Below are 57,671 nucleotides of genomic sequence, written 5' to 3' on the forward strand. Positions count from 1 at the left end.
TCGGGGCCGGCTATCCGTGCCTGCGCCTCCAACGAATCCCGCTCTCCCGCCAACAGGGGTTTGACCAGCGCAGTGAAGTCCTCTGCCGTCAGGTCCTGAAGGATGTCTACAGGATGTGAACCGATCAGGGACGTGCCCTCCCGTCCCAGCAGACCTTTCGCGTCCGGGTTGCAGTAACGGATCCGGCAGGAGTCCCGGTCGAGGATAAGAACGGCATCCGGAGCGGTCCGGATCGGATTGGACAGCAGGCATATTGAGCCCTGGGAGTTCGCGGGCTGACTTGAGGCGGCAACAGTAGACATCAGTGGACAGCCAAACGCACCAAGGGTAACAAGAGGACATAGTGTACCAAGGGTAATAAGAAGACATAGTGTACATTAGTACCATCGGCCAGCCCGAACGCACCCCGCGCCAGGCAAGGTGTCTGGAGGTTGAGGCGGTGCAGGAAACCATCGCCAGCCGGTCGGCATAGCGATGATGCATCAGCTCAGCAAGCTGGTGCCGACCGGAGGGCGAGTCATCTACTCGGGGGACTGAGGGCTTTCATCAACGCCGTACCCACAGGACAGCGTTGATGCCAGTTAGGCGTTGAGACAAAGGCAACCACTTCAGTACAAGCCACGGCTGAAGGGTTTTGTCGGACATGACGGGCAAATGGTTTACATAAACGACACAATGGTTTACATAAGCGACACATTGTACTACAACCTTGAGAGCGACAAAGGCGTAGTTGTGTAGCGATGAGTTGAGATCGCTGTCACGCTCAGCTTTTTGACGGGAGCGGGCCGTCGATGGTTAGGGTTTGTATTGAAAAATCTACCGGGCTCGGCGGGGGAACCAAGTGTTGATTGAAAAAGAAGGCGTGCACGGGGTGATGGAAGCCCTACCGGACGCCGCGCTTGTGGTAGATGCGGAGCAGCGCATCATCCTGGTAAACACGCCCCTGTGTAAGCTGTTTGGCTACGATGCCGATCAACTGCGGGATGCCCATCTGGACCGTTTGATCCCCGAAGCACTGCGTTTCGATCATGCTCAGCATGTGGAAGGCTACTTTGCAGGCCCGAAGGTCAGGCCAATGGGTAGCGGTCTGTATTTTTTCGGGAGACGCGCCGATGGCAGTGTCTTTCCGGTTGACATCATACTCAACGGGATGGAGCTCGACGGCAGATCCATGGTCATGGCAGTTGTGCGGGATAACTCCGACCGCGTTGCGGTAGAGTTCCTCAAGCGCGATTTGTTGCGGGCGAACGCCCGACTCCAACAGGCACTCAATCTGGGCCGCATGGGATGGTGGGAAGCGCGCCTGAACGAGGGTGTCCTGCTCTGGTCAGATGCGATGAGAACACTGTTGCAGTTGCCCGATGACGTCAAACCCAGCTTCGATTTTATACGTGACCGGTGTCATCCCGAAGACCGCGATCGCGTGATCGCAGATTTTGATGTTCTGAGACAGGTGAAGAGGCACCGGGCGGAATTTCGTATCAGAGGTGCTGCCGGCGAATCCATCTGGGTTGAAGAAGTTGTGGAGTTTTCTGATCGCGAGCCGGATCAAAAGATCGCCTTGGGCGTGATTCGCGATATTACTGATCAAAAGCTGCTGGAACAGCGGTTACGGCATGAGTCGGTAACCGATGAATTGACGACATTCTTCAACCGTAAGCGTTTCGACCAGGAGTTAGGACAGAGGTTTGCGGAGTACCAGCGCACGGGTACGCCCTTTTCGCTGATCATCTACGATTTTGATTTCTTCAAATCCCTGAATGACCGATACGGTCATGCCGCTGGAGACCTGATACTCAGAGAGTCCAGCGCGCTGATCAAGGAACAGCTGCGCGTCTCCGACAGTGTTTTTCGTATCGGAGGGGAAGAGTTTGCCATTATCCTGCCGGCTACCGAGAAAGCCGAAGCAACGATGACAGCCGAACGCTTACGCCTGGCTATTGCGGATCACGCTTTCAATCTGGATGGTCAGGTGCTGCAAGTCACCATCACCGCAGGCGTAGGCGAGGTAGAACCCAGTGACCACTCGGGAGAACGTCTTCAAAGAAGGACCGACGCTGCCTTGTACCAGGGCAAGCAGCTGTCCCGTAATCTGGTCTGCTACTGAACTCCGCAGACACTGACAGGCGCTGCCGTCACTGCCGACCGGGCTGGACATGGCTCTCCATCACAGAGGCAAGGAAGACAACAGAGATCGGCTTTACCCTATTCTGGAAAGATACCCCCAGTCACCACAACCGAAATAGCGCTTGCAGTTTTCCATCACTAGACAATGTGCAGCTTAACCTGGTGCTCGCGCAATATGTCCATGATTTCGGGAGGCGGTTCCTGGTCAGTGAAGAGGTGATCCGCCTGGCTGATGTTGCCGAGACGCACCATGGCACTGCGACCGAACTTGGAGTGGTCTGCCGCCAGAATAACCTGCTTGGAATTGGCAATCACCGCCTGGGCAACCCGGACTTCACGGTAGTCGAAATCCAGCAGCGAGCCGTCGGAATGGATGCCGCTGATGCCGATAATGCCGAAATCCATCTGGAACTGGTTGATAAAGTCCCGTGTTGCCTCACCCACGATGCCGCCGTCACGCTGCCGCACCTCTCCCCCTGCAATAATGACCCGAAAGTCTTCCTTGGCATTGAGAATGGAGGCGACATGAATGTTGTTGGTGACGACATTCAGGTTGTGATGCGCCAACAGCGACCGGGCGATCGTTTCCGTCGTGGTACCAATGTTGATGAACATCGAAGCGCCATCCGGAATCATCTTGACCAGTGCAGCGGCGATGCGGTTTTTGGCTTCGAGGTTCCAGATCTTGCGATCCTGATACGCCAGATTGACGGTGCTCGACTCGGTGCTGGCACCGCCATGATGACGTTTGATACGCCCCTCGTCGGCCAGCTGGTTGAGGTCACGACGAATGGTTTGCGGCGTAACACCGAAAAACTCTACCAACTCATCGATAGTAACGAAGCCATTCTGCTGGATTTGCTGCAGAATCAGGCTGTGGCGACGCGGCTGCGACATGTCTTTCCTCTGAGACTACGAAGATGCGAACCTAGTATGCAACAGTTTCGAACAATACCGAACTCTCCTGGTCACACAGGGATGCCGGAAAAGGCGGAAGCGGGCGGGCGAATCCAAAACACCTGCAACGCGTCGGATACGGCAATCGGTCCCAGCACAAGCAGGGCTATGAGCGCACATGCCAGTAACGCAGAAAAGCCGATATCAAACACAGTCCGCCGACCGTTCTCGACAGCGAAACCCGAAACAACGGCGCCTAGCTGCGGGACAAACGAGCCCCGTCACCTGACGGGCAGGTATCAGCGCTGTTTTCCTTGCGTCTCGCTGGAGGCATGGGGTCGGTCAATATCGGTAAAGCTGGCATCGTCCGAGTCCAGACGATTGGGTTGGTAGGCTGCTTCTTTTCCTTCGGTCCCCATGGCTTCCTTGAAGCCCTTTACGGCGCCACCGAGGTCGCTGCCGATGTTGCGCAGTTTACGTGTACCGAAGAGCATGACCACGATGGCCAGGATAATCAGAAGTTGCCAGATGCTGATGCCGCCCATGATGGGACTCCTTGTTATTGTTTGAGTCAGATTCTACGTCCAGTTGCAGAACGTCACCATGTTCCAGATTGAACGTAAGCGCGCAAGTAATTTTCCTTAGTGCACACTCGCAACGGGAAGCCAAGGAGCAGTGATCCACACCTCAACCCTGACGGCAACCTTCCCGACAGGCGGCCCAGGTAAACCACGCTCCCCAGTGATGCCTTTCCGGACACATCGTTCTCAGCGCCAAAACAAGGCAACGCCACAAAATGCGTTGTGGCGCCTCAGGGGCATATTCAAGACGTTATAGCCTCCGGAAAACCTGTCGGGCAATCTATCCCATCGCATAGAATGACTTTCAGCAGCGTCATTCTCTGGAAACGGGTACACATTGAACTTCTTCCGAAAACGCATTGAAAAGCAGATCTTCGGCCTGACCGGTATGTCACTGGGCGGTATCGATTACGACCATCCGGTCGGTGACCCCGGCCTGTTCGGCCCGGACAGCGTGTGTTGGAAGGTGCACGGCGACTTCCCATCCATGCTGTGCGGCGGTATCGGCGCATTGATGCTGCAGATGCTGCATCCGCTCGCGCTGGCAGGAGTTTGGGATCACTCGAATTTCCGTGAGGATATGATCGGACGCCTGCGCCGGACCAGCCGATTCATCGCCGGCACCACCTTCGCGCCCACGGCGGACGCCCGCCGCCTGATCGACAAGGTACGGCACATCCACAGTCAGGTCAGCGGCGTCGCACCGGACGGTCGCCCCTACGCAGCGAGCGACCCGGCCCTGCTGACCTGGGTCCACGTGGCGGAAGTCCGCAGTTTTCTGGCGGCTCACCTGCGCTACTGCAACCCGGACCTGAGCGAGGACGATCAGGACCGCTATTACGATGAAATCGCCATCGTCGCCGAAGCGCTGGGCGCCACGGAGGTGCCCCGCTCCCGTCACGCCGTGGAGGCGTACCTGCAGCGGATGCGGCCACAGCTCACCTATGACCGGCGTACGGCGGAAGTGCTGTCGCTCCTCCTCAATGCCCCTTCACCCAGCCGACTGACGAAGCCGCTCGGCCGGCTGATGACCCGCGCCGGCATCGATCTGCTGCCCGACTGGGCCAGTGAAATTGGCGACCTAAGGCTTACCGCCTCTCAGCGCCAGCTGGCCCGGCTCGGTATGCAGGGCATCGCGCCCACCCTGAGGTGGGCCCTCCGCGAAAGCGCCTCCAATCGCGCCCGTCGGCGCATGGGAGAAAACACGGCACGTCCAAACCAACCGGACATGCCGTCAGGGTAACCTGCTCTGTCAAAACTGTTCGACGCTCAGCGCCATAACGCTCCCGCTACCCGCCTGCATCGTCCGTCGATGTGCAACGACCCTTGGCAACAGGTGTTCGGCATAGAATCGCGCAGTGACACATTTGGACTGGAGGTAGGCCGCATCGCCCTCGCCCGACCGCCGTTGGCGATCGGCGCACAAGGCACTCTTTGCCATTAACCAGCCCCCGCACAGATAACCCATCAGCATCATGAAATTGAAGCTGACGGAACCGGCGAGAGCCGGGTCGACAGCGCTGGCCAAAACCTCGTCGGCGGCCGACTTCGCCTGGGCCAGCGCCTCGCCGAGTCCTTCAGCAATGGCCACAAGGTCTGCATCTTCCTGACCGTCGAACTCTGCCAGGGTCTCCGCCATCTCCTCGAACAGCGCCCCGAGGTGGGCGCCCCCATTCGACAGGGTTTTGCGTCCGATCAGGTCCAGCGCCTGAATGCCGCTGGTGCCTTCGTAGATCGGCAGGATACGGGCGTCGCGGAAATGCTGGGCGGCACCGGTTTCCTCGATAAAGCCCATCCCACCGTGCACCTGGACATTCAGGCTGGTGAGTTCCTGTGCCATCTCGGTCATCCAGCCTTTGACAATGGGGGTGAACAGTTCCAGGCGACCGTGATGGGCGGACTCCTGTCCATCCGGCACCTTGGTCCTGTCGTCTTCGGCCATGGCGACCAGCGCCAATGCCCGCATCGCTTCGGTACCCGCCTTCATGATCATCAGCATGCGCCGCACGTCAGGGTGTTCGATGATCGGTATGCGCGTGCCGTCGGCACGGGTTCCCTGCAGGCGCTCCCGGGCATACTGGCGCGCCTGCTGATAGGCGCGCTCGGCGATGGACAACCCCTGCAGCCCGACGGCCTGCCGGGCGTTGTTCATCATGGTGAACATGTACATCAGGCCCTTGTGGGGCTCGCCGACCAGGTAGCCGGTGGCGCCGCCGTTGTCGCCGAAACTCAGTACGCAGGTAGGACTGCCATGAATGCCGAGTTTATGCTCCAGGGAGACACAGCAGACATCGTTCAGCTCACCCGGCTCGCCATTCGCATCCAGCCGGTATTTGGGCACGATGAACAGAGAGATCCCCTTCACACCCTTGGGAGCATCCGGTAAACGGGCCAGCACCAGATGGATGATGTTGGACGTCATCTGATGGTCGCCCCAGGTAATAAAAATCTTCTGCCCGGTAATCCGGTAGTGATCCTCATGGGGGACGGCGCGGGCGCTGACCGCCGCCAGATCCGAACCGGCATTGGGTTCGGTCAGGTTCATGGTGCCGGTCCATTCACCGCTGACCAGTTTCGGCAGGTACTGCTCTTTCAGCGATTCGCTGCCGTGGACGGTCAGCGCTTCAACCGCCCCCTGGCAGAGCATGGGACAGAGCGCAAAGGCCATGTTGGCGCTGTGCCAGATCTCGTTGACCGCCGTTCCCAGCACCGCCGGCAACCCCTGCCCACCGAGTTCTTCCGCCGCGACCAGCGCTGGCCACCCGTTCTCGGCGTATTGCCGGTAGGCCTCGGCAAATCCCGGCGTTTCCTGCACGCCTTCGGCGGTTAGGGTAGCGCCTTGTCGGTCGCCTACCGGATTGAGCGGCGCCAGCACCTCCGAGCCCAGTTTGCCGGCTTCGGTGAGAATGGCCTCGGCCAGTTCGAGATTGACGCCGTCAAGCCCAAGATCGGCGGCCAGCCGGTCGAAACCAACCAGGGCATCCAGGACGAACAGGGTGTCATTCAAAGGGTGGCGATATCCGCTCATGATAGTGTTTTCTCCTTGGGACACGGGCACAGGGGGCCGGGCGCAGGAAAGCCTGCGCCCGGCTATTCGTGTCGGGTTATGAAATCGAGACCGGAAAAAAAGCCCTGTCGATCAGGGCACGAAAGTCCCGGCTCCATCGCATCCTGGATTCAGTGCCGCCGTTGAATGGCCATGCCCGATGACATGACCATCGCCCCTTCTGACGGCACCGTTGCCAAGGGCTGCCAGGTACGCTGGCCGGAAGTCGATGACACCCCCGCAAACCGTGGCGGGGTGCGTTGATTCAGGTCTCAGGCTTCGCTGTAGTCGAAGAAGCCTTTGCCGGACTTCTTGCCCAGCCAGCCGGCCGCCACATATTTCCGCAGCAGCGGCGCCGGACGGTATTTGTCCTCCCCCAAATCACGGTGCAGTACTTCCATCACCGCGAGGCAGGTGTCCAGACCGATAAAGTCCGCCAGGGTCAGCGGCCCCATTGGATGGGCGCAGCCAAGTGTCATGGCCGTATCGATATCGCTGGCGCTGGCAATGCCTTCTTCGAGAACGAAGCAGGCTTCGTTCAGCATCGGCACCAGGATACGGTTGACGACGAACCCTGCCTTGTCCTGACATTTGACCGGCGTCTTACCCATCTGCCGGGCCAGACCGATCACCTGTTCGAAGGTGGCATCATCCGTAGCCAGGCCGCCGATCACCTCGACCAGCTTCATCGCCGGTACCGGGTTGAAGAAATGCATGCCGATAACTTTCCCGGGACGCCGGGTCGCGGCCGCGATGGTCGTGATACTGATCGAACTGGTGTTGGACGCGAGGATGGTGTCCGCGCCGCAGAGTTCGTCGAGCTTACGGAACAGGTCCAGTTTGAGGTCGAGCCGTTCGCTGGCCGCCTCGATCACCAGTTGGCAATCGGCGAGCGCATCGAGCTGACCGACCGCCTGAATGCGGCCGGCGATGGCGTCAGCCTCTTCCTGTGGCAGCTTGCCCCGTGCCACCTGGGATGCCAGCCGTTTAACGACCGTCGCCACGCCTTTCTCGGCGGCCTCCAGAGAGATATCCGCCAACCGCACGGAAAAGCCGGTGATAGCGGCAACCTGGGCAATGCCGCCGCCCATTTGTCCCGCACCGACGATACCGATCGTCACGTCCGTTCCTGCCTTGCTTTCGTTAATCATCCTGTCCTCGTTGAAATGCCATGAGACTGACCTCGCGACCGCTCCGCAAAACGCGGGCGATTCGCGGCTTCAGGCGTGGAAACGCCACCCCGCGCCGGAGGCCTGCTCTCCTCGCCGGCGCGCAGACCGATTGTAACCGGGATCAGCCGTCGTGTTGGATTTGGGACGGGTCTTTGGCCCAGTCTCTCAGGACATACTTCTGGATCTTGCCGGTGGAGGTTTTCGGCAGCGGCACGAATACCACGCTCTTGGGAATCTTGAAGTGGGCCAGGTGCTCGCGGCAGTAGGCGATGATATCCTTCTCCGTCACGTCTTCGTGACCGGTTTTCAGGGTGATGAAGGCGCAGGGCGTTTCGCCCCACTTCTCGTCGGGTTTGGCGACCACCGCCGCTTCCAGCACGGCCGGGTGGCGATAGAGGATGTCCTCCAGTTCGATGGTGGAGATGTTCTCGCCGCCCGAAATGATGATGTCCTTGAGACGGTCCTTGATCTCCACATAGCCGTCTTCATGCCACACTGCCAGGTCACCGGTATGGAACCAGCCGCCGGCAAAGGCCTCGTCCGTCGCAGTGGGATTCTTCAGATAGCCCTTCATGATGGTGTTGCCGCGCATGAAGATCTCACCCAGGGTTTCACCGTCGCGGGGCACATCCTTTTGGGTTGACGGGTCAGCGACACGCACCCCCTCCAGCGTCGGATAACGCACCCCCTGACGGGACTTGATACGGGCCCGCTGCTCAAGGGGCAGCTCGTCCCATTCGTCGTGCCAGGCACAGACCGTCACCGGCCCGTACACTTCGGTCAGCCCATACACATGGGTAATCTTGATACCCATCTCCTCGATAGCACCGATCACCTTGGCAGGCGGCGCCGCGCCGGCCGTCATGGCATTGACCGGGTGATCGATGGCCGCCTTGGCCGACTCCGGCATATTGATCAGGGCATTCAGCACGATAGGTGCGCCACACATATGCGTCACCTGATGCTCCCGGATCAGCGTGAGGACCCGCTGGGGATCGACCTTGCGCAGGAACACATGGGTTCCCGCACAGGCGGTGATCGTCCAGGGATAGCACCAGCCATTGCAGTGGAACATCGGTAGCGTCCACAGATAGACCGGATGCATGCCCATGGACCAGACCATCTGGTTGCCAAGGGCATTCAGGTAGGCGCCGCGGTGGTGATACACCACGCCCTTGGGATTGCCCGTCGTGCCGGAGGTGTAGTTCAGTGAAATGGCATCCCATTCGTCGGCCGGTCCCTGCCAGACGAAATCAGGATCGCCTTCCGCCAGGAAGGCTTCATAATCGAGCGGGCTGATCGCGTCCGCCGAGCCCAGTTCGGGATCGTTGACGTCTATCACCAGCGGCTTGCGGTCCATGGCCCGCAACGCCTGCCGGATCACCGGCGTAAACTCGCGATCGACGATCACCACCTTGGCCTCGCCATGCTGCAACATGAACGCCAGGGTTTCCGCATCCAGGCGAATATTGAGCGTATTCAGCACAGCGCCAGTCATCGGTACGCCAAAGTGGGCTTCGAGCATCGCCGGAATATTCGGCAGCATCACCGCAACGGTATCCCCCTTGCCGACACCCCGCCCCTGCAACGCCGACGCCAGACGTTTGCAGCGGCGATAGGTTTCGGCCCAGGAATAACGCTGGGATCCATGAATCATCGCCACACGGTTCGGATAGACACTGGCCGTGCGCTCAATGAACCCCAGCGGCGACAGAGGCACATAGTTGGTGGCGTTTTGTCCGAGATGCTGATCGTAGATCGATGACATGGCTGATTCCGCTCGCTGTTATTGTCGTGTCGTTGACGTCAGTGACGCTGTACTTCATACGCATCACGCCTGCGACGGGCTCAACACGAACGTCCCACCATCAGGCGCACATAACACACCGGTGCCTATTTATAGAAAAAAAACACGGAAATTACAACTATAACTATATTAATATAGTATTTTTACTATACTAAAACAGAAAGGATCGCTAAACTGGAACCGCAACGAGAAAGGACGTGACGACAAACGGCATAATGCAGCCGCAGCCTTATGGAAGGCCTGTTTCGTCGCCGGTCAACGCCACCGTTTCTTGCCATCGACAGGGGCTATCGTGCTACTCGAAAACGACCCGCAACCCGCTGCCATACTGGATGCCGAGGCCCGCCTCGTGCGTCATAACGGCGCCTTGCGCGCCCTTCAGGACATCGATGGCACGGCCGTCTGGCACTGGCTTCCCTACAATCTCGCCGCACTGGTATCAGCCAGCCTGCGTCAGCGACGGGCCATCGAAGAGGTCGAACATGAGGTGGGCGGTCGCATCCTCCTCTGGACCTTCGTCCCCGACCTCGAATCGGGCCAGGTGTTGGCCCGTGGCAGGGACGCCACCCAGGAGCGGAAAGCCGTTCGCAAAGCCGCCGAGGCCAGCCGCCTTTACCGGCTGATCACCGAAAACACGACGGACCTGATTTCACATCACGCGCAGGACGGTACCTTCCTGGACGCCTCACCGGCGGCCTGGACCCTCCTGGGCTACTGGCCGGAGGAACTGCGCGGCATCCGGATCAAACAGCTTCTACATGAGGACGACCTGAACCAGTTGTACCGCGCTCGCGAAGAACTGGAACTGGCAGGGCGCTACACCATGACCTATCGCATCCGCCACCGGCACGGTCATTATGTGTGGTTCGAAACCGCCTGCCACGCCATTCGCGATGCCTACTCAGGCGAGGTCGACGAGGTCGTCAGCGTGTCGCGCGATGTCAGCGCACGCATCCGGGCAGAAGAGATTCGCCACCGCCTGGCCGACGTTATCGAAGCCACGACCGACCTGGTCCTGTTCCTGGACGCGGAGGGCCGGCTCACCTATTTCAACCGGGCTGCCCGCGATGCACTGATGGGCACACCGGAACAGCAGGATCAGACTGTAGGTCAGGACGCACCACTCCCGACCCTGGAGAGCCTGTTTACCGAGGCATGTCGGCAAACCTTGCTGGATGGTCTGGACGCCGCCCGGGCAAACGGCGTCTGGAAAGCGGAGATGGTGTGGAACCCGGACCGGCGCCCCCAGCTACCGGTGTCGTTGGTGTTACTGGCCCATACCACTGCTGAAGGAGGGCGCTATTTTTCCGTGGTGGCGCGCGACATGACAGAACGGGAGCTGCGGGAAAGCCAGATGCGCCATCACCAGGAAGAGCTGGCCCACGCCAGCCGCCTGACCACGCTGGGTGAGCTGGCCTCCGGCATCGCCCATGAAATGAATCAGCCGCTGGCCGCTGTGGTTAACTACGCGGGCGCCAGCCTGAGATACCTCAGCCGCCTTCCAGAGAAGGGGCCGGACGTCGACAAGATCGCCGAGGGCTTGAACCGGATCACCCTGCATGCCAATCATGCATCGGAAGTGATCAAGCGCCTGCGGGCCTTCCTGCGCAAAGGGCAACAGCGGCTCCAACGCCTCGACGTCAACCAGGTCATCGAGCATGCCGTCAGGCTCTGCCAGTGGGACGCGGCGGAAAAGCAGGTTCAGATTCGTCCCCGACTCGCCGGGGATTTGCCTGACATCTATGTGGACCCGGTCTTGCTGGAGCAGGTCCTGATCAACCTGCTGCGCAACGCCATCGAAGCCAATCACGAGTGTCACGACAAAACGTCCGATGTCTTTATCGACAGCCTGAGGAATGAGCAGGGGTGGGTGGAAGTCAGGATCACCGATCAGGGCCCTGGCTTCGTCGGCGACAGCCCCGAACAGCTCTTCACGCCCTTTTACACCAGCAAATCTGAAGGCCTGGGGCTCGGCCTGTCCATCAGCCGAACGCTGGCGGAAGGCTTTGGCGGACACCTGGAAGCCATCCCGGCCGAAGGCGGCCTGATGTTCCGGTGCCGCCTGCCGGCACTGGACTATGGGAACGACGAACGCACCGCCGCCGACCGCTCATCGCCTTCACCATTAACCGACAGCCGTATCAGCAGGAATCGCTCATGAATTCGAAAGTGGCCATGCCGACACCTTCCACCACACCGGGCACGTCGGAAACGCCCCGGTCCGATCAGCCGGCCAGCTCGCCGAAGCAGCGGGTCTACGTGGTCGACGACGATCAGGGCATGCTTGAATCCCTCGTTTGGCTGCTGGACTCCGTCGGCCTCACGGCCATTCCGTTCACCAACGGGCAACAGTTTCTCGATGAGTGCGACCCCGGACTGAACGCCTGCGTACTGCTGGATATCCGGATGCCCGGGTTGGGAGGGTTACAGGTCCTGGAGCGGCTTCGGCAACAGCAGGTTGACCTGCCGGTGATCCTGATCAGTGGCCATGCCGACGTCTCACTGGCGGTCCGCGCCTTCAAAGCCGGGGCTGCCGACTTTCTGGAAAAACCCATCAACGAGCAGTTATTGCTTGATAGCGTACAGAGTGCCCTGGCCCGGCATGCGCGGACACAGCGACGCCAACACTACAAGGCGAAGATACTGTCATTGCTGGGACAACTGACACCGCGGGAACGGGATGTCCTGCTACCGCTGGCAAAAGGATTCAGTAACCGAGAAATCGCGGAGCAGTTGGAGGTCAGCGTCAAGACCGTCGACCTTTACCGGTCTCGGGTCATGAAGCGTCTTAATGCGCGGAGCCTGCCCCACCTGGTCGCCATGGTGATTGCCGCCGGCTGGCTGGACCCGCTGGATGACGAGGCTGGCGACACCAGCCCCGCCTGAACGAGATAGAGGGTATGGGGAGGTCAGGATATGCGTAACGGCGCCTGACCAACCACATGCCTCCGCAGTCTGCTTAAACCTTGAATTGCCCCACCAGCTGCTGAAGCTGGGATGCCAGACGCGCCAGCTCTTCACTGGCCGTCGCCGCCTGTTGTGCACCCGTGGCGGTCTGCTGCGTGGAGGTATTGATGCTGGTGACGTTGCGATTGATCTCTTCGGCAACGGCCGTCTGCTCTTCCGCCGCCGTCGCGATCAGGGCATTCATATCGTTGATTTGCGCCACCGAGCGGGTGATCGCCTCCAGCGACTGATCGGCATTCCGTGCATGTTCGACACCGGACTGGGCCAGCTCACGGCTGGATTCCATAACGGATACGGCATCTTTCGCGCCACCGCGCAGGCGGTCGATCATGCTGCGGATTTCCTCCGTCGAATCCTGTGTGCGGCTCGCCAGCGTACGTACTTCGTCCGCCACTACGGCAAAGCCCCGGCCCTGCTCGCCGGCACGGGCAGCCTCAATCGCAGCATTCAGCGCCAGCAGGTTGGTCTGCTCCGAAATACCGCTGATCACCGCGAGCACACTGCCAATCTGCTCGCTATGCCCCTCGACCCCCTTGATGACTTCCGCAGCCTTTTCGACTTCCACCGCCAACGCATCGATGGCCTTCACCGCGGCACCCACGACCTCACGGCCCTGATGGGCTTCTCCATCGGCCAGGCGCGCAGCTTGCGAGGCATCCGAAGCATTCGTCGCCACATCCCGCACCGTAGCCGACATTTCGTTGATGGCCGTCGCGGCATGCTCCGTTTCGTCACGCTGGCGCGAGATATGGCCTCGCGTTTCTTCACTGGTTGCGGACAACTCCTCCGCCGCCGCAGCGACCTGTGAGGTGGACGCTGCCACCTCACCGACCAGCCGCTGGATACGTGCCACGAAGCGGTTGAAGGCGCGTGCGAGGTCGCCGATTTCGTCCTGCCGATTTTCATCGAGTCGCTGGGTCAGGTCGGCATCGCCCTCGGCGATTTCCGACAGCCGGCGCGTCACCGCACCGATAGGCCGCGTTACGGAACGGCCCAGCCAGGCGGCGAGGAAAAGAGAAACAACGAGAATGACCAGTGCAACGGCACCGAAGTATACCAACTGCTCATGGAAAACCGCTTCCACCTGAACCATGTAGAGGCCGGAACCGACAATCCAGCCCCAATCCGGAATACCTTTCACATAACCTATCTTGGTGACCGGTTTTTTCGAACCGGGTAACGGCCAAAGATAGGAGACGAAACCCGCCTCCTGCTGCTGCACGACATGCACCATGTCGACAATGATGCGCTTGCCGGTAGGGTCTTTCAGGTCGCTAAGATCCCGTCCGTCCAGCTTGGGCATCATCGGGTTCATGATCATCCGCGGATGCATGTCCGTGATAAAGAAGTAGCCGTCTTTCCCAAACCGGAGATCAGCAACGGCTCTCTTGGCTTCCGCCTGGGCCTGCTCGACAGACATCTTTCCGGACTGCGCCAGTTTGACGAAGCCGTCGATGAGTGTCGCGGCAGTCTGGACTTCACCCTCGATCTGGTTCTTACGTTCGCCGACCAGACGGTTGTAGGAGTTGTTCAGGCTCAACAGAATGACCACGATCAGTAGGGCAACGAACGCTACGCTGAGCGAATACAGCTTGCCCTGTATCGTGCCCAACTTGCTGATAAGGCCGCCTCCAGAGCTTGTTTGCTGGTGATTGGACGGCGTTTGATAGGTCGGGGTATTCATAGAGTCTGCCTTCGCGCTCATTAAAGCGATACATGTCTTCAGGAAATTTAACGGAATCTTGAATCAAACCGTCTTAGTAAAGACCATGTTCATCGACTCTGCCCGGGTATTTGGCCAATTTTTACAACGCCTAGTCTAGGAATATGCGCGTATTGATCGACGAAGTCCGGCCTTCCAGTGCCGGACTTCGTCGATGGACTTTCAGTTGATATCCACCACCACCTTCCCCCGAGCCGAGACGGTGCGAACCCGTTCATGGGCCGCGTCGATCGTATCCAGGTCAAAAGACCCGGGATCCACCCTTATACGGAGCTCGTCGGCATCGACCAAGCGGGCTGCTTCCCTCAATATTTCGCCGTGATGCTCGCGCCCCCGGCCCGTCAGCAGGGGCAACAAGGTGAACACCCCGGAATAGGTGGCGCCCCTGAAGGACAAAGGCGCCAGGCTGTGAGAACCCCAGCCCAGGCAACTCACGACATGACCGCGATAGATCTTCGCGGCTTGGAACGCCTCATCCAGACTGACGCCACCGGTGGTGTTATAGATGATGTCGAACCCTTCGCCCTCGGTGTGACGCATTACATAGTCGTCGACTGAAACCTCTTCGTAGTCAATATGGGTCGCCCCCAGAGAGCGGATAAAGTCGGCCTGCCTGGCGTTGCCGGTCGCATAAACCTCTGCACCGAAAGCTCGCGCCAGTTGCACTGCCACCTGACCCACCCCACCGGCACCGCCCTGCACCAACACTTTCTGGCCGGCCGATACGTGCGCCCGGTCCACCAGCCCTTCCCAGGCGGTAATGACCACCAGCGGCATCGCTGCCGCTTCCCGCAGACTGATGCGCTCGGGAGCCTTAGCCAGCAAGCGCGCATCCACAGCCACGTATTGGGCCAGGGATCCCTGGACACCGCCCACGCCACCGATCATCCCGTAGACCCTGTCGCCGGGGCGGAAGATGCTGTCACCGGGACCGACCGCCACCACTTCACCCGCCATATCCAGGCCCAGTACGGCGGGGAATGGGTGCTGCGCATGTCCTGCCTGACCGGCTCGAATCTTGGTATCCAAAGGATTGACGCCACTGGCAGCGATCTTGACCAGTACCTGCCCTTGTGCAGGCGAAGGAACCGTTTTTTCAACACGAACAAAGGGGCCATCGGCGGCTTCGATAACCAGGGTTTGCATGGTAGAAGGGTAAACAGACATGGAGAAGTCCTCTCGTTGAGTTGCCAAAGAGTCTCTCCCATACCAAAATGCATTAAAATCCAAAAAAATGAATTGCGGCCATACAAAAATGCATGCCGATACATTGAACTGGAGCGATATCCGCGTGTTTCTGGCCATCGTGCGTGCCGGCACGCTGGGCGGCGGGGCCCGCGAACTGGGCCTGACCCAACCCACCATGGGACGGCGTATCAAAGCGCTGGAAAGCACCATTGGCCAGAAACTGTTCCAGCGCACTGCAGACGGTTTTGTGCTAACCGATGAGGGCGCAGCCATATTGCCTCATGCGCAGCGCATGGAAGAGCAGGCACTGGCACTCTCGCGCCAGATCGATGGCTCGGGAAACCGTCTGGATGGCCTGTTACGGGTATCCTCCTCCGACTGGTTCGGCGTCTACGTCGTCGCTCCCTTGTTTGCGGAATTTTCCCAGCGGCATCCCGATGTATCGCTTGAACTGATCACCGATGCCCGGCGGCTAAATCTCGCCCGCCGGGAAGCCGACCTGGCATTTCGCATAACCCCTTTCGACGAACCCGATATCGCACAGCGCCAGCTCATGATCATGGCGTACTCGGTATACGCTGCCAATGACTGGTGCATCGAACAACTGGATAACCCAAGGCAGGTCCGCCTGATCACCATGGACAGCCATTTCGGGGAGCTGCCGGATGTCGTCTGGCTGAAGAAAATGTTGCCGGGGGCCCGTATCGCTTTTGCGAGCAACAACCGTGAGGCCCAGGCCCGCCTCTGCGCAGCCGGTGTCGGTCTGGCCGTTCTGCCCAAAGCGCTGGGAGACCAGATGCCGGGCCTGAAACCCGTCGATCTGGGCGAGCCGCCGCCCTCTCGTCAGGTATGGCTCGGTTATCACCAGGACCTACGGCACCTTCCCCGCCTGCGGGCTTTTCTGGATCTGACCCTCAAGCGACTGGGACAGGCATCCTGACAAGGCAGGACATGCCCATCAGCACTTGCGTCCTCGCAGAGAGTTCGCCAATCTGGAATGCCAACGCGGACACCGAGACTTAAGCCAACCATGGATCAGCTGCCCTTTTCCCAAGCCAGCGAAAACAACAAGGCTCCCATTCTGGAAATCTTGCAGGCTACGTTCACCACCCCCGGACTGATCCTGGAAATCGGCTCCGGCACCGGTCAGCACGCCGAGCACTTCGCCCGCCATCTCCCGCACCTGACCTGGCAGCCCAGCGACCGGCCCGGTTTTCAGAATGTCTGCCTTCCGCGGATTGAAGCCTCCGGCCTGACCAACATCCGCGCGCCACTTCCCCTGGATGTAACACAACAACCCTGGCCGATCGACGTCGCCGATAGCGCCTTCTCCGCAAACACCGCCCATATCATGAGCTGGTCGATGGTAGAGGCCATGTTCGCGGGCGTGGGCCGCCTCCTGCAGTCCGGTGGCTGTTTCTGCCTTTACGGTCCCTTCAATGAAAACGACGATTTCACCAGTGCCAGCAACGCCCGTTTCGATGCCTACCTGAAATCGCAGGACCCCGCGATGGGCATACGGGACCGGGCTGCCATCGAGCGCCTGGCAACGCAGAACGGCCTGACGCCAAGCGCCAATCACACCATGCCGGCGAATAACCGGTTACTGGTCTTCGGGAAGTGAGTTGCAAGACATCCTGCCCGGAACAAAACAACGCGCCCCCCCGATCCCCGCCTTGAAAACACTGCGCGCACTTGAGCTATCGATTTATCAGATAGCAATGAACGGTTTTTACTATTAGTAATCGAAAACAGTTCTAATCTAGATTCTTCAGGAACGCATCTGTTCAAGATCTGAACACTCAGAATGCGAGCAGCCAAACACCTCTGCGTACCGCGCAGGGTCGAACGGGCATCTTGAAGAGGACGGCAACATGCAGACGCAACTGCTTATTGGCGGATCGTTCGTGGCCGGTGACGGCGCCGACGAAATCATTCTCAACCCGGCCACCGGAGAAGCGCTGGCCACCATACCTTCCGCCTCCGTCGCGCAGGTGGATCAAGCGGTTGCCGCGGCCCGCACGGCGTTTCTCTCCTGGTCGGATACAACGCCGGGCGAACGCTCGCTGATGCTGCTCAAACTGGCCGACCACATCGAACAGCATGCCGAAGACTATGCCGCCCTGGAAAGCCAGAACTGCGGCAAGCCGTTTCATCTGGTATTGGCCGATGAGATTCCCGCCATTGTCGACTGCTACCGCTTCTTCGCCGGCGCTGCGCGCACCCTGACCGGCAGCGCTGCAGGAGAATACCTGCGCGATCACACCAGCATGATTCGCCGCGACCCCGTCGGCGTGGTCTGCTCCATTGCGCCCTGGAACTACCCCCTGATGATGATGGCCTGGAAGATCGCACCGGCCCTCGCCGCCGGCAATACGGTCATCCTCAAGCCTTCCGAACAGACGCCGCTGACAGCGCTCAAGCTGGCCGAAGCGGTCGCCGAGATTTTCCCCAAAGGTGTCTTCAATCTGGTGCTGGGCCGCGGCGAAACCGTCGGTGCGGGCCTGGTCTCCCACCCCCACGTCAACATGGTGTCGGTCACCGGCGACATCGCCACCGGCCGCAAGATTCTCGAGTCGGCATCGGGCACCATCAAGCGAACCCATCTTGAGCTGGGTGGCAAGGCGCCGGTGATCGTCTTCGACGACGCCGATATTGCCGAGGTGGTCGCCGGGGTGCGCACCTTCGGCTACTACAATGCAGGACAGGACTGCACCGCAGCCTGCCGCGTCTACGCCAACGCCAACATCTACGAGAAACTGGTGGCCGAGCTGTCTTCCGCGGTATCCGGCATTCGTTACGGACGCCCGGACGAAGAGGGTGTCGAGATGGGGCCGCTGATCAACGAACGCCAGCGCAACCGGGTTTCCAGTTTCGTCGAGCGGGCGCGGGCCCAGGACCATATCGAGATCGTGACCGGCGGCAAACCGGCTGAGGGTGCCGGATTCTTCTATGAGCCCACGGTGATCGCAGGCGCCCGGCAGTCGGACGAAATCGTACAGCGCGAAGTGTTCGGACCGGTGGTTTCAGTCACACCGTTCAGCAGCGTCGACGAAGCCATCCTGTGGGCCAACGATTCCGAATACGGCCTCGCCGCCTCCGTCTGGACCCGCGACATCTCCAAGGCCATGAAGGTGGCGAAGAAACTGCAATACGGCTGCACCTGGATTAACTCCCACTTCATGCTGGCCAATGAAATGCCGCACGGCGGCATGAAGCAGTCGGGCTACGGCAAGGATATGTCCGCCTATTCGCTGGAAGATTACACCGTTGTCCGACACGTCATGGTGAAATTTTGAACGGAGTAATGCCAATGACCTCGAACCCGAACCTCGAATCTCCGGCTGAGGACACGGTTAAGTCGTTGGATAAGGCTCCCGTACTCGTTCGCCTGTCGCAGATCCACAAACACTACAAAGGCACGACGGCCGTCGAACATGTGGACCTCGATATCCGTCAGGGCGAATTCTTCACCTTTCTGGGTCCGTCCGGTTCCGGCAAAACGACGACACTCCGCATGATTGCCGGCTTCGAAAAGCCGGACCGCGGGCACATTACCATCAATGGCGCGGATATCACCCGGTTGCCGCCATTCGAACGGGACGTCAACACGGTCTTCCAGGATTATGCCCTGTTCCCGCATATGACGGTGGCAGACAACGTGGCCTACGGCCTGCAAGCCAAGCGCGTTGCCAAGCGGGATATCCCGGATCGCGTCGCCGAAGCCCTGCGCATGGTGCGACTCGACAGCTTCGCCGACCGCCTGCCCAGCCAGCTGTCGGGCGGTCAACGCCAGCGGGTGGCTCTGGCACGCGCCATTGTCAACCATCCCCAGGTGCTGTTGCTCGACGAACCGCTGGGCGCCCTCGACCTCAAGCTCCGCCAGCAGATGCAGGTCGAGCTGCAGCGTATCCAGAGAGAGGTCGGCATCACCTTTATCTATGTGACCCACGATCAGGAAGAAGCGCTTGTCATGAGCGACCGGATCGCGGTGTTCGCCAACGGGCGTATCGAACAGATGGGGACTCCCGTCGAACTCTACGAACGCCCGGCAACCGAGTTCGTGGCCAACTTCCTGGGCACCTCGAACGTTTTACAGCGACATGGAAAGAAGTGGCTGGTCCGACCGGAACGAATCCGGATAAATCCAACAAAGCCCGTCCTCGATATGCAGTCGTACCACGTCGAATCGGGCGTCCTGCGGGAAGTCGAATTCATCGGCATGTTCACGCGCTACATCGTGACCCTGTCCGATGGCTCTACGCTGTTGATCCATGAACAGAATCTGGATGGCTTTACTGTGCGCGAGCAGGTGCGCCGGGAAGAGTCCGTCTGGGTATCCTGGAGTCTGGCCAGCGCCTACGAGCTGCCAGCTTAATAATTTGCAGGGGAGGGAGTCATTCATGACACGCACACACCGCAGCCGGCTTTGGTTGAGTTCGGCCAGTCTCGGCTTGTTCATGTTATCGTCCAGCGGCATCGCCGCTCCGGTGGCGCCGCATTACCCGAGCTCCATCGGGAAAGGCGAGGGCCAGTTGAATATCATTGCCTGGGAGGGCTACGCCCAGCCCGAGTGGGTCAAACCCTTTGAGAAGGAAACAGGCTGCCGCGTAAACGCCAAATACGCGGGATCGTCGGATGAGATGGTCGCACTGATGCGGCAGGGCGGCGGCTCCCAGTATGATCTGGTGTCTGCCTCAGGCGATGCCTCGCTGCGACTGATATATGGCGGCATCGTACAGCCGGTCAACGTCAAGTTGATCCCCGACTACGAGAACTTCCTGCCGGAGCTGCAGTCACCTCCCAACAACACCATCAACGGCATTCATTACGGCATTTCCTATGAATGGGGTCCCAACGTCCTGCTTTACAACACGGACAAGGTGAGCCCGGAGCCGACCAGCTGGGCAGCCATCTACAGCGAACAGTATAAAGGTCGCATTACGGTTCCCGACAACCCGATCCAGATCGCCGATGCAGCGCTGTACCTGATGGCACACAAGCCGGAACTGGGCATCAAGGACCCTTACGAACTCACCCGGAAGCAGCTTGACGCGGCTGTGGCCCTGCTGAAAAAACAACGCCCGCTGATCAAGAAATACTGGGCGCTGGCATCGGATGAGATCGAGCTGTTCAAGAACGGGGATGTCGTGATCGGTGCCGCCTGGCCTTACCAGACCAATGCGCTCAAGGCGGCGGGCACCCCGGTGGCCGACACCGTTCCCGAGGAAGGCGCTACCGGTTGGTCCGATACCTGGATGCTGTCGGCGAAAGCCAAACACCCGAACTGTGCCTATAAGTGGATGCGTTACGCATCGACGCCCATGGTCCAGGCCCAGCAGGCGATCTACTTTGGCGAAACCCCAGCCAACAAGAAGGCCTGTAGCGTCATGAACAAACTGGAACCCGGTTCCTGCCAGAAATACCACCTGGACGCCCCGGCCTCCTACTTCGACAAGATCAAGTTCTGGAAAACGCCGCGCAAGCAGTGCAGCGACGGCCGCAACAACTGCACCAGCATCTCGCAGTGGCAACAGGCCTGGCAGTCGGTCATGCAGTAACGACGACGGCCTTCCTTCCACCCGCCCCCCTGCTCCGGCAGGGGGTTGATGGAGACCTGATCTATGGCGTTGGACAAAGCCCTGCCGTTGGGCGAACCACAACAGAGCCCGCTACGGAGTCTGGCTATTGCCGTTTGGCGCCGACCGGCGCTGGGCGCTTCAGCCCTGCTGGCCGGGCCCATGGGTTGGCTGGTGCTGATCTACCTGGCGGCACTGGCCACGCTGTTTATCTCGGCGTTCTGGTCGGTCAACGACTTCACCGGCGAAATCGTCCACTCCTGGACCCTGGATAACTTCCGCCAGCTGGTCGAGAGTTCGGTCTACCCGCACATTGCCCTGCGGACGATCGGTATCGCCTTTGCAGTAACGCTAACCGATATCGTGCTGGCGTTTCCGCTGGCGTACTTCATGGCCCGCATCGCCCGACCGAAACTACGCGCAGCCCTCTTTGCCATGGTGCTGCTGCCGCTTTGGTCGAGTTATCTGGCACGGGTATATGCCTGGCGCCTGATTCTGTCCCATGACGGTGTATTGAACTGGTTCCTGCTCGAACTGGGCCTGCCCAGGGCGCATATCGGCTACACCAACTGGGCCATGTGGATCGTGTTTTCCTATATCTGGCTGCCCTTCATGGTCATGCCGATCTACGCGGCCATCGAACGGATTCCCGGCTCCTTCCTTGAAGCCTCCCAGGACCTTGGCGGTCGCGGCCTGCGCACTCTGCGCAAGGTGATCCTGCCGCTAGCCATGCCAGGCGTCATCGCCGGCTCCATTTTCACCTTTTCCCTGACCCTGGGCGATTACATCACGCCGGTACTGGTCGGGGGGCCGGGATCGAATTTCATTGGTAACGTGGTGTTCTCTAATGTCGGTATCGCCAACAACATTCCGTTCGCCGCCGCCTTCGCCACAGTGCCGCTGGTGGTGATGGCCATCTATCTCTTTATCGCCCGTCGCCTGGGCGCCTTCGAAATGATGTGAGCTGAGGAATCAACGATGGAAAGCAAAGCCGCACGTCTGTTTCTGGGTGCCTGGACACTGATGATCATGCTGTTCCTGTTCATCCCGATTGCCATCATCGTCGTTTACGCCTTCAATGCGTCGAACATCCAGAGCTGGCCCATCGCCGGATTTTCCCTGAGATGGTTTGGCGAGACCTGGGCCAACGAGGCGGTCCGCCATGCCCTCTGGTTATCGGTGCGGGTTGCACTGTTCGCCACCACCATTTCGGTGGTACTGGGTTCGCTAGCCGCTTTTGCCGTGCACTACTATCGTTTTCCGGGCCGGGAATCCATCGCCTTCCTGGTGGTACTGCCCATTGCCCTGCCGGGCATTATCACCGGCATGGCGCTCAGTTCCTTTTTCGTCGTAACGGGCGTCAACCTGTCGATACTGACCATCGTCATCGGTCACGCGACGTTCTGCATCGTCATCGTCTACAACAACGTCATCGCCCGCCTACGACAGCTGCCCCGGTCATTATCCGAAGCGTCCATGGATCTCGGGGGGGATGCCTTTTACACCTTCCGCCGTGTGACCCTGCCGATGATTTCCACGTCGGTGGTCTCCGGCGGCATCCTGGCCTTTGCCCTTTCCTTTGACGAGGTCATCGTCACCACCTTCACTGCCGGCGCGCAGAACACGCTGCCGCTGTGGATCTTCGGGGCCATCCGCCTGGGCCAGAAACTGCCTGAGGTCAACGTGGTCGTACTGATCGTAATGCTGTTCACCCTGATCCCGGTGCTGTTGTCCTATCGCATGATGAACAAGGCACCGGCATCGGCCGGGCGTTGATCATGGCCCGTCGCTAACCCTTCGCGACGCGGCAGTTTGCTTGGGCCTCATGGCATGATAGAAAGGACGACTCGGCAGCCAACTCCATGACTATGCCCTCATCGCCTTTAGATCGCCGCCATGACGCCCTCAGCCTGCGCCAGATCCGCTATTTCATCGCGGTGGCGGAGTCCGAATCCGTCTCACGGGCGGCGCAGGAGCTGTGCATTTCACAGTCGGCCATCACCGCCGCCATCCAGACGCTGGAACACGAACTCGACGCAGCGCTGTTCACCCGCCATGCGCGGGGTGTGCGCCTGACCCGTGAGGGACACCGTTTCCTGCGCCACGCCAACCACATTGTTGCCGCCATCGCCGACGCGCGGCGGGCCATCTCGTCGAATACCCAGGTCGAGGCGGGCGAACTCAACATCGGCGTCACACGCATGGTTTCCGGCTATTACCTCGCCGACTACCTGGCCCGCTTCAACCGTCTCTATCCTCAGATCCGCGTCCGCGTCGTGGAAGACGAGCGTGACTATATCGAACACCTGCTGGTGAATGGCGAACTGGACGTTGGTCTGTTGCTCGTCTCCAACCTGCGCAACACCCAGGCACTGGACCACGAAACCCTGGTCCGCTCGCCCTGGCGCGTCTGGCTGCCGACGGGGCATCCGCTGCTGGAGCTGGATGCGCTGGAGCTGGCTGATATTGCCGACGAACCGCTGATCCTGCTCGGCCTCGACGAACTCTCGGAAAACACCAGCAAAATCTGGGCGGATGTCGGCCTGACACCCCGGGTCATGCTGCGCACCGAAGCTGTGGAGGCGATCCGGAGTCTGGTCGGTATGGGCGTCGGCATCGCCACCCTGCCCGACATGGCCTATCGCCCCTGGTCACTGGAAGGCGACCGCCTGGAGGCCCGCCAGATTGTCGATCCGATCCCGACGGTGGACGTCGGTGTGGTCTGGTGCCGCGGCGCACCGATGCGACCGGCCACCAGCCTGTTCCTCAAGCTGTGCCGTGAGCACACGCCGGACTATGCCTCAGCGTCGTCGCGCCGCTGATTCTGCGGAGCAAAAAAAAAACCGCCGACATCCCCGGGGGGACGACGACGGCATAAGGACAGAGGAACCCGTTATTCGTCAGCGATCACCGAACCGATGCGCTGCCCCATCTGAGGATCTTTTTTGACCACACTGCGCGCGTAGAGGAAAGCCACCACCAGCACAGCAATCGCAATGTAGGGATAGATATTGAAGGGGTAGGGCTGTCCGGGCGAGACCAGTCCCCAGATCGGCATGATCATCGCCAGGGCCCCCAGTACCGGCAGGACGGCATGACGGATTGCCGAGAAATTGGAGCGATGGGTACGCCAGACATAGAACGGCAACGCCAGGTTGGTGATGCAGTAGATGATGGCAACCGGGATGGTGCCGCAGGTCGCTGCCTCACCGAAGTAATCCACCGGGTCTTTCCCTTCGGCAAACATGAACAGCAGCGCCAGCGCGATCAGCAGGAAAGTGGAGATCGCCGCCCAGGGGGTCTTGTGATCGGCATGAACCGCGCCGAAATGTCCCGGCAACAAGCCTTCCCGGCCACTGTTGAAGAGGATGCGCGACTGGGCATTCACCAGACCGATCAGCGAACCGAAGATACTGGTGATACCGGCGATATAGAGCAGCACCACAATACCGCCGAGCACCTTGGCGGTGATGTCGACGAAAGGCACTGACGCGCCGGCCAGCGCCTTCACGTCGTAGCCGAAACCCACCTCAGTCGCATAGGCGAGGAAGGTGTACAGCAAACCGATCACGATAACACTGGAGAACAACGCCCGGGGCACCAGTTTCCGCGGCTCTTTCGACTCCTCAGCCATCATCGAGGCGTTTTCCCAGCCAATGAACAGGAAGATCGCGATGGGGAAGCCCAGGCCCAGGCCCTTGAAGCCACCGGCCAGGAAGTGCGGATCAAACGGGTGCAGGTTCAGTCCGCCATGAACGAACAGGATAGCGAAGCCGACCAGCAGCAGGATGCCCAGCTCAACCCAGAACGCGGCCGCGGCCCAAGCGGTCGACAGTTTCACCCCGCGCACGGTCATCAGGCCCACGCCGACAATGGAGACGAAGGTCAGGATCTCCCAGGGAATGTTGATCCCCAGATACTTGTGCAGGGTTTCTGCAGTCCAGCCGCCCATAATGGCGACTACCGCCGAGCCTGCCAGGATGTACCCGAAAATCAGGAAAATTGCCGAAGCCACCGCAGCCGTGGGCCCGAAAGCTTTCCCGATAAAGGTGACGAAGGACCCTGCAGAAGGTGTCAACTTCGAGAACTCGGCCAGAGTATTGGCGAGAAACAGAACGGCGACCATAGCGGTCAGGATTGTGAGCGGCGCAGCGACGCCCGCCCCATCGGTAATCACGGAAAAGCTGAAGTAAAAACTCATCGCTGGTGCGATGTTGGCTAGCGTAGCGGAAATAATATGGCCGAGACTGAGTTCGCCCTGCCGGAGCCGGGAGGGTATGGCTTGAGGTATAGCAGACATTACGTTCTCCTTCGAAGATATGACGAACAACCACTGTTTTGTTTTTATGCATCCTTCAGCGGCGTTTGATGACTGAACATAAATCCCTGTTCCGTCAGACACACCCGCCGGCTCGCCCTGTTCAGAAAAGGCCCGGCGTAGAACCGCGAACAAGCTAGCAAAGTCGCTTCGCGCCGCGGAATAGACCAATTCACATTTCAACTGAACCAATAAATCGGGCAATCAGGACAAAGCTCACTCCAGCCGCAGGCCCGCGACCAGCCACCATGATAAAGAGCTGCCCCGAACGACGTTAAAGCTTGATGACCTAGATCATCTCGAAAAGCGGTTCAGTGTGGATAAAGGCATGACATGAGCGCCTGCCCGGAGCCCAAACCCAAGGAACGGAGGGGGTGCACCTTGGCCGCAAGGGTGCTCAGGCAGGCAAGGAAGAAAGGGAGATAGATCAGAAGGTGGGCAGCCACTGCTTAAGCAGCGCACGGAGCCGATCAGCCTCACGGATCAGCGCGTAGCCCGACACCATCCCGATACCCAGGATGAGACCCCGTCGATCGTCACCCTCGGCGCAGACCGGACTCAGTGGCTGCACCACCAGTTGCTCGCGCAGCAGACGCTGCGCCAGGGCCCGATCATCGATATGCGGCGCCAGCTCGGCACAGAGGCCGATGGCATTGGACGGGGGCGAAATACGGATGACGCCGGGCAGCCCGGCCAGGCGGTCATGGAGCACCTGCTGACGACCGAGATACTCGCCCCGGATGCGCTTGTACCAGGCGTCCAGGTCACCATCCGCGATGAACTGGGCCAGAACCGCCTGATCCATCATGCGCCCTTCCCGCGACACCTCACTGCGGAAACGGCTCAATGGCGCTGCAAGCGCCTGGGGAACCACCAGGTACCCCAGGCGGAGTCCGGGGAACATAAGCTTGGAAAAGGAACCGACCATCAGGCGATCCGGGCGACCGGCATCGAAAATCAGGTTCTCTCGGTGATCGCTGCCGAACTCGTAATCGTCCTCGATCACAAAGTCCGGTTTGGCTGAGGCACAGAGACTGCGCTTGTCGTCGATGTTGGTCGGCACGTTCAACGGATACTGTCGTGCCCCCGTGAAATAGGCCAGGCGCACCGGAGCATCGGTCTGGCGGAGATCGTAACCCGACGCCGGTCGCCAGGGCAGCATCTCCACGTCGAGGCCAAATGCGGTAAAGATATTCCGCGCCCCCCAGTAGCAGGGCGAATCCAGTAATACGCGATCGCCGACATCCGCCAGGGCCATGGCACAGAGCTGGATTCCCTGATGGGCACCCTCGGTGATAATGATCTGTTCACTGTCACAGCGAATCCCCCGCCAGCGCCAGAGAAAATCGCGAATCGCGCGTTTGAGCGGCCCGTAGCCACCACTCGAATAAGACAGTAACAACGCGTTATGCGGCACCGTGACACTGGTGTACAGCTGACGCCATTTACGCATGGGAAAGTGGGTGATATCGGGAATGCCGGGCATAAAGGCACCGCTCTGGACACGGCTGACACCCCGCTTGCCGAGAACGGCCTGCGCCCGGTCCGATAAACGCACCGGCTCTGCCGACTCCACTGGCGGCGACTCCGGCGGCCGCTGTGCCCAGGTGCCCTGCCCCTGACCAGTCACCAGCCAACCTTCGGCAATCAGGCAGCGGACAGCCTGAGCCAGCGTATTGCGTGCCACCCCCATCCGCTCGCATAGGACACGATGCGACGGCAACCGCTGACCCACCGGCCAGAAGTCACGAATCGCGATACGCAGTGCCTGCTCGATCCTGACCTGCTTTCCCAGGCTTTCCGGTTGCTGCTGATAGCAGGCCACCAACGCAGCCAGCATTTCCTCATCAACACTCATCTCGATGCTCTCTCCGCCATCGGGGCGCACGCCGGGATCTTAACACTTGTCCCTCCAAATTGGTTCACCCAAAGCAAACATTGGTCTATTCAGCAGGCAACAGGAGTCTGTTAGCGTGTTAACCGTTCATTTTATCGCCATGCATCCTTCTTTATCCGGCGATACTCATTGAGGAATCTGTCATGTCCCTGCTCGACTATGTCACCGGTGATTGCGTCACCAGCCTGATCGGCGCCGATTGGCGTCCGGGCCAGAGCCGGTTCGCTGTCACCAACCCCGCCACCGGCGAGACATTGGCCCAGGTAGCCGATCTCGGTGCCGACGATACCCGCGATGCGGTTGCGGCGGCCGAAGCCGCCGGCCCTGCCTGGCGCCGCCTTCCGGCCAAGGCTCGCTCCACGCTGCTTAGACGCTGGTTCGATCTGGTCACCGAGCACAGCGAAACCCTGGCGCGCCTGATGACGCAGGAGCAGGGAAAGCCGCTGGCAGAGGCCCGTGGCGAGGTTGCCTATGGCGCCTCCTTTATCGAATTCTTCGCCGAGGAAGCCAAGCGGATGGCCGGGGAAACCCTGCCTTCCCACGGTGCCGACAAGCGCACCCTGGTACTGCGCGAGCCGGTGGGCGTCGTTGCAGCCATTACGCCCTGGAACTTCCCGCTGGCGATGATTACCCGCAAGTGCGCCCCGGCCCTGGCCGCTGGCTGCACACTGGTGATCAAGCCCGCCGAGGCCACACCGCTGACCGCGCTGGCATTGGTGCGCCTGGCCCGTGAGGCCGGTTTCCCAGACGGGGTGATCAACATTGTGACCGCCGCCAGCCCTGCCGCCGTCGGTGAAGTGCTGACGGGCGATCCCCGGGTACGGAAAGTGTCCTTTACCGGCTCCACCGCCGTCGGCAAACGCCTGCTGGCCCAGTGTGCGACGACCGTAAAGAAAGTCTCCATGGAGCTCGGCGGCAACGCGCCCTTTATTGTCTATGACGATGCCGACCTGGATGCGGCCGTGGACGGCGCCATCGCCTCCAAATTCCGTAATGCCGGGCAGACCTGCGTCTGCACCAACCGCTTCCTCGTGCAGTCCGGTGTCTACGACGCCTTCCTTGAGAAGCTGGTCGCCCGCGTCAGCGCCCTGAATGTCGGTAACGGATTGGACGAGGGTGTACAGATCGGACCGCTGATCAACCAGGCGGCGGTGGATAAGGTCCAGCGCCATATCGACGATGCCGCCGGCAAAGGCGCGCGGATTCTGTGTGGCGGCCAACCCCACGATCGCGGCCTGTCGTTCTTTACGCCGACAGTGGTGGCCGATGTCACATCGGCGATGGCCGTAGCCGGCGAAGAAACCTTCGGCCCCCTGGCACCGGTATTCCGCTTCGAAAACGACGAAGACGCCATTGCGATGGCCAACGCGACGCCTTACGGACTCGCCGCTTACTGCTACGCCACCGACTATCGCCGCATCTGGCGTGCGATGGAAGGTCTTGAGTACGGCATGGTGGGCATCAACGAAGGCCTGATTTCCAGCGAGCTGGCACCGTTCGGCGGCGTCAAGGAATCGGGGCTCGGCCGCGAAGGATCCCATTACGGCCTGGATGAATTCACCGAGCTGAAATACGTCTGCGTGGGCGGCCTCTGAGCCGCCCCGCCAGCCACATTTAGGAGTCCACCATGAACAACGCAGAATTGAACGCCCTCAAGAACCAATACGTCGCCAGTGGCGGAGCCCCCGCCAACGGCGCTTTCGCCGCCCGCGCCGAGAATGCGGAAATCTGGGACGAAGACGGTCAGCGCTGGATCGACTTTGCCGGTGGGATCGGCGTCCTCAACCTGGGCCATCGTCACCCCAAGGTGGTCGAGGCGGTCAAGGCACAACTCGATAAGGTCATGCACACCTGTTCGAGCATCATGCCTTATGCACCCTACGTGCAACTGGCCAAGGCCCTGTGCGAACTGACGCCGACCCGTGGCACCGCACGCAAGGCATTCCTCGCCAACTCCGGCGCCGAAGCCGTCGAGAATGCGGTCAAGATCGCCCGTGCCGCCACCGGTCGCTCCGGCATCATCGTCTTCGATGGCGCCTTCCATGGCCGCACCATGATGACGATGGCGATGACCGGCAAGGTGCTGCCCTACAAGAACGACTTCGGCCCCATGCCGGGCGACGTCTATCGTGCGCCTTATCCGAACCCTGCGCACGGCATCAGTGACGAACAGTCCCTGGCGGCGATCCGCACCCTGTTCAAGACCGATCTTGCCCCCCACCGCACAGCAGCGATCGTGATCGAGCCGGTGCAGGGCGAAGGCGGCTTCTATATCGCGTCGGCCAACTTCCTCAAGGCACTGCGCGCCCTCTGCGACGAACACGGCATCCTGTTGATCGTCGACGAGATCCAATCCGGCTTCGCCCGTACCGGCAAGCTGTTCGCCATCGAGCACAGCGGCGTCGAGCCGGACATCGTCACCATGGCCAAGAGCCTGGCAGACGGCATGCCGCTGTCGGCCGTCGTCGGCAATGCCGAGGTCATGGACACCTCGGGTCCGGGCTCGCTGGGCGGTACCTATGGCGGCAACCCGCTGTCCTGCGCCGCCGCGCTGGCCGTGATCAAGGTCATCGAAGAGGAAGATATCCTCAGCAAGAGCCAACAGCTGGGGCAGGTCCTGGCCGAACGTTTTGCCGTCTGGGCGGACCGTTTCCCGGCCTTTGCCCATCCACGGAACCTGGGTGCTATGGCGGCCTTCGAGTTTATCGATCCCGCCACCGGCAAACCGGACACGACCATGGCACCGGCACTGTGCCAAAAGGCCAAGGAAAAAGGATTGATCCTGTTGTCCTGCGGTTTCTACGGCAACACCATCCGTATCCTGGTGCCACTGACAGCACCAGGCGCGCTGGTTGAGGAAGGGCTTGCCATTATCGAAAGTTCGCTGGAAGAGCTGACCCGCTAACGCGGACGGCGACAACAGGGAGCCGGTAGCGATGCCGCCGGCTCCCTGTGCAATGTTATGTGGGCCGGAAGATCTGAAACCGGTGATCGGCGTCGATGGAAAAGTAATCCGCCGGCCCACCTGCACGCAGGACCGGCTGCGCCGCGGCCGTATCGTAAACACCGTCTTTCAGCAAGTGACGGGCGATGTGGACCCCGACCACCTCGCCAAACACCATCCAGGTATCGACAGGCTCACCATTGGCGCCGGTCAATTGAAGCAACTGGGAAAATTTGCACTCGAAGGTCACTGGGCTTTCCGCAACATGTGGAACCGACACCACCTGTGACGGTGCGGGCGTCAGCCCGGCCAGTGCAAACTCATCAACCTCAGAGCCCACCATCGCCGACGTCTGGTTCATCGCATCCGCCAGCGGGCGGGTCACCAGATTCCAGCAAAACTCCCCCGTCTCGACGATATTCCGCACCGAATCCTTATAGCCGATGCTGGAAAAACCGATAATGGGCGGCGTGTAGTTGAAGGCGTTGAAGAAACTGTAGGGCGCCAGGTTCAGCCCTCCCTGCTTGTCATGGGAGGATATCCAACCGATGGGACGGGGCGCGATTACCGAGTTGAAGGGGTCATGGGCGAGCCCATGCCCTTTGGCCGGCTCATAGAAATGCCGTTCTTCTGTCATACAGTGCCTCTGGGAGTATCTGTCTCAACGGAAAGCAGCCGTCATGGCCTGTCGACCACAACGGCACCGAATGCAGCTCCATCCACTGGAAGAAGAGGCTTGTATGACGCCATCGATGCACGCGCACATCAGCCTCAACGTCATGACGTTCTTAACGTCGACGCGATGATGTCAGTTGCTCGCGCCGCGGTCCACCCTGGCGCTCCAGCATCCAGCCCGGATATTCGTCAGGCAGGGCACTGACCTTGTCCAGGGCTTCCAGGTCATCGTCGCCCAGTGACACCGCGGTCGCGGCAATATTGTCCTGCAACTGTTCCAGGCGCTTGGCCCCCACAATGACACTGGTCACCGCCGGCTGGTGCAGCAGCCAGGCGAGTGCGATCTGGGCGACGGATACCCCGTGTTTCTCCGCGATCGCGCGCATCACGTCGATACAGTCATAGGCGCGCTCGAGATTCACCGGAGGGAAGTCGAAGGTGGTACGGCGGGCGCCCTCCTCAGGTGTGACATTCCGTCCGTACTTGCCGCTCAGCAGGCCGCCCGCCAGCGGGCTCCAGACCATCAGGCCCAGGTTCTCGCTTTGCAGCAGCGGAATCAGCTCCCGTTCGAGATCGCGACCGGCCACCGTGTAATAGGCCTGCAGCGATTCGAAACGAGCCAGGCCGTGCTTATCGGCCAGGCCCAGCGCCTTCATGATCTGCCACGCCGCCCAGTTCGAAACGCCGACATAGCGGACATAGCCCCGCTGCACCAGGTTATCCAGCGCCCGAACAGTTTCCTCAATGGGCGTCGCCGGATCGAAACCGTGGATCTGGTAAAGGTCGATGTGATCGAGCTGCAAACGCTTCAGGCTGGCGGCCACACCATCCATGATGTGATAACGGGATGCCCCTCGCGAGTTGGTGCCGCCGGTGCCGGTCACACCGTAAACCTTGGTGGCGATAACGACATCTTCCCGCGCGACCTTGAGATTCTTCAGGGCCTGCCCGGTCATGATTTCAGACGCCCCTTCGGAATAGACGTCCGCCGTATCGATAAAATTGATCCCCGCCTCAAGGGCGTGGCCTATCAAACGATCGGCATCGTTCTGCTGCAGATCGCCGATGTGACGCCATACCTCACCTGCTCCACCGAAGGTCATGGTGCCGAGACAGAGTTCGGAAACAAATAAGCCTGTATTACCGAATTTCCTGTATCGCATGGTCTGGACTCCTTGTATCAAGCGTTCCGTTGAATGGCCCCGCGAGTCGTCGCTGCGCTATGCCGGACAGAGAACGTATCAGGACAGTTCCGCTCTACCATTGAACAGCGAAGGACGACGGAAGTTCCGCAGGGGATGACGACCGAAGGCGGACGACACGCCACCACGGTCCCACATTGGACCTTATCTTTAAATATGGCCTTTTATTCATAATACTTTTCGCTAGTTGCCGCCGATAAGGCTTTTATCTTGAATGGATTCTGGTCAGAAAGTCACCAATCGACTTTCTACTTATGAAGCTGAATTCATATACAACAACAAAAAAGAGCCAGCTATGAACCGAAACACCACGCCCGACAACAGATCGTCGCTTACCGCACACCCGCACGGTTTGGCGCTGACACCACGGCAGCGCAGTGTCGCATCGCCCAGAGCGTATCGGCAGCCGAACCCACCTCACGTCAACGCACCACAGCGATTCCATAGAACCCACCGCGGCCCCGACCAGGCGACATGGCCACCCGGGTTCGACTAAACCGCTAGATGCCATTCCTGACATCCAGCACTTCGCTTTCGCTCGTATCATCCGATTCACAAAACGCCGATAACAGGCGCCGAAACGGCACCTTTAACAACGGTACCGATCACGACGGCACTTATAACAACAGAGGTATGTGTATGGACGGGGTAACTGAAAAACCGATGATGGGAGCAGGACGCTCTGCCGGGTTCTTTGCCAGGGAAAGCACCATAGCCGGCCCGAACTTCAACCGATGGCTGGTGCCGACCGCCGCCTTGGCCATCCACCTCTGCATCGGCATGGCCTACGGGTTTTCCGTTTTCTGGCTGCCGATGACAACGATGATCCACGGCACCGACCCGGGGATGTGCAACAACATCGGCTTCTTTCAGGCGCTGACAACCACCACCTGTAACTGGACGGTGCCTCAGGTCACACACATCTTCGAAACCTTTATCGCCGTACTCGGCATTTCCGCCGCCCTCTGGGGAGGCTGGCTCGAACATGCCGGCCCCCGCAAGGCCGGGTTCATCGCAGCCTGGTGCTGGGGCGGCGGCCTCATGGTGGGCGGCGTCGGCGTCATGATGCACCAGCTCTGGCTCGTCTACCTCGGCTGCGGCATCCTCGGCGGCGTCGGTCAGGGCCTGGGCTACATCACGCCGGTTTCAACGCTGATCAAATGGTTCCCCGACCGCCGCGGCATGGCGACCGGTTTCGCCATCATGGGGTACGGCGGCGGCGCCATGATCGGCGCGCCCCTGGCTGTTCTGCTGATGCGTCATTTCGGCACGCCGGATGCCCCGAATGTGGCCATGGCACTCATTGTCATCGGTGCCATCTACGTGGTCGTCATGGCGGCCGGCGCCATCGGCTTCCGTGTGCCGCCCAACGGCTGGCACCCCGAAGGCTGGACCCCACCGGAGGACGAACATGCCAGCGGCATGATCACCCGCCGTCACGTGCACCTGGAAAAAGCCTGGAAAACCAAACAGTTCTGGCTGATCTGGAGTGTACTCTTCCTGAACGTCACAGCAGGCATTGCGGTCATCTCGATGGCCAGCCCCATGCTGCAGGACGTTTTCGGCGGCGCACTCGTCGGCCTCAAGGACACGTCTGCCGGACTGACCACCGCCCAGAAAGCCGCCGTCGTGGCCGCCGCTGCCGGCCTGGTGGGCCTGATCAGCCTGTTCAACAGTATCGGCCGCCTGTTCTGGGCATCGATCTCGGACAAGATCGGACGCAAGAACACCTACTACACCTTCTTCATCCTCGGCATCGTCGTCTATTGCCTGCTGCCGACCTGGGGCCACCTGGGCATGCCGGCGATGTTCGTGATTTCCATCTGCATCATCCTCAGTATGTACGGAGGCGGCTTCTCGACGGTACCGGCCTATCTCGCAGATATTTTCGGCACCCAGATGGTCGGCGCCATCCACGGGCGACTGCTGACCGCCTGGTCGGCCGCCGGCATCATCGGCCCACTGATTATCGCCGCCATCCGTCAGGCCCAGCTGAAAGCAGGGGTACCGCACCAACTGGTCTATGACCGAACGCTGTACATCATGGCCGGCCTGCTGCTGGTTGGCTTGATCTGCAACAGCCTGGTCAAGCCGGTCGAGGAAGAGCATCACATGACCGACGAGGAACTGGCAAATGAACGCGCGCTGCAACACGACGACAGCGCAGTTGGGAATGTCACCACGGCAGCCCGCGGCGCTTTTGGCGCCACCGGCGTCATTGCCTGGCTCGCCGTCGGCATCCCGTTCCTGATCGGTCTCTATATCGCACTGGCCAAGGCCGCAGCCCTGTTCTGACGGACGCAGCCCTGAGAAAAGGATGAACGATAGGCCCGGTTAGCGGTCGAAACCCCTAACCGGGCCAGCTTTCAGCCTTGCCGGTCACCGGCAAGCAGTTCGGCGAAGGTACAGATATCGCCGCAGTGATCGGGCGCATAGCCCGGGAGCTTATTGATTTCGTCGATAAAATCGGACGAACGCATCAGCTCCAGCAACTGATGCATGTTGCTTTGGCCCAGGAGATCTTCGCGACAGATCAGCAGGTAGTGTTCGGTGGCGAGAGGGATAAAGTCGAGATTGAACTGCCGCGCCGCCGCTTCAACGCCAAAACCGGTGTCGGCCATACCGGCGGCCACGTAGGCGGCCACCGCCGTATGGGTAAACTCCTCACGGTCCGCACCATTGATCTGTTGTTCGAAAATCCCCTGTTCCTGCAGCAGCAGGTTGAACAGGAAACGGGTACCGGCATGGCGATCGCGATTGATGAAGCGGATATCAGGGTCGACCAGGTCCTTGAGACCGGTCAGGCGGGTTTCGCTGTCATGACGAACCATCAACCCCTGCTCTCGGGTGACGAAGCGAATGACCTTGAGGTCCAACCCCTGCAGCAGGCGCTGATAGTGATCCATCACTTTCACCGCCAGGTGCGGCAGGACCGGAAAGTGGAAACTGGCAATATCGCAGTCGCCGCGACCGAGCGCACTCAACGCATCATCAGGACTGCAGTATTGCAGATTCAGTTCGAGCCGCCCGGAAAACTCCGGCAGCAAGGCCACCGCATATCCGTGACTGGCGTGCAGCCGCAACACCGGGTGCGCGCCCGCCAGCAACTGTTGCAGCTGAATATTGAGCTCGGACGCCATGCTGTCGATCTGCGGCCCAAGACGCGCCTTGACCCGCTGCTCCGACCAGAGCAGCTTCTCGCCGAGCGGCGACAGCCGCGTACCTTGCCCCTTGTGCATCGACACCAGGGGCATACCAAAGAATTCGGCGCCGCGGTTGATCAGGTTCCACGAATGACGGTAAGAGATGCCCGCCGCCTCGGCAGCAACCGTCAACTTACCGGAATCCTGAATGCCTTTGAGAAGCCGGAACATGACCGGCTCGAAGAGTTCACCCTCCTCGGTCCGGAAGACCCAGGCGGGGGAAATGCTAAGCTTCTTATGCATGATCAAACATATTTATTGGTGGCTGGGAGAGTGCTAGTTTCCAATAAATATCGAATCGAAGCCAAACAATAATTAAGAACGGTGATGCATATGTCAGACAAAACGACCCACGCCAATGGCGTAGTCAGCAGGTCCAGTGCGGAGCCGTGGACCCCCGCGCTTATCCAGCAGGAGGTGGACGCCCTCAAGGACAAACCCGGCGCCTTACTACCTATCCTGCACGCCATTCAGGACCGCTTCGGCTACATCCCGGACGCCGCCATCCCCATCATTGCGGAAACGCTGCGGCAAACCCGGGCCGACGTCCACGGCGTGATCAGTTTCTACCACCACTTCCGCACCCATCCCACGGGCAGCCATGTGGTGCAGATCTGCCGGGCAGAAGCCTGCCAGGCCTTGGGCGCTCGTCACTTGGAAGCCCACGTAAAGGAGCGTCTGGCGATCGATTATCACCAGACCAGCCGCGATAACGAGATCACCCTGGAACCGGTCTACTGCCTGGGCAACTGCGCCTGCGGCCCATCCATCCGGGTGGACGATGACATCCATGGCCGTGTCACCGCGGATAAGTTCGATCGTCTGGTCGAGCGACTGACCACTGCGCCCCTGGAGCTGCCGTCATGACGACCCGCATCTACGTACCCTGCGACACCACCGCCCTTTCCATGGGTGCCGACGACGTGGCGGCCCGCCTCACCCAGGAAGCTGCCGCACGGAACATTGATGTACAGATCGTGCGTAACGGCTCCCGCGGCCTCTTCTGGCTGGAGCCCCTGGTGGAGGTTGAAACGTCCACTGGACGGGTCGCCTATGGCCCCGTCGAAGCCGCCGACGTCACAGACCTGGCCGACGCGGGCTTGTTCGAGGGGGAGCAAAGCCACCCGCTGTCACAGGGGCTCACTGACGAGATTCCCTACCTGAAAAAACAGCAGCGCCTGACGTTTTCCCGTATCGGCATCACCGATCCCCTGTCGCTGGACGACTATCGGGCGCACGGTGGCTTTGCAGGGCTGAAGAAAGCCCTGTCGATATCGCCCCAGGCCATCCTCGACGAAGTAAAAGCCTCCGGCCTGCGCGGCCGAGGCGGCGCCGCCTTCCCGACCGCGATCAAATGGCAGACCGTGCTCGACGAACCCGAGGGCCAGAAGTACATCGTCTGCAACGCCGATGAAGGCGACTCGGGCACCTTTGCCGACCGTCTGGTCATGGAGTGCGACCCCTACATGCTGATCGAAGGCATGACCATTGCCGGACTCGCCGTCGGCGCCAGCCAGGGATACGTCTACCTGCGCTCGGAATACCCGGTCGCCTTCCGAATCTTCAAGACCGCCATCGAGCGTGCTTATGACGCGGGCTACCTCGGTGACAACATCACTGGCAGCGGGCGCCACTTCGACCTGGAAGTCAGGCTTGCCGCCGGCGCCTACATCTGTGGCGAGGAAACGGCGCTGCTGGAAAGCCTTGAGGGCAAACGCGGCATGGTCCGCGCGAAGCCGCCGCTGCCCGCCATCAAGGGACTGTTCGGACGGCCGACGGTGGTCAACAACGTGATATCCCTCGCCGCCGTCCCCTTCATCCTCGACAAAGGCGGTGCCGCCTATGCCGACTACGGCATGGGTCGATCCCGTGGCACCCTGCCCCTGCAACTGGCCGGTAACGTCAGGCGCGGCGGCCTGGTGGAACTGGCCTTCGGTATCAGTCTGCGGGAATTGATGGAGGACTTCGGCGGCGGCACCTTCAGTGGCCGCCCGCTGAAAGCCGTACAGGTGGGCGGTCCCCTGGGAGCCTATCTGCCGGAATCCCAATGGGACACGCCCATCGATTATGAAGCCTTCGCCGCCTTCGGCGGTGTGGTCGGCCACGGTGGCGTGGTGATGTTCGACGATACCGTCGACATGGGCGAGCAGGCCCGCTTCGCCATGGAATTCTGTGCCGCGGAATCCTGCGGCAAGTGCACCCCCTGCCGCATCGGTGCCGTGCGGGGTGTGGAAGTGATTGACCGGATTCGCGCCGGCGAGAACAGCGAGGCCAACCTCGAACTGCTGTCCGAGCTGTGCGAAACGATGGTCGACGGCTCTCTGTGCGCGATGGGTGGTATGACGCCCTTCCCCGTCCAGAGCGTCATCCGGCATTTCCCAGAGAGCCTGAAGGGCTGATCGCCCGACAGCGTGGAGATTCGCTATGTTGCACTATTTCGACCCCGGTAAAAGCAGCTTCGATCCGAACAGGGATCTGGGCACACCGGCGAGCCCGTCCGAAACCCTCGTCTCCGTATCGATCGACGGCACGGCAATCAGTGTGCCGGAGGGGACCTCCGTCATGCGCGCTGCCGCACTTGCGGGCATCACCATTCCCAAGCTGTGTGCCTCCGACAACCTGGAAGCCTTTGGCTCCTGCCGCCTCTGTGCGGTGCAGATCGAGGGACGACGCGGTTATCCGGCGTCCTGCACCACACCGGTGGCGGAAGGCATGCAGGTGACCACGCAAAACGGCAAACTGGCCAAACTGCGCCGCAACATCATGGAGCTGTATATCTCCGATCACCCGTTGGACTGTCTGACCTGTCCCGCCAATGGCAACTGCGAACTGCAGGACATGGCCGGTGCCGTAGGTTTGCGGGAGGTGCGGTACGGTTTCTCGGGCGAAAACCACCTGGATGCCGAAACCGATGACTCCAACCCCTATTTCAGTTTCGACCCCAGCAAGTGCATTGTCTGCTCTCGCTGCGTCCGGGCCTGCGCCGAGGTCCAGGGCACCTTCGCACTGACCATCGACGGCCGCGGCTTCGATTCCAAGGTGTCACCGGGTCAGAATCAGTCCTTCATGGATTCCGAGTGCGTCTCCTGCGGCGCCTGCGTGCAGGCCTGCCCGACCTCGACACTGATGGAAAAGAGCGTCATCGAGGCCGGCCAGCCGGAACACAGCGTTATCACCACCTGCGCCTACTGCGGCGTTGGCTGCTCGTTCAAGGCGGAGATGAAGGGCGACCAGCTCGTTCGCATGGTGCCCTACAAGGGCGGGGACGCCAACCACGGTCATTCCTGTATCAAAGGCCGCTTTGCCTTTGGCTATACGACACACCAGGACCGCATCAAGGAACCCATGATCCGTGACAGTATCGATCAGCCGTGGCGCGTGGTGTCCTGGGATGAGGCCATTGGCTTCGCGGCCAGGCGCCTGAAGGAGACCCAGGCGAAATACGGTCGCGAAAGCATTGGCGGCATCACCTCGTCACGCTGCACCAACGAAGAGACCTTCCTGGTACAGAAACTGATCCGCGCCGCCTTCGGTAACAACAACACCGACACCTGTGCCCGCGTCTGCCATTCGCCGACCGGGTATGGTCTCAAGACCACCCTCGGCGAATCCGCCGGCACCCAGACCTTCGACTCGGTCATGAAAGCCGACACCGTGCTCGTCATCGGCGCCAACCCGACCGATGCCCACCCGGTTTTCGGTTCGCAGATACGGCGACGGCTGCGTCAGGGCGCCACCCTGATCGTCGCCGACCCGCGCCGCATCGACCTGTTGAAGACGCCCCATGCCGACCGGACGATGCACCTGGCACTGACCCCGGGCACCAACGTCGCGCTGGTCAATTCGCTCGCCCATGTGGTGGTGACGGAAGGGCTGGAAGACAAGGCCTTTATCGAGGCCCGCTGCGAGCCGGCGGCCTACAACGCCTGGCGCGCCTTTATCGCCGAACAGCGCAATTCACCGGAGGCCATGGAAGCCGTCACCGGCGTTCCCGCCGAGCAGGTTCGCAAGGCCGCCCGGGCCTACGCCACCGCCGGCAACGGCGCCATCTACTACGGCCTGGGCGTGACCGAGCACAGCCAGGGCTCCACCATGGTCATGGGTATCGCCAACCTGGCCATGGCCACCGGCAACATCGGCCGCGAAGGTGTCGGCGTCAACCCGCTGCGTGGGCAGAACAACGTCCAGGGCTCCTGTGACATGGGGTCTTTCCCCCACGAGCTGCCGGGTTATCAACACGTGGCGGATGATACGGTGCGCGGGCACTTCGAGCAGGTCTGGGGCGTCAAGCTCGACAACGAACCGGGCCTGCGCATCCCCAACATGTTCGATGCCGCCATCGCCGGCAGCTTCAAGGCGCTCTATGTGCAGGGCGAGGATATTGCCCAGTCGGACCCCAACATCCAACACGTGGAAGCGGCGCTGCGATCGCTGGACTGCCTGATCGTGCAGGACATCTTCCTCAACGAAACCGCCAAGTATGCCCATGTGCTGCTGCCCGGCTCGACCTTCCTGGAGAAGAACGGCACCTTCACCAACGCCGAGCGCCGCATCAACCGCGTGCGCAAGGTGGTGCCGCCGCTGGCCGGCAAGGAGGACTGGGAAGTCACCGTCGCCCTGTCCAATGCGCTGGGCTATCCCATGAACTACACCCACCCATCTGAAATCATGGACGAAATCGCCCTGCTCACGCCGACCTTCACTGGCGTCAGCTACGAGAAACTGGAACGACTGGGCAGCATCCAATGGCCCTGTAACGACCAGTTCCCGGACGGCACCCCGACCATGCACACGCTGGATTTCCCCATCGGCCGCGGGCACTTCGCCATCACCGAGTACGTCGCCACCAACGAACGTACCAACCGGCGCTTCCCGCTGCTGCTGACCACCGGCAGGGTGCTGACCCAATACAATGTCGGCGCCCAGACACGTCGCACAGACAACAGCCTCTGGCACGAAGAGGACATCCTGGAGATCCATCCCAGTGACGCCGAAGTACGGGGTGTGCAGGAAGGCGACTGGCTGGGCATTTCCAGCCGGGCCGGACATACGGTGCTACGGGCGAAGATCAGCGATCGCATGCTGCCGGGCGTGGTCTTCACCACCTTCCACCACCCGAGCAGCGGCGCCAATGTGGTAACCACCGACAACTCGGACTGGGCGACCAACTGTCCCGAGTACAAGGTCACCGCGGTACAGGTGGAAAAGGTCTCGCAGCCGTCCGAATGGCAGCGCAACTTCCAGACCTTCGACAAACGCCAACAGGCCTATCTGGAGCAGTCGCAGGATGAGTCAGCGTCAGCCCTCAAATGACCTGTTGCCGATGACCTCGAAGGAAGCAACGCCGCTGGTTCAGGTCCGGGTCGATGTCCGCGGCCCGGACCCGTCAGGTAGCGGTGCCGATATGGTGGCCGAGGAAACGCCGGTAGCCATGGTCTACAACGGCATATCCCATGCCGTGATGATGGCAACGCCCGCCGACCTGGCCGATTTTGCGCTGGGCTTCAGCCTGACCGAGGGGATTCTCGCCTCCCCCGCCGAGCTGTTCGATATGGAGATTGAAGAGGGTGCGGACGGCGTGACGATCGACATGCGTATCGCCGGTGAGCCGATGGCACGCCTCAAGGCGCAGCGACGCAATATGGCGGGACGTACCGGTTGCGGCCTCTGCGGCACCGAGTCCCTGGCCCAGGCGATACGCCCGATTCCCGTCGTCGGGCCCTGCCCTGCGGTTACTGACGACGCCATCCAGCACGCTGTTCGGGGACTCAAGGCGCACCAACCGCTACAAGCCGAAACCGGCGCCACCCACGCCGCCGCCTGGTGTGACCGCGACGGCAATATCCTGGCCACACGAGAGGATGTGGGTCGTCACAACGCCCTCGACAAACTGGTTGGCCACTGGCTGCACCAGGGGGGCGATTTCTCAAGGGGATTTGCGGTGATTTCGAGCCGGGCCAGTTTTGAAATGGTACAGAAAAGCGCCGCCGTGGGTATTGCCTGCCTGGTGGCCGTATCGGCGCCAACCGCACTCGCCATCCGGGAAGCCCGCAAAGCGGAAATGACCCTCGTCGGTTTCGCCCGGCCAGGCCGGCACGTCATCTATTGCGGCAGCCCAGTCCCTTCATCCCACCCAACCGTCAAGGAGATCTGATCGTGAGTGACCAGCAGTTGCAGAACCTGATCAAGATGATCAATCAGATCAGCGCCAATAATCTCCACCACGGCGATGAAACAGCGACCGCGGAGATCGTTGCAACGCACCTGAAAAAATTCTGGGCCCGCAGCATGAAAGCGCAGATCATCGATTATGCGGAGCACGGCGGAGCAGAACTGAGCCCCATTTCAAAGCTCGCCGTCGAGCGACTTAAGGCGTAGCGCCCTCCCCGGAGCGCAGCAACGCCCTCCCCAGCCCAAAGAAGTAAGCCGCGAAGGCCGCATTAATTTGGGCGCGTTGCTCGCCCTGCGGATACAGGCCCAACCGGGCGTCTCCCGACGCCTGGGTCCCCTTGACGAGAAAAGCGTTCTTGATACTGGCATCCTGCACGAAGGCTTCGAACGCCCTCGCGCACATTTCTTCCGGTTGGCTGTAATAACAGCGCCCCAATAGCTCGTCCTGCTTCACCGACTGCCGGAACAGCACACTCGGTGCCTGCCCGGCTTCATCCAACAGAACCGCCTTGAAGCAGGCCTGCAGCCGTGTATTCAAGGGATGCGCCACCGGGGGCATCTCGTCCAGCCAGGCGCGAGAGGCAAACAGGCCTGGACGTACGGACTGGAAGGCCTTGCCACAGATGTAATGGTCGAAGGCATGGAACCACTCGTGAGCGATGCTCCCCGGACCGGCGTTCTTCGCCAGCGCAAAGGTCCGCGACGCCGGCACATAGTGCGCCGCCACGCCCGGCCGACCGCCGATGCCGTATTGCAGCCCCAGCGTCCCGCGTAACGAGATCAGGCTTTCCGGCCCCTGCAGGATCTGCATGAGGTCGCACAACGCATCGTGAAACAGTCCGGCCGCACGCTGTTTCTCCGGTTCTGTCACCCAGCGACCGATTTCGATGGAGCGGAAATCGAAGCGCCGGCGGATGTCGAGGAAAGAGACCACGGAACCATCCCGCAGCGCTGGCCCGCGCCGGTAGAATTCGCGGGCGAGGAGTGTCCCGCCGGAGCCTTTCAACTGCCTGTCTTCCCCGATAGTCATGGTCAATAGGGTCCGCAAGAAACAGCACAATGTATACTGTATTTTTATACAGCTTTATGCAATAGCATTGCAGCTGGTTCGCGCGCGAAAATTCACTCTCACTGCCCCCCGCCGTAGAGCACGAGGAATATGCCGGCTGACACCCGAGACGTCATCCGGCCTGCGGTTTGCGCCCGCGTACAGAAATCATGGGCGGCTGGGATAGATCCAGAGTGCCGCTTCGCACACTTTCAAGATGCCCCTCGATGTCATCGGACGTGGCGATACCGCTGTCCAACAGATCCTTTCGGATCATGTTTATCGTCGCGATCTCCAACGAAATACATTCCGGCATGGCAACCGGGAAATAGGCTTCAGCCGACAAGTCTGTCATCCCCGCTTCGCGGAACATTCGCGGCAGTCTTCGTCCAAAGGCAATGTCGGCTCCCCGGCTGGCCAATAAGGCCCTGAATCCCTGCCGAATCCTGTTTGCCCGCTCCTGCTCCGGACCATAGGCATCGATGCAACTCAAGGGCTGCAGCGCCGGATCGGCATCCTCGATCAACAACCAGCCACCCGGCTTCAGGGCGGAAATCATGTTCCGGAACGCACGTTCACGCTCGGGAACATGCACCAGGACCAGACGCGCATGGACCAAATCAAACAACTCACCGGGCGGAGGATCCAGGGCAACATCATGTTTTTGCACCACCACATGCGGGGAAGCGGCCTCTATTGCCCAGGAATCATCGATATCTGTTGCCAGTATGCGCCCGCCCTCGCCGACGCGTTCCGCCATGATGCGGACCAGCTCCGCCCCTCCCGCGCCCACCTCCCAGCAGTGCCAACCCGTCGCCAGACCACAAGCATCGAACTGCCGGAGCGTGCCCGGATTGAACAAGGCAGAGAGGGCCGAGAAACGTTGAGCGGCTTCTACTTTTCTATTTTCCAGAAGATAGTTTGTATCGGACATAACGTTACCTGTACGCATGACACGGAAGGGTCTAAGCCGTGTCTTTCCTGTCGAAAGCCGCCCACCACAAGACAGGCCCAACATACGCATCGCCTCTTGGGTGGGCATTGCCGTTAACTATCTCCCATCTTCGGCAGCGGCCTCTCCACGAAGCCCTTGGGCACCTCGAACACACTGTCGTGCACCGGCTCCACCTTGACGCTTTGCACCTGGAACAGATAGTGGAACACCGGCTTGTCGGCCTTGGGTTCGAAATGGGACTTCACGGCTTTACCGAGCAGCTTACCAGCCATGCTCTCCAAGGCCCCGGTGGGGCCGCTCCGCGTTTTCACCCGGCCGGTCCTGACCACCGTAAACGCATGCTTGGTCATGTGCAGCGGACAGGCCGCGTTGCCGCTGGGATCGCAATGATCCTTCGACAGATCATGACATTCAGGCCGCCGCCAACACGGCATCCCGCTGCTTGACGACGCTGTAGCTGACACCGGTGATCACCGCACCGACCGCAATCGCCGCCACATAGAGCAGCACATGGCTGATGGCATGGGGAATAAACAGCACGAAAATGCCCCCATGCGGCGCCATAAGCTGGTTGTGAAACAACATCGTCAGTGCGCCGGTGACCGCGCCACCGGCCATGCTACTGGGGATGACCCGTAGCGGGTCCTTCGCAGCGAAGGGAATCGCCCCTTCCGTGATAAAGCACAACCCCAGGACAAAGGCGGCCTTACCAGCCTCATGCTCACTGGTGCTGAACTTGCTGCGCCCGAGGTGCGTCGCCAATGCCATCCCCAACGGCGGTACCATGCCGGCAGCCATGATCGCTGCCATCGGCTCATAGGTCTGGCTGGCCAGCAGCCCGACACCGAACGTATAAGCGGCCTTGTTCACCGGACCACCCAGGTCGAAGCACATCATCGCCCCAAGCAGCGAGCCCAGGACAACCGCGTTGGCCGAGCTCATCCCCTTCAGGAAACTGGTCAGCGAGGTCATGACGACAGACACCGGCCCACCGATCACATAGATCATCACCAGCCCGGTAAAGAGGGTCGCAAGCAGCGGCACGATCAGAATCGGTTTCAGGGACTGGATGCTGTCCGGCAACGGCAGGCGGTCGACCACAAACTTGGCACTATAGCCCGCAATAAAACCGGCAACGATGCCGCCGAGGAAGCCGGCGCCCATACTGCTGGCCAACATGCCGCCGACCAGGCCGGGCGCAAGTCCCGGACGATCCGCAATGGAATAGGCAATAAAGCCGGACAGCACCGGAATCATCAAGGCAAAAGCCGTCTTGCCGCCAATCGTCATCAGGTGGGCGGCAAGGGTGCCCTGCTCCTTGAAGGCATTGATGCCGAATACGAACGACAGGGCAATGATCAGGCCCCCGGCAACGACAACCGGCAGCATATACGATACCCCGGTCATCAGATGCTTATAGGGGCCCGTCTTTTCTTTTCTGAAACTGTTTTCGCCAGCCCCCGCAGTTTGGGCCGTCCCTTCCGGCGCAGCCTCGGCAATAGCCGCATTGATCACCGCTTCCGGACTTTTCAATGCAGTACCGGTATGGGTGCGATACAGCGGTTTACCGGCAAAAGGTGCCGAATCCACCTCGATATCAGCAGCCAGGATCACACAGTCAGCCGCCGCGATATCGGCTTCGGTCAACGCGTTCTTGGCGCCGACAGAGCCGCGTGTTTCCACCTTGATCCGGTGACCGAGCCGGGTGGCAGCCTCCTGCAACGCTTCAGCCGCCATAAAGGTATGGGCAACGCCGGTGGGGCAGGCGGTGACAGCCACCAGGTTCAACACCTTATCTGCGGCAACCGCCGGCACTTCCGCAGGTACCGGAGCCGAGGCGCCCACGCTCTCGCGCTCGACGACCTCAGCATCGCGCTCCGCTCGCCTGAGCCAGTCGGCAGGCCTTTCCAGCACGTCGGTGACACTGCCACGGAAAAGGCGTTTCCCCACAAAACGGGCCAGGTCCACCACGCCGTCGGCAGCCACGGCAACCAGGTCCGCGGCGGCGATCTGTCCGGCCGTCAGGGTCTGTACCGGCTGCACGCTGGAATGAATTTCTGCGGTCGCCTCCCAGTTCATTTTCGCGGCCGCCCGCTTGAGCGCGGTGGCAGCCATAAAGCTGGTTGTCAGGCCGCTCGGGCATTGAGTCACTATCAGCAATTTCATCGGTCCTCCTCAGCGGGAAAACGCTTTCGGTGTCAGAGACACTTGTTGTTTGAATTGTTCGAGCTGTCGCCAGTCGGTGATCCCGACGCCGATCTGATTAACCGCCATCGCCGCCACCGCGGTTGCCAGCCGCAGGAGCTCATCCTGCGGCAGCCCCAGCGCCAGCCCATAGGCGATACCCGCCAGCAGACTGTCGCCGGCACCCACCGTGCTGACCACCTCGACGCTGGGCGGCGACACCTGCCAGGCGCCCCGATCGTCGTACCAGCACAGACCTCGGCGCCCCTCTGAGAGCACGACGCAACGGACGCCCCGCGCCATGATCTCGGCGACGGCCTGATCTCGGTCTATCGCCTCCGGCAGGGGACGACCTGCCCACTGGACCAACTCATCAAGGTTCGGCTTGATCAGGTCCGGCCCGGCATCGACGGCCGCTTCCAGCGCGGGGCCACTGGTATCCACCAGCACCCGTTTCCCGCGTTCCTTGAGCAAACGGATCAGTTGCGCATAGCTGTCGGTCGCAAGCCCTCTGGGCAGGCTGCCGCTAAGTACGAAGGTATCGGCATGATCACAGAGGGCCACCAGGGTCGCCCGCAGTTGCTCCCAGGTGGCGCCGCTCACACTCAACCCCGGCAGGTTGATATCGGTGACGCGACCATCCTGCTCGCTCAGTTTGACGTTGATCCGCGTGGCACCGGGCTCTTCCAGAAAGTGGTTCACCATGGACATCTGTTTGAACAGCGCCTGGTATGCCGCGCTGTTGTCGCGCCCGAGGATGCCGGTCACGCTGACCGGCAGGCCGAGATCCCGAAGCACCATGGCAACATTGACGCCCTTCCCCGCAGGCCGCAGGTGACCGTCCCTTGCCAGGTTGACTTCGCCGGGCACCAGGCTGTCGAGACGAACGGTCATATCCAGTGCGGGGTTGAGGGTGACGGTGACGATAGTGGGATCAGTCACGGGGAGCCTCCCCGCCAGCAAGCATCGGCAGGTCGAGCCGCCGCACCGCAGCGCTGTTTTCTGCCGACAGGGCCCGGCTTGCCAGCGCCCGTGCATCGCTCAGCGCCAGCTGCCGCAGATGCAGTTTGATCCGCGGAATGGCCCGCACGGACATGCTCAGTTCGCGCACCCCCAGGCCGGTCAGGATGGTGGCGCCCAGCGTGTCCGCCGCCAGCTCGCCACAGACGCCCACCCAGATCCCGTGACGCTCGGCGGCGCGGACCGTCATGTCGATCAATCTCAGCACCGAAGGACTGATCGGGTCTGCTTCCCGCGACAGCTCCGGGTGTCCGCGGTCGATAGCCAGGGTGTATTGCGTCAGGTCATTGGTGCCCACGGAGAAGAAATCGACCTCTTTGGCGAACACATCCGCCATCAGGGCCGCCGCCGGCACCTCGATCATAATGCCCAGTTCCACGCGGGCACCGGGAAAGTCCGCCGCCACCTCGTTATAGAGCGCACGCAACTGACGCCATTCATCGATATTCGCCACCATCGGAAACATGATCCGGAGTGGCCGCTCGTTCGCCGCCAGCAGCAGTGCCTGCAGTTGGCGCTTCAAGGTCTGGGGATAACGCAGGGACAAGCGGATACCGCGCACACCCAGGAACGGGTTCTCCTCCTGCGCCATGGGCATATAGGGCAGCGGCTTGTCGCCACCGACGTCCAGGGTGCGTACGATCAGGGGGCGCTCCGGACCGAGGCCATCCAGCACCTTGGCGTACTCGGCGCGCTGTTCTGCAACCGTGGGCTCACGCGGGTAGTCCATATAGATGAACTCCGAGCGAAACAGCCCCACCCCCTCACAACCAAATTCGACGGCCTTTTCCACGCTTTTACTGGCCGTCAGGTTAGCCATGACCTCGACCGCATGACCATCGGTCGTGACCGCCGCCGCAAAACGATTGGCATAGGCCTGATCGTTCAGCGCCTTTTCGCGAGCCATGGCGTGGCGGGCACGGTCGAGCGCCGCCGCATCCGGCGCCACCTTGAGGGTTTTGTTCTCGCAGTCAACGATCACCGGCGTGCCCGGCTCAAGCGTCAACACCCGCTCGCCACACCCCACCAGCAAGGGAATACCGAGTGAGCGCGCCAGGATCGCCGCATGGGAGGTAACCCCACCGGCCGCCGTCACCACGCCTTTTACACAGGACAGATCCAGCTCGCTGATTTCCGAAGGGGCAATTTCCCGGCAGACGCGAATATGCGGCGCCTTAATGCTTGCCGTCGCATCCTGCCCGGTGAGGGCGCCCAGCACCCGGTTGCCGACATCACGGATATCGATGGCGCGCTCGGCCAACAGAAGCTCGGTGCTTTGCGCCTGGGCCTCGGCCAACGCGTCGAAAGACTTTTGCCAACCCCACTCGGCGCTGTCACCAGACTCGACATGACGTATGGCTTCTTCCTTCAGCTCCGGATCGATCAGGAGTTCCAGGTGCATGGCAATGATCTGCGCCAGATCCGTGTTGACGGTTTTTTCCAGGCGGGCACGCAGCTCATCCTCCACCGTTGCCAGGGCCAGATCCAAACGCTGCAACTCCTCCGCCGCAGGCCCCATCTGATGCTCAAATTCGAAGTGAGGCTCACCGACACAATAAGCCGGCCCAATCGCCACGCCCGGCGCCCCGGTAAGGCCCGCAATTTCGTCGCCGGCCTTAAGCGGCTTCGGCGCCTCGACCGACATCATCGCGGCAGGCGCCTCCACATTAGCCTGGGCGCCGCGCACGACCGGATCGCCCAGTCCACCGGCAATGGCCTGTCGGATCGTCGTAAGGGCCGCATCGGCATCCTCTCCGTCGGCGGTGATCTGCAGGCGATGTCCCAGCGCAGCACCAAGGCCAATAAGCTTGGTCACACTGCGCGCGGAAACCGCCGGACTGTCGCTATCGAGATTTTCCACCCAGATGTCGGCCCTAAAATCCTTGGCGATACGTGCCAGTGCCGCCGCCGGACGGGCATGCAGACCATGCTGCATGGTCAACGGACAGACGACATGGCGCCCCTTCAAGCGCTGGCTGACCAGGTGACGGACCATATCAACAGCCCGCTTACAGTCGGCGAGACGAGACAGGCGGTCATCCAGTTTGAGTTCGGTCAGATGTTCGAGTAGCGGCACATGCTGGTCGTCGCGGGTGGAGATGACGATCAAGGTGGTGAGGCTGTCGCCGTACAACGAAATGGGCTGGACGGGCTGCACCACGGCAACGCCCCCATTATCCGCCGCGGTGCCGAGGGTCGATAACCAGACACCATCACCGAGCAGGATGGGGGGACGGGCGTTCAGGGCCACCAACTCCTGCTGGAGCAGCGCCTGATGGTTCCACAACATGGCTCCAGCGAGGGCGACCAGCTCGCTATAGCTGGCCGCCACCGATTGCAGCCGCACCAGTTCCGCGCTGACCAGGAAGCCACCGCGCAGTTTTTCGCCACTGAGGATACTGGCGACTTCCTCGGCACTGTCCGTCTCATGCAGACGTCGCGACAGGACATCGTCGCCGATCACATGGGTCAGGCGACGCAGGATATCGAGGTGTTCGTCGGATTTGGCCGCAATCCCTACTGCGGTATAGACGCGCTGGCCGTCTCCCCAGTCCACGCCTTCCGGGAAGCGGAACACCCGCAGGCCGGTACGCTTGACCAGGTCCCGGGTTTCCGTGGTGCCATGGGGAATGGCAATACCATGGCCGAGGTAGGTTGACGTCTGCTGCTCGCGGGCCAGCAATCCTTCCCGGTAGGCGGCGTCCACCAGGCCGTCTTTCACCATGCGTTCGGCGATCTGATCGATCGCCTCGACCTTACCCGCCGCCCGCGCAGTCAGGGTAATGTCAGCAGGAGTGAGTGTTAGCATTGTTTTACTCCCCGATGCCCTCTCAGACGAGGCGCTGGAGGCATCCGCTGCGATATTCAGGGATCGATAGCACCTTGTCCCTAAAAGTTATACACAGGCAATCACAGGCTGCTAAATCGATTATGCTAAAAGGCTGAATGGATTCAGCCAAAAAATCAAGCTAGAATTCGGGAAAATTGTTACAGCCATCATTTCGCGAATGCGGTCAGTTACAGCGTACTCCTGAAGACCGCTGCAGGGGGAGAGCCCGTTGACGCTAGCAGAAATCGCCAAACTGGCCGGTGTTTCCAAAGCCACCGTCAGCAGCGTGCTGAACGGCAAGGCGGAAAAGTACCGGATCAGCGCCGATACCCAGGCACGGGTCATGGCTATCGTGGAGCGGAACGGCTATCAGCCCAACCACTCCGCCGCCGCCCTCCGCCGCGGCTCCAGCCGGTCTATCGGGTTTATCGTGCCGGACTTCGAGAACCGCAGTTACCTGCGCATCGCCAAACGACTGGAAGCGCTGGCACGCGCCGCAGGCTATCAGTTGATCATCAGCAGTTCCGACGATGACAGGGAAACCGAACAGCAGGCCGCCCGGGTACTGGTTGCGAGGGGAGTCGATGCGTTGCTTGTGTCCTCATGCCTGGAGGGGGAGGTTTCCCTCTATAAGGAGATACTGCAGCGGGGTGTGCCTGTCATCGCCCTGGACCGCCCACTGCCGAGCCCCTTTTGCAATGTCATCAGCGACGACCGCCAGGGCGCGTTCGAGCTGACGCGATCGCTTCGATTGGACGGCGTTGGGCGAGCCGTTCTGCTGGGGGCGCTGCCGTCGCTGCAAGTCAGTCAGGCCCGGGAACAGGGATTTCGGGAAGCCCTCGCAGACTACCCGGATATCGTCGCAGAATGCCATTACGGCCCGCACTTCGATGCCGACACCGGCAGCGCGCTGTTAAGGGCGCTGGCCGAAAGCGCCGAGGGCCTGCCTGATGCCATTGTCACAACCTCGTTCAGCCTGCTAGAAGGCGTCATCGAAGCATTACGCAACGACCTGCAAAACCCTCTGCCGTCTTTGGAGAACTACCCTCAACTCGCCACCTTCGGCAACGGCCGGCTGCTCGATTTCATTAGGCTGCCGGTCAATTCCCTTCCCCAGCAATACGATGCGATCGCGGAAGCCGCCTGGGGACTGGCACGGCAGGCGATGGAAGGCGACTACCCGGACCGACAGGTCATCATCGCGCGTACGCTAAGGGCAAGGACCTCCGTGGCAGGGTGACGTCGCCGCCATCAGGTCAGGTTAGTCGATACGCTGCCGGCTGAACCCCGCTTCCTGGCCTGGACGCCCGTAAATGACCGCCACGGCGACCTCGATCACAAACGCCAGCGCGATCATGATACCGAGCACCCACAACTGCTCCGGATCGTCGCGAAACGTACGCCATACCAGCGCCACCAGGGCGAAAAGGCAGGCCGTCACCCCCAGCAAGGCGATGGACCGGCGACTGCCGGTCTCAGGGGCCTTGACGACATTGGCTGCGTTAACGGCCGCGAAGATCACCAGGAAGCCCGCACTGCCCATCGTCGAGATGCTGGTCAGGTCGGCCAGATTCGACAGGAACAAGGCCAGCAAGGCCGTCAGCAACAGGCCTGCAACCGGCTGGTTCCAGAGTTTCTTTCCGAGGAAAGGCGGCAGTTCGTTCTCTTCCGCAATGGTGTAGGCCAGCCTCGCTGAGCCATAGAGCGTGGCATTGATCGCCGAAAACGTCGCCAGGATCGCCGACACGGCCACCAAACCGAAACCGACCGGTCCCAGCGAGGGTTTTGCCGCCTCCGCCAGCGCAAAATCCGCCGCACCGGCGAGCTTGGCCGGTGACAGGGCGCCGACCGTGACCATCGCGATCAACGTATAGAGCACGATGACGAAAATCACCGAGGTGTAATAGGCCCTCGGCAGGGTGACCTTGTAATTCGTCACATTGGTGGCCGTATTGGCGATCAGCTCGAAGCCTTCATAGGCGACGAACATGATCATCGCCGCACCCACGATCGACAGGGGTGTCGACCAGGTGGCCGGGGCAATACGCGCAGGATCGATGGTAAAGAAGCCACACACGACGACCAGCACCAGAATGGCGATCTTGATGGCGACCACATAGGTCTCCGTGCGGCTGATCAACCTCGGGCTGGTCATATTCAGCAGCGTCGGCACCAGGATACCGCCGCTGATCAGCAGATGCCTGAGCACCGGCGTATCGGCCGGGAACAGGGTCGCCGCGTAGTTGGCAAAGGCCACCGCATACAGCGACAGGGTGACGATATAGCTCAGCCATAACAGGTTGTTCAGTCCGCCGGTGAACAGGTCAATGCCGAAGGCCCTGTCGATAAAGATAACGGTGCCCCCCTGACTGGGATAGGTCACCGACAGTTTGGCGTAGGAGTAGGCAGTCAGCAGCGCCACCACACCCGCAATGAGGAACGATAACGGTGCTGCGCCGCCCGCCAGGAGCACGGCCAACCCCAGAACGGCGAAAATCCCGCCGCCGACCATCCCCCCCACGCCAATGGAAACGGCGCCCCAGAAGGTAATTTGTCGACTGTCTTCAGTGCTTGTTTTCAGGGTAAGGCTCTCCAAAGGCTTTTTTGCCCGCCGGCGCAATCCGACGGGCGTTTAGGGGATAAGTGTCAATCCCGAGGATGCACTGGCCGAACTGACCTACCAAAAAGTTGACGCAGGACAGCACGATCCCAGTTGCCACCGCTGACGGGACAGGAATATTGAGCCGCGTCAAATCCTTACAAACCGTGCGGAAATAAGATGCTTGCATGTTACGACTTTTCAAGCGTTAAGCCCTTAAAATCAGGAGGAGCATCCTATGTTGTATCGCAAACTGCTGGCTGTCAGCGCGCTTACCAGCCTGGCGTTTTCGCCGCTGGCCACGGCTCACGATGCGGGAGACTTTCTCATCCGTACCGGTCCGATCGTGGTCGCGCCCAACGACAGCAGCGGGCACATCCGCATTACTGACCCCAACCTGGGTGATGTGCAAGGTACCGGTGTCGGTGTCGATTCGGACACCCAGCTGGGCCTGAGCTTTACCTATATGCTACGCCCTTACCTCGGCGTCGAGCTGCTGGCGGCAACGCCTTTCCAGCATGACATCAAGGCCACCGGCGCCATCAGCGGCCTGGGCAAACTGGGTTCGACCAAACAGCTGCCGCCGACACTGACCCTGCAATACTACCCGCTGGGCGGCGCTAGCGTCTTCCAACCCTATGTCGGTATCGGCGTCAACTACACCCACTTCTTCCAGGAACACACAACCGACGCGCTGACCAACAACATCGGTACGCTGGCGCAGCTCCAGGGTGTCAGTGGCGTCACCGCGACGTCATCGACCATGAAGTTGCAGGACTCTTTCGGTGTCGCAGCCGAACTCGGCGCCGATTATAAGCTGACCGACCGTATCGGTCTCAATGCCGGCATCTGGTGGGCGAACATTGAAACCACCGCGACCATCAAATCGCAAACCAATGTCGGTGAAGTGACTTCCAAGGTCGACGTCAACATCAACCCCATGGTTTACATGGTTGGTGCCTACTTCAAGTTCTAATCCTCTCCCCGTTGAGGATGCGGCGCCGCCTTCGGGTGGCGCCTTTTTGAAACCTTCCACCGCGATATCACATCCTCGCCGCCACACCATTCAACTGTCAGGCCGTTCAGATTCGCGACAACTGTTTCAGTTCTGAACAGTGGACACTCGCCCGTTCCAGCTGGTGATGTCACTGCCCCGCCCTAAGCCACCTCATCCAACTCACTGACCAAAAAGATATTTTTACTCCTCCGTAATCACCGAGTTTTCTTTGGCATGTCGGTTGCTCAGGACCTCCGATGTCCCCGACGCCCTAACAACAACAGCGTCGACAGACATAGCCCCCACTACGGGAAGACCCATTGGAGGAAAATAATGACAACAAAGCGACATCGCCATGCCTCTGGCCTGGTGTTGGCCTGTGCCATCGCCACAACCTGCGGACTTTCGGCCACCTCTCAGGCCGCCACGTCCGACTATCCCGCCGTAACCCAGCAACGCCTGCTGCACGCCGAGAGCGATAGCGGCTGGCTGATGTACCGGCGAGCCTACAACAGTAACGCCTATGCGCCGTTCAAGCAGATCACGCCGGAGAACGTCAAGGATCTGAAAACGGCCTTCACCTATAAGACCGGCCTGAAACAGGGGCACGAAGGCGCGCCCATCGTCAACGGCCATTACATGTTTATCACCACGCCACTGGATCACCTGGTCGCGCTGGACTCGACCAGCGGCAAGGTTCTCTGGACCTACAAAAAGCCGCTCAGCAAACGCGCACTGAAAACCGTCTGCTGTGACGTCGTCAATCGCGGTGCGGCGCTGTTCGGCGACAACGTCTATATGGCGACGCTGGACAATCACGTGGTCGCACTGGACGCCAAAACCGGGAAAGTGCAGTGGGATAAGAAGCTGCAGGACCCGGGCGTCGGCTATGCGATGACCGTGGCACCACTGATCGTCGATGACAAGGTGGTGGTCGGCGAATCCGGCGGCGAATACGGCGCCCGCGACTTTATCGTGGCGCTGGACGCGAAGACCGGCAAGCAGGTGTGGAAGCGCTATACGGTGCCCACGCCCAATGAACCCAACGGCGATACCTGGCCCAAAGGCGCCTACAAGCACGCCGGCGCACCCGCCTGGCTGACCGGCAGCTATGACCCGGAAACCCACACACTGTTCTGGGGCGTTGGCAACCCCGGTCCCTGGCTGGCCAAATTACGTCCGGGCAAGAACCTGTACAGCGACTCCGTACTGGCACTCGATCCGGATACCGGCAAGATCAAGTGGCACTATCAGTACACGGAACACGACACCTGGGATTATGACGGCGTCAACCACAGCGTACTGGCCGACATCACCTTCAAGGGCAAGCGGGTGAAAGCGCTGCTGCACGCGGACCGCAACGGCTGGTTCTATGCTCTCGATCGCACCAATGGCAAGTTCCTGTATGCCGAGCCCTTCACCAAGGTGACATCCGTCACCGATCACAAGGCCGATGGCGAACCCATCGAAAACCAGGCCCTGTATCCGGATGTCGGCAAGGAAATCTTCACCTGCCCGAGCTTCCTCGGCGGCAAGAACTGGTGGCCGATGGCGATCAACCCGAAAGAGGGACTGGCCTTCGTCCCGACCCTGCACGCCTGTATGACGATGAAAGGCACCAGCGTCGCCTATATGGCCGGCCTGCCCTATCTCGGCGAGACCTTCAAGATCAAGCCCGAACCCGGCAGCAAGGGCTGGGGTGAGGTCCAGGCCATCGACATCAACAACGGCAAACAGGTCTGGTCCTACAAGTCGAAACTCCCCTGGAACGACGGTATGGTTGCGACCGCCAGCGGCCTGGTCTTCAGCGGTAGCATCGACGGCCATTTCATGGCATTCGACGGCAAGACCGGCAAGGTGTTGTGGAAGAGCCCGAAACTGGCTTCCGGCATCATCGGGGTCCCAACCACCTATGAAGTCGATGGTCACCAGTATGTCGCCGTGATGGCGGGCTGGGGCGGTGCCACACCGATCTGGGGTGGCCAGATGGCCCAGGCAAAAGCGGTCGCGGATATCCCCCGAGGAGGCGAGTTGTATGTCTTTGCTATCAAGTAATCGTCTGATCGCGAGCTTGCTGGCAACCGCAGCCTTCGCCCTGGTGCTCCCGCACCGGGCGGAGGCTGCCCAGCCACTGCGGGCCTGCGTCGATACCGCCAATCCCAACGCATCCTTCGATCGCGAACTCGTCAAGGCCGTCGCCAAGGCTGAAGGTCGCCAGGCCGATATCGTGACCTTCAACAGCCGGGAGCGCGATGACGACGACGGTTTCAGCCCGCATCGTTTCGTCGACATGGCGAACAAGACCTGTGCGCTGGTGATGGGATTCCCCGTCGAGAAAGGCGGCGACTGGTCGTTCATGGGCCTTCACCATACGGTCGGTTACCGTGACACCGGTTTTGTTCTGGCCGGCCTGACCCAGCCTCCGGCCTGGAAGTCGCTGCCGGCCGGCACCTCTGTCGGGGTCACCTACAACACCCCGGCAAACCTGTTCTTCGTCAACCGTCCCGGCCTCAAGCCGGACATTTTCAACACCGACGAAGACAGCGTGAAGGCCCTGCAGGCGCACAAGGTCAAGGCGGCCATTCTCTGGGAACCCTCCCTGCAGAATGCCAGCAAAAAGGCCGGTGGCACCAAGATCGCCTACCACCCCCTGGACCTGCCTCACGCCAAGTGGATGATTGCCGCCCTCTATGCCGACCGTTCCAAGCAGGAGGCCGCAACCTTCAATCGTATCGTGAAGCAGATGGCGCAGAAGGGTGAACTCGTCCAACTGGGCAAGCCCCAGACCAAGAGCGGGCCGCAACTCTTCTCACAGGCACAGGCCATTGAAGGAAAACAGCTGTTTGCCAGCCATTGTGCCGCCTGCCATGGCGCCAACATGGAAGGCGTCGTGGGCCCTGCACTCAAGGGCCCCGGCTTCGCCAGCCCCGACGATAACTTTACCGTCGGCGGCATGTTCTCCTTCCTGTCGACCCAGATGCCTGCGGGATCGCCTGGCAGCCTGACGCACAAGCAGTATGCGGCCTTGATGGCCTTCATCCTGCAGCAGAATGGCTACAGCGCCGGCTCGCAGGCCCTGACCTATCAGCAGGCGACGGTGTCGAAGACGCCACTCATCTCCCACGGTGATCCCACGAGCCTCGCCCAGGCCACGACCGACTGACCAGCACCGTCCGGTGGCCATGGAGGGCTTACCGTCTCGTCGGGCACCCATAACCGGCACCTGACGAGACAACCCGCGGCTAGTGGTGTTTCACGTCGAAGCAGGTAAACCGCATGAGCCTGACGACCGCCAACCTGGCGGAACTGAAACTGGAAGAGGCGGCCATTTGGCGCCTCTCGATGTCATCACACCGTTTCGGGGGCGTGCTGGTCGCTGTGGCGGTCTCCCTGGGGTTGCACCTCGCGGCGAGTCTGGCCCTTCCCGCCGGCATCGTGCCACGTCATACCGCACATCGTTCACCCCAGACGATCCACCTGGTGATGCTGGCTCCGTCGCCGTCACCCGCGACGCTGTCAGCCAGCCGGCCCCCTATCCTGAGTCAGCGCCGCATGCTGCGCACCATACCCGCACAACCCCATCAGGTGGCCAAGAAACCCATAACCACCCTCGCCCGGACAAAACCGGCAGCACACCGAACCCAGCCGCAGCCCCACGTGACGAAGCACTCCGCAGAACCACAAGCCCACACTGAGGAACGCATGCGGGAACATCCCGTCCATGCGCCCCCCGCTCCGGCAAAGGCAATCGCGCGCCCCACTGCTGAGCCGACAACGGCACCCATCCCCGTTACTCAAACAGTGCCGCTAAATCCCGCCGTCACACCAGCGACTCTCGCGCCCGACAAAGGGAGCCAGTCCGCGCGCTTCCGCCGCGACCTCGAACGCTGGGTTGCCAATCATCGCCGCTATCCCAAGCTGGCTCGCCTTCGGGGTTGGCAGGGACAGGTGCGCGTTCGCGCCCGGATGGCGGACGACGGCAGCATTCGCTCGCTCAGCCTGGAACACTCCTGCGGTTACCCCATTCTCGACAGGGAAGCACTAAAGCTGATTCAGGCCGCGCTGGAAGCGGTACGCCCCCCTGCAGGAGCACAGACCCTGACCGTACCGGTGGACTTCGTCCTGTCCGGTTGAACCTCCGACCAAAGCCTTCAAACCACCTTATAAAAACAAGAGGAAGCCATGCATCACAGTCCGTTCCATCTACCGCCCAGATTCAAGCGCCGGGCCACCTGCCTCGCTCTCGGCTGTACCCTGGCAAACACCGTCTTTGCCCAAGGCGCGACAACGACGACACAACTGGCTCCGGTCGTCGTGACCGCGACCCGGATTCCCCAATCGAGCTTCGACCTGCCCCTCTCCATCGACAGTGTCGACAGTCAGCAGATCCATCAGGGCCAGGCGCAGACCAGCCTGTCGGAAACGGCACAGCGGATTCCCGGCGTCGTCGTCAACGACCGCCAGAACTATGCCCAGGGCCCGCAGATATCCTCCCGCGGCTTTGGTGCACGGGCGGCCTTCGGGGTGCGGGGCGTCCGCCT

The 57,671-nt window shown here is 60.9% G+C and carries 47 protein-coding genes (2 of these 47 cut by a window edge); 26 read left to right on the plus strand and 21 right to left on the minus strand.

All coding sequences use genetic code 11. From position 1 onward, the window contains the following. Positions 1 to 302 carry the start of a putative bifunctional diguanylate cyclase/phosphodiesterase gene (locus tag CLR77_RS20525; RefSeq protein ID WP_097462157.1) on the minus strand. 1,804 nt of this gene lie to the left of the window's left edge, so the window shows 302 of its 2,106 coding nt (coding positions 1-302); it begins with the start codon at positions 300 to 302; its stop codon lies beyond the left edge, outside the window. Positions 303 to 841: 539 nt separating this feature from the next. Here CLR77_RS20525 and CLR77_RS18390 point away from each other — a divergent pair. Continuing rightward, positions 842 to 2,107, plus strand: a complete 1,266-nt coding sequence (locus CLR77_RS18390) for a sensor domain-containing diguanylate cyclase (RefSeq protein WP_097462158.1) — start codon at positions 842 to 844, stop codon at positions 2,105 to 2,107. A 158-nt stretch (positions 2,108 to 2,265) separates the two neighbouring features. Here the strand turns inward: CLR77_RS18390 and CLR77_RS18395 are convergent, their stop codons facing one another. After that, on the minus strand, positions 2,266 to 3,024 hold the full coding sequence (locus CLR77_RS18395) for a DeoR/GlpR family transcriptional regulator (protein WP_097462159.1): 759 nt from the start codon (positions 3,022 to 3,024) through the stop codon (positions 2,266 to 2,268). A gap of 299 nt (positions 3,025 to 3,323) precedes the next feature. After that, on the minus strand, positions 3,324 to 3,569 hold the full coding sequence (gene tatA, locus CLR77_RS20475) for a Sec-independent protein translocase subunit TatA (RefSeq protein WP_097462160.1): 246 nt from the start codon (positions 3,567 to 3,569) through the stop codon (positions 3,324 to 3,326). Positions 3,570 to 3,942: 373 nt separating this feature from the next. Here tatA and CLR77_RS18405 point away from each other — a divergent pair, with 373 nt between their 5' ends. Continuing rightward, a complete protein-coding gene (locus CLR77_RS18405; protein WP_097462161.1) occupies positions 3,943 to 4,848 on the plus strand; it encodes an oxygenase MpaB family protein in 906 nt (301 codons plus the stop codon). Between the two features lie 9 nt (positions 4,849 to 4,857). On the opposite strand, the gene CLR77_RS18410 is transcribed toward CLR77_RS18405, so the two are convergent. The 3 genes from CLR77_RS18410 to CLR77_RS18420 all read right to left on the minus strand — a co-directional run bounded on the left by CLR77_RS18410 (position 4,858) and on the right by CLR77_RS18420 (position 9,591). Next, complete coding sequence (locus CLR77_RS18410; protein ID WP_097462162.1) at positions 4,858 to 6,633, minus strand: acyl-CoA dehydrogenase C-terminal domain-containing protein; 1,776 nt, start codon at positions 6,631 to 6,633, stop codon at positions 4,858 to 4,860. A 290-nt stretch (positions 6,634 to 6,923) separates the two neighbouring features. Continuing rightward, on the minus strand, positions 6,924 to 7,802 hold the full coding sequence (locus tag CLR77_RS18415; RefSeq protein WP_097462163.1) for a 3-hydroxyacyl-CoA dehydrogenase family protein: 879 nt from the start codon (positions 7,800 to 7,802) through the stop codon (positions 6,924 to 6,926). A 142-nt stretch (positions 7,803 to 7,944) separates the two neighbouring features. Further along, positions 7,945 to 9,591, minus strand: a complete 1,647-nt coding sequence (locus CLR77_RS18420; RefSeq protein WP_097462164.1) for an acyl-CoA synthetase — start codon at positions 9,589 to 9,591, stop codon at positions 7,945 to 7,947. Positions 9,592 to 9,922: 331 nt separating this feature from the next. Between CLR77_RS18420 and CLR77_RS18425 the strand changes: the two genes are divergently transcribed. Further along, the gene (locus CLR77_RS18425; RefSeq protein WP_198962824.1) at positions 9,923 to 11,791 is read left to right on the plus strand and encodes a PAS domain S-box protein; all 1,869 of its coding nucleotides are present in this window, start codon (positions 9,923 to 9,925) and stop codon (positions 11,789 to 11,791) included. A 14-nt stretch (positions 11,792 to 11,805) separates the two neighbouring features. Then, positions 11,806 to 12,516, plus strand: coding sequence for a response regulator transcription factor (locus CLR77_RS18430; RefSeq protein WP_097462250.1), 711 nt, complete (start codon positions 11,806 to 11,808; stop codon positions 12,514 to 12,516). A gap of 73 nt (positions 12,517 to 12,589) precedes the next feature. Here CLR77_RS18430 and CLR77_RS18435 read toward each other — a convergent pair whose 3' ends face one another. Both CLR77_RS18435 and CLR77_RS18440 read right to left on the minus strand, forming a co-directional pair. Continuing rightward, positions 12,590 to 14,281 (minus strand): methyl-accepting chemotaxis protein, encoded by a 1,692-nt coding sequence (locus CLR77_RS18435; protein WP_158227240.1) that lies wholly within the window; start codon positions 14,279 to 14,281, stop codon positions 12,590 to 12,592. 201 nt (positions 14,282 to 14,482) lie between these two features. After that, the gene (locus CLR77_RS18440; protein ID WP_198962825.1) at positions 14,483 to 15,487 is read right to left on the minus strand and encodes a zinc-dependent alcohol dehydrogenase family protein; all 1,005 of its coding nucleotides are present in this window, start codon (positions 15,485 to 15,487) and stop codon (positions 14,483 to 14,485) included. Between the two features lie 88 nt (positions 15,488 to 15,575). Here CLR77_RS18440 and CLR77_RS18445 point away from each other — a divergent pair, with 88 nt between their 5' ends. From CLR77_RS18445 to CLR77_RS18480, 8 genes are all read left to right on the plus strand, one after another. Beyond that, the gene (locus CLR77_RS18445; RefSeq protein ID WP_097462168.1) at positions 15,576 to 16,448 is read left to right on the plus strand and encodes a LysR family transcriptional regulator; all 873 of its coding nucleotides are present in this window, start codon (positions 15,576 to 15,578) and stop codon (positions 16,446 to 16,448) included. Positions 16,449 to 16,538: 90 nt separating this feature from the next. Further along, entirely contained in the window at positions 16,539 to 17,132 is a 594-nt protein-coding gene (locus tag CLR77_RS18450; protein WP_097462169.1) for a DUF938 domain-containing protein, read from the plus strand. A 250-nt stretch (positions 17,133 to 17,382) separates the two neighbouring features. Next, positions 17,383 to 18,807: a gamma-aminobutyraldehyde dehydrogenase gene (locus CLR77_RS18455; protein ID WP_097462170.1), complete on the plus strand. Its 1,425-nt coding sequence runs from the start codon at positions 17,383 to 17,385 to the stop codon at positions 18,805 to 18,807. A 14-nt stretch (positions 18,808 to 18,821) separates the two neighbouring features. After that, positions 18,822 to 19,886, plus strand: a complete 1,065-nt coding sequence (locus tag CLR77_RS18460; RefSeq protein ID WP_097462171.1) for an ABC transporter ATP-binding protein — start codon at positions 18,822 to 18,824, stop codon at positions 19,884 to 19,886. A 25-nt stretch (positions 19,887 to 19,911) separates the two neighbouring features. Beyond that, positions 19,912 to 21,069 carry an ABC transporter substrate-binding protein gene (locus tag CLR77_RS18465; RefSeq protein WP_198962826.1) on the plus strand — a complete coding sequence of 386 codons (1,158 nt, stop codon included), beginning with the start codon at positions 19,912 to 19,914 and terminating at the stop codon, positions 21,067 to 21,069. 63 nt (positions 21,070 to 21,132) lie between these two features. After that, positions 21,133 to 22,050, plus strand: a complete 918-nt coding sequence (locus CLR77_RS18470; protein WP_097462172.1) for an ABC transporter permease — start codon at positions 21,133 to 21,135, stop codon at positions 22,048 to 22,050. A 15-nt stretch (positions 22,051 to 22,065) separates the two neighbouring features. Beyond that, positions 22,066 to 22,863 (plus strand): ABC transporter permease, encoded by a 798-nt coding sequence (locus CLR77_RS18475; protein ID WP_097462173.1) that lies wholly within the window; start codon positions 22,066 to 22,068, stop codon positions 22,861 to 22,863. Between the two features lie 86 nt (positions 22,864 to 22,949). Beyond that, the gene (locus tag CLR77_RS18480) at positions 22,950 to 23,909 is read left to right on the plus strand and encodes a LysR family transcriptional regulator (protein ID WP_198962827.1); all 960 of its coding nucleotides are present in this window, start codon (positions 22,950 to 22,952) and stop codon (positions 23,907 to 23,909) included. Between the two features lie 71 nt (positions 23,910 to 23,980). Here CLR77_RS18480 and CLR77_RS18485 read toward each other — a convergent pair whose 3' ends face one another. Further along, positions 23,981 to 25,387, minus strand: a complete 1,407-nt coding sequence (locus CLR77_RS18485; RefSeq protein ID WP_097462175.1) for an APC family permease — start codon at positions 25,385 to 25,387, stop codon at positions 23,981 to 23,983. 445 nt (positions 25,388 to 25,832) lie between these two features. After that, positions 25,833 to 27,263, minus strand: a complete 1,431-nt coding sequence (locus CLR77_RS18490) for an aminotransferase-like domain-containing protein (RefSeq protein WP_097462176.1) — start codon at positions 27,261 to 27,263, stop codon at positions 25,833 to 25,835. A 182-nt stretch (positions 27,264 to 27,445) separates the two neighbouring features. On the opposite strand from CLR77_RS18490, the gene CLR77_RS18495 reads away from it, so the two are divergent. Beyond that, entirely contained in the window at positions 27,446 to 28,897 is a 1,452-nt protein-coding gene (locus CLR77_RS18495) for an NAD-dependent succinate-semialdehyde dehydrogenase (RefSeq protein WP_097462177.1), read from the plus strand. A 32-nt stretch (positions 28,898 to 28,929) separates the two neighbouring features. Further along, entirely contained in the window at positions 28,930 to 30,207 is a 1,278-nt protein-coding gene (gene gabT / locus CLR77_RS18500) for a 4-aminobutyrate--2-oxoglutarate transaminase (RefSeq protein ID WP_097462178.1), read from the plus strand. Positions 30,208 to 30,262: 55 nt separating this feature from the next. On the opposite strand, the gene CLR77_RS18505 is transcribed toward gabT, so the two are convergent. Both CLR77_RS18505 and CLR77_RS18510 read right to left on the minus strand, forming a co-directional pair. Continuing rightward, positions 30,263 to 30,883 carry a flavin reductase family protein gene (locus CLR77_RS18505; RefSeq protein ID WP_097462179.1) on the minus strand — a complete coding sequence of 207 codons (621 nt, stop codon included), beginning with the start codon at positions 30,881 to 30,883 and terminating at the stop codon, positions 30,263 to 30,265. A gap of 151 nt (positions 30,884 to 31,034) precedes the next feature. Continuing rightward, positions 31,035 to 32,084: an aldo/keto reductase gene (locus tag CLR77_RS18510; RefSeq protein WP_097462180.1), complete on the minus strand. Its 1,050-nt coding sequence runs from the start codon at positions 32,082 to 32,084 to the stop codon at positions 31,035 to 31,037. A gap of 678 nt (positions 32,085 to 32,762) precedes the next feature. On the opposite strand from CLR77_RS18510, the gene CLR77_RS18515 reads away from it, so the two are divergent. Continuing rightward, on the plus strand, positions 32,763 to 34,418 hold the full coding sequence (locus tag CLR77_RS18515) for an OFA family MFS transporter (RefSeq protein WP_097462181.1): 1,656 nt from the start codon (positions 32,763 to 32,765) through the stop codon (positions 34,416 to 34,418). A 71-nt stretch (positions 34,419 to 34,489) separates the two neighbouring features. On the opposite strand, the gene CLR77_RS18520 is transcribed toward CLR77_RS18515, so the two are convergent. After that, the gene (locus CLR77_RS18520) at positions 34,490 to 35,569 is read right to left on the minus strand and encodes a substrate-binding domain-containing protein (protein ID WP_097462252.1); all 1,080 of its coding nucleotides are present in this window, start codon (positions 35,567 to 35,569) and stop codon (positions 34,490 to 34,492) included. A gap of 84 nt (positions 35,570 to 35,653) precedes the next feature. Here CLR77_RS18520 and CLR77_RS18525 point away from each other — a divergent pair, with 84 nt between their 5' ends. From CLR77_RS18525 to CLR77_RS18545, 5 genes are read left to right on the plus strand one after another with little or no spacing between them, the layout of a single operon-like run. Continuing rightward, the gene (locus CLR77_RS18525) at positions 35,654 to 36,193 is read left to right on the plus strand and encodes a formate dehydrogenase subunit gamma (protein WP_097462182.1); all 540 of its coding nucleotides are present in this window, start codon (positions 35,654 to 35,656) and stop codon (positions 36,191 to 36,193) included. Then, a complete protein-coding gene (locus CLR77_RS18530) occupies positions 36,190 to 37,725 on the plus strand; it encodes a formate dehydrogenase beta subunit (RefSeq protein ID WP_097462183.1) in 1,536 nt (511 codons plus the stop codon). Before CLR77_RS18525 ends, CLR77_RS18530 begins: the two co-directional genes overlap by 4 nt. Before the next feature lie 25 nt (positions 37,726 to 37,750). Further along, the gene (gene fdhF, locus CLR77_RS18535) at positions 37,751 to 40,639 is read left to right on the plus strand and encodes a formate dehydrogenase subunit alpha (RefSeq protein ID WP_097462184.1); all 2,889 of its coding nucleotides are present in this window, start codon (positions 37,751 to 37,753) and stop codon (positions 40,637 to 40,639) included. Then, on the plus strand, positions 40,614 to 41,480 hold the full coding sequence (gene fdhD / locus CLR77_RS18540) for a formate dehydrogenase accessory sulfurtransferase FdhD (RefSeq protein WP_097462185.1): 867 nt from the start codon (positions 40,614 to 40,616) through the stop codon (positions 41,478 to 41,480). Before fdhF ends, fdhD begins: the two co-directional genes overlap by 26 nt. A 2-nt stretch (positions 41,481 to 41,482) precedes the next feature. Continuing rightward, the gene (locus CLR77_RS18545; RefSeq protein WP_097462186.1) at positions 41,483 to 41,704 is read left to right on the plus strand and encodes a formate dehydrogenase subunit delta; all 222 of its coding nucleotides are present in this window, start codon (positions 41,483 to 41,485) and stop codon (positions 41,702 to 41,704) included. On the opposite strand, the gene CLR77_RS18550 is transcribed toward CLR77_RS18545, so the two are convergent. The 6 genes from CLR77_RS18550 to ptsP form a co-directional block, all read right to left on the minus strand. After that, positions 41,694 to 42,527, minus strand: coding sequence for a CLCA_X family protein (locus CLR77_RS18550; protein ID WP_097462187.1), 834 nt, complete (start codon positions 42,525 to 42,527; stop codon positions 41,694 to 41,696). The genes CLR77_RS18545 and CLR77_RS18550 overlap by 11 nt on opposite strands. Before the next feature lie 151 nt (positions 42,528 to 42,678). Further along, a complete protein-coding gene (locus CLR77_RS18555) occupies positions 42,679 to 43,479 on the minus strand; it encodes a class I SAM-dependent methyltransferase (RefSeq protein ID WP_097462253.1) in 801 nt (266 codons plus the stop codon). A 113-nt stretch (positions 43,480 to 43,592) separates the two neighbouring features. Then, a complete protein-coding gene (locus CLR77_RS20060; RefSeq protein ID WP_143269445.1) occupies positions 43,593 to 43,811 on the minus strand; it encodes a hypothetical protein in 219 nt (72 codons plus the stop codon). 100 nt (positions 43,812 to 43,911) lie between these two features. After that, complete coding sequence (locus CLR77_RS18565; RefSeq protein ID WP_097462189.1) at positions 43,912 to 45,666, minus strand: PTS fructose-like transporter subunit IIB; 1,755 nt, start codon at positions 45,664 to 45,666, stop codon at positions 43,912 to 43,914. Positions 45,667 to 45,675: 9 nt separating this feature from the next. Further along, positions 45,676 to 46,626 (minus strand): 1-phosphofructokinase, encoded by a 951-nt coding sequence (gene pfkB, locus CLR77_RS18570; RefSeq protein ID WP_158227241.1) that lies wholly within the window; start codon positions 46,624 to 46,626, stop codon positions 45,676 to 45,678. Next, positions 46,619 to 49,513 carry a phosphoenolpyruvate--protein phosphotransferase gene (gene ptsP / locus CLR77_RS18575; protein ID WP_097462191.1) on the minus strand — a complete coding sequence of 965 codons (2,895 nt, stop codon included), beginning with the start codon at positions 49,511 to 49,513 and terminating at the stop codon, positions 46,619 to 46,621. Before ptsP ends, pfkB begins: the two co-directional genes overlap by 8 nt. Positions 49,514 to 49,763: 250 nt before the next feature. On the opposite strand from ptsP, the gene CLR77_RS18580 reads away from it, so the two are divergent. After that, on the plus strand, positions 49,764 to 50,774 hold the full coding sequence (locus tag CLR77_RS18580; RefSeq protein WP_097462192.1) for a substrate-binding domain-containing protein: 1,011 nt from the start codon (positions 49,764 to 49,766) through the stop codon (positions 50,772 to 50,774). A 21-nt stretch (positions 50,775 to 50,795) separates the two neighbouring features. Here the strand turns inward: CLR77_RS18580 and CLR77_RS18585 are convergent, their stop codons facing one another. After that, positions 50,796 to 52,130: an APC family permease gene (locus CLR77_RS18585; RefSeq protein ID WP_227519999.1), complete on the minus strand. Its 1,335-nt coding sequence runs from the start codon at positions 52,128 to 52,130 to the stop codon at positions 50,796 to 50,798. Continuing rightward, positions 52,099 to 52,323: a hypothetical protein gene (locus CLR77_RS20165; protein ID WP_158227242.1), complete on the minus strand. Its 225-nt coding sequence runs from the start codon at positions 52,321 to 52,323 to the stop codon at positions 52,099 to 52,101. The genes CLR77_RS18585 and CLR77_RS20165 overlap by 32 nt, the downstream gene beginning before the upstream one ends. A 51-nt stretch (positions 52,324 to 52,374) precedes the next feature. Between CLR77_RS20165 and CLR77_RS18590 the strand changes: the two genes are divergently transcribed. From CLR77_RS18590 to CLR77_RS18610, 5 genes are all read left to right on the plus strand, one after another. Further along, positions 52,375 to 53,109, plus strand: a complete 735-nt coding sequence (locus tag CLR77_RS18590; RefSeq protein WP_406564972.1) for an OmpW/AlkL family protein — start codon at positions 52,375 to 52,377, stop codon at positions 53,107 to 53,109. Positions 53,110 to 53,463: 354 nt separating this feature from the next. Next, positions 53,464 to 55,185: a methanol/ethanol family PQQ-dependent dehydrogenase gene (locus tag CLR77_RS18595; RefSeq protein WP_097462195.1), complete on the plus strand. Its 1,722-nt coding sequence runs from the start codon at positions 53,464 to 53,466 to the stop codon at positions 55,183 to 55,185. Beyond that, positions 55,166 to 56,293, plus strand: a complete 1,128-nt coding sequence (locus CLR77_RS18600; RefSeq protein ID WP_097462196.1) for a c-type cytochrome — start codon at positions 55,166 to 55,168, stop codon at positions 56,291 to 56,293. The genes CLR77_RS18595 and CLR77_RS18600 overlap by 20 nt, the downstream gene beginning before the upstream one ends. A 113-nt stretch (positions 56,294 to 56,406) precedes the next feature. Further along, a complete protein-coding gene (locus tag CLR77_RS18605) occupies positions 56,407 to 57,264 on the plus strand; it encodes an energy transducer TonB family protein (RefSeq protein WP_097462197.1) in 858 nt (285 codons plus the stop codon). A gap of 48 nt (positions 57,265 to 57,312) precedes the next feature. Beyond that, positions 57,313 to 57,671, plus strand: the start of a protein-coding gene (locus tag CLR77_RS18610) for a TonB-dependent receptor family protein (RefSeq protein WP_097462198.1). It continues 1,732 nt past the right edge of the window; the window shows 359 of its 2,091 coding nt (coding positions 1-359); its start codon is at positions 57,313 to 57,315; the stop codon falls past the right edge of the window.

This window comes from Mangrovitalea sediminis, from assembly GCF_002514725.1.
Classification (GTDB): Bacteria; Pseudomonadota; Gammaproteobacteria; order Pseudomonadales; family Oleiphilaceae; genus Mangrovitalea; species Mangrovitalea sediminis.

Excerpts from the sequence above, each read along its gene's own strand:
- CLR77_RS18395 (WP_097462159.1), bottom strand. The coding sequence starts at position 3,024 with ATGTCGCAGCCGCGTCGCCACAGCCTGATTCTGCAGCAAATCCAGCAG.
- tatA (WP_097462160.1), bottom strand. The coding sequence starts at position 3,569 with ATGGGCGGCATCAGCATCTGGCAACTTCTGATTATCCTGGCCATCGTG.
- CLR77_RS18410 (WP_097462162.1), bottom strand. The coding sequence starts at position 6,633 with ATGAGCGGATATCGCCACCCTTTGAATGACACCCTGTTCGTCCTGGAT.
- CLR77_RS18415 (WP_097462163.1), bottom strand. The coding sequence starts at position 7,802 with ATGATTAACGAAAGCAAGGCAGGAACGGACGTGACGATCGGTATCGTC.
- CLR77_RS18420 (WP_097462164.1), bottom strand. The coding sequence starts at position 9,591 with ATGTCATCGATCTACGATCAGCATCTCGGACAAAACGCCACCAACTAT.
- CLR77_RS18430 (WP_097462250.1), top strand. The coding sequence starts at position 11,806 with ATGCCGACACCTTCCACCACACCGGGCACGTCGGAAACGCCCCGGTCC.
- CLR77_RS18435 (WP_158227240.1), bottom strand. The coding sequence starts at position 14,281 with ATGAATACCCCGACCTATCAAACGCCGTCCAATCACCAGCAAACAAGC.
- CLR77_RS18440 (WP_198962825.1), bottom strand. The coding sequence starts at position 15,487 with ATGTCTGTTTACCCTTCTACCATGCAAACCCTGGTTATCGAAGCCGCC.
- CLR77_RS18445 (WP_097462168.1), top strand. The coding sequence starts at position 15,576 with ATGCATGCCGATACATTGAACTGGAGCGATATCCGCGTGTTTCTGGCC.
- CLR77_RS18450 (WP_097462169.1), top strand. The coding sequence starts at position 16,539 with ATGGATCAGCTGCCCTTTTCCCAAGCCAGCGAAAACAACAAGGCTCCC.
- CLR77_RS18455 (WP_097462170.1), top strand. The coding sequence starts at position 17,383 with ATGCAGACGCAACTGCTTATTGGCGGATCGTTCGTGGCCGGTGACGGC.
- CLR77_RS18460 (WP_097462171.1), top strand. The coding sequence starts at position 18,822 with ATGACCTCGAACCCGAACCTCGAATCTCCGGCTGAGGACACGGTTAAG.
- CLR77_RS18465 (WP_198962826.1), top strand. The coding sequence starts at position 19,912 with ATGACACGCACACACCGCAGCCGGCTTTGGTTGAGTTCGGCCAGTCTC.
- CLR77_RS18470 (WP_097462172.1), top strand. The coding sequence starts at position 21,133 with ATGGCGTTGGACAAAGCCCTGCCGTTGGGCGAACCACAACAGAGCCCG.
- CLR77_RS18475 (WP_097462173.1), top strand. The coding sequence starts at position 22,066 with ATGGAAAGCAAAGCCGCACGTCTGTTTCTGGGTGCCTGGACACTGATG.
- CLR77_RS18480 (WP_198962827.1), top strand. The coding sequence starts at position 22,950 with ATGACTATGCCCTCATCGCCTTTAGATCGCCGCCATGACGCCCTCAGC.
- CLR77_RS18485 (WP_097462175.1), bottom strand. The coding sequence starts at position 25,387 with ATGTCTGCTATACCTCAAGCCATACCCTCCCGGCTCCGGCAGGGCGAA.
- CLR77_RS18490 (WP_097462176.1), bottom strand. The coding sequence starts at position 27,263 with ATGAGTGTTGATGAGGAAATGCTGGCTGCGTTGGTGGCCTGCTATCAG.
- CLR77_RS18495 (WP_097462177.1), top strand. The coding sequence starts at position 27,446 with ATGTCCCTGCTCGACTATGTCACCGGTGATTGCGTCACCAGCCTGATC.
- gabT (WP_097462178.1), top strand. The coding sequence starts at position 28,930 with ATGAACAACGCAGAATTGAACGCCCTCAAGAACCAATACGTCGCCAGT.
- CLR77_RS18505 (WP_097462179.1), bottom strand. The coding sequence starts at position 30,883 with ATGACAGAAGAACGGCATTTCTATGAGCCGGCCAAAGGGCATGGGCTC.
- CLR77_RS18510 (WP_097462180.1), bottom strand. The coding sequence starts at position 32,084 with ATGCGATACAGGAAATTCGGTAATACAGGCTTATTTGTTTCCGAACTC.
- CLR77_RS18515 (WP_097462181.1), top strand. The coding sequence starts at position 32,763 with ATGGACGGGGTAACTGAAAAACCGATGATGGGAGCAGGACGCTCTGCC.
- CLR77_RS18520 (WP_097462252.1), bottom strand. The coding sequence starts at position 35,569 with ATGCATAAGAAGCTTAGCATTTCCCCCGCCTGGGTCTTCCGGACCGAG.
- CLR77_RS18525 (WP_097462182.1), top strand. The coding sequence starts at position 35,654 with ATGCATATGTCAGACAAAACGACCCACGCCAATGGCGTAGTCAGCAGG.
- CLR77_RS18530 (WP_097462183.1), top strand. The coding sequence starts at position 36,190 with ATGACGACCCGCATCTACGTACCCTGCGACACCACCGCCCTTTCCATG.
- fdhF (WP_097462184.1), top strand. The coding sequence starts at position 37,751 with ATGTTGCACTATTTCGACCCCGGTAAAAGCAGCTTCGATCCGAACAGG.
- fdhD (WP_097462185.1), top strand. The coding sequence starts at position 40,614 with ATGAGTCAGCGTCAGCCCTCAAATGACCTGTTGCCGATGACCTCGAAG.
- CLR77_RS18550 (WP_097462187.1), bottom strand. The coding sequence starts at position 42,527 with ATGACTATCGGGGAAGACAGGCAGTTGAAAGGCTCCGGCGGGACACTC.
- CLR77_RS18555 (WP_097462253.1), bottom strand. The coding sequence starts at position 43,479 with ATGTCCGATACAAACTATCTTCTGGAAAATAGAAAAGTAGAAGCCGCT.
- CLR77_RS18565 (WP_097462189.1), bottom strand. The coding sequence starts at position 45,666 with ATGAAATTGCTGATAGTGACTCAATGCCCGAGCGGCCTGACAACCAGC.
- ptsP (WP_097462191.1), bottom strand. The coding sequence starts at position 49,513 with ATGCTAACACTCACTCCTGCTGACATTACCCTGACTGCGCGGGCGGCG.
- CLR77_RS20165 (WP_158227242.1), bottom strand. The coding sequence starts at position 52,323 with ATGCAAGCATCTTATTTCCGCACGGTTTGTAAGGATTTGACGCGGCTC.
- CLR77_RS18595 (WP_097462195.1), top strand. The coding sequence starts at position 53,464 with ATGACAACAAAGCGACATCGCCATGCCTCTGGCCTGGTGTTGGCCTGT.
- CLR77_RS18600 (WP_097462196.1), top strand. The coding sequence starts at position 55,166 with ATGTCTTTGCTATCAAGTAATCGTCTGATCGCGAGCTTGCTGGCAACC.
- CLR77_RS18605 (WP_097462197.1), top strand. The coding sequence starts at position 56,407 with ATGAGCCTGACGACCGCCAACCTGGCGGAACTGAAACTGGAAGAGGCG.